Origin of the sequence: Psychroflexus torquis ATCC 700755 (assembly GCF_000153485.2) — a bacterium.
In the GTDB taxonomy this organism is placed as follows: Bacteria; Bacteroidota; Bacteroidia; order Flavobacteriales; family Flavobacteriaceae; genus Psychroflexus; species Psychroflexus torquis.
In genome coordinates, this window is record NC_018721.1 from 3,286,707 (window position 1) to 3,344,377 (window position 57,671).

59 protein-coding genes, 3 pseudogenes and 1 riboswitch (2 of these 63 cut by a window edge) are annotated in these 57,671 nt (G+C 35.5%); of the genes and pseudogenes, 51 read left to right on the forward strand and 11 right to left on the reverse strand.

Going from position 1 to position 57,671, the window contains the following annotated elements:
- On the reverse strand, positions 1-329 hold the beginning of the coding sequence (rpe, locus tag P700755_RS14150; RefSeq protein ID WP_015025326.1) for a ribulose-phosphate 3-epimerase. It extends 334 nt beyond the left edge of the window; only the first 329 of its 663 coding nucleotides appear in the window; its start codon is at positions 327-329; its stop codon lies beyond the left edge, outside the window.
- Positions 330-448: 119 nt separating this feature from the next.
- Here rpe and P700755_RS20855 point away from each other — a divergent pair, with 119 nt between their 5' ends.
- Genes P700755_RS20855 through P700755_RS14165 form a run of 3 tightly spaced genes read left to right on the forward strand, consistent with a single transcriptional unit; the run spans position 449 to position 2,223 of the window.
- Complete coding sequence (locus P700755_RS20855) at positions 449-799, forward strand: DUF6122 family protein (protein ID WP_015025327.1); 351 nt, start codon at positions 449-451, stop codon at positions 797-799.
- Positions 741-1,604, forward strand: coding sequence for a hypothetical protein (locus P700755_RS14160; protein ID WP_245535949.1), 864 nt, complete (start codon positions 741-743; stop codon positions 1,602-1,604). The genes P700755_RS20855 and P700755_RS14160 overlap by 59 nt, the downstream gene beginning before the upstream one ends.
- A gap of 4 nt (positions 1,605-1,608) precedes the next feature.
- Entirely contained in the window at positions 1,609-2,223 is a 615-nt protein-coding gene (locus P700755_RS14165) for a deoxynucleoside kinase (RefSeq protein ID WP_015025329.1), read from the forward strand.
- Here P700755_RS14165 and P700755_RS14170 read toward each other — a convergent pair.
- A complete protein-coding gene (locus tag P700755_RS14170) occupies positions 2,220-2,606 on the reverse strand; it encodes a pyrophosphohydrolase domain-containing protein (RefSeq protein ID WP_015025330.1) in 387 nt (128 codons plus the stop codon). The two genes, P700755_RS14165 and P700755_RS14170, sit on opposite strands and share 4 nt — an antisense overlap.
- Before the next feature lie 36 nt (positions 2,607-2,642).
- Between P700755_RS14170 and P700755_RS14175 the strand changes: the two genes are divergently transcribed.
- From P700755_RS14175 to P700755_RS14190, 4 genes are read left to right on the forward strand one after another with little or no spacing between them, the layout of a single operon-like run.
- A complete protein-coding gene (locus P700755_RS14175; RefSeq protein ID WP_015025331.1) occupies positions 2,643-2,873 on the forward strand; it encodes a hypothetical protein in 231 nt (76 codons plus the stop codon).
- Between the two features lie 50 nt (positions 2,874-2,923).
- Positions 2,924-4,774 carry a sensor histidine kinase gene (locus tag P700755_RS14180; protein ID WP_015025332.1) on the forward strand — a complete coding sequence of 617 codons (1,851 nt, stop codon included), beginning with the start codon at positions 2,924-2,926 and terminating at the stop codon, positions 4,772-4,774.
- Positions 4,771-5,400, forward strand: a complete 630-nt coding sequence (locus P700755_RS14185) for a response regulator transcription factor (protein WP_015025333.1) — start codon at positions 4,771-4,773, stop codon at positions 5,398-5,400. The genes P700755_RS14180 and P700755_RS14185 overlap by 4 nt, the downstream gene beginning before the upstream one ends.
- Positions 5,401-5,411: 11 nt before the next feature.
- On the forward strand, positions 5,412-6,338 hold the full coding sequence (locus tag P700755_RS14190) for a 2-hydroxyacid dehydrogenase (RefSeq protein WP_015025334.1): 927 nt from the start codon (positions 5,412-5,414) through the stop codon (positions 6,336-6,338).
- Between the two features lie 3 nt (positions 6,339-6,341).
- On the opposite strand, the gene crcB is transcribed toward P700755_RS14190, so the two are convergent.
- Genes crcB through pepT form a run of 3 tightly spaced genes read right to left on the reverse strand, consistent with a single transcriptional unit; the run spans position 6,342 to position 9,054 of the window.
- Positions 6,342-6,728 (reverse strand): fluoride efflux transporter CrcB, encoded by a 387-nt coding sequence (gene crcB, locus P700755_RS14195; RefSeq protein ID WP_015025335.1) that lies wholly within the window; start codon positions 6,726-6,728, stop codon positions 6,342-6,344.
- Between the two features lie 2 nt (positions 6,729-6,730).
- The gene (locus tag P700755_RS14200; protein ID WP_015025336.1) at positions 6,731-7,765 is read right to left on the reverse strand and encodes a hypothetical protein; all 1,035 of its coding nucleotides are present in this window, start codon (positions 7,763-7,765) and stop codon (positions 6,731-6,733) included.
- A gap of 53 nt (positions 7,766-7,818) precedes the next feature.
- The gene (pepT, locus tag P700755_RS14205; protein WP_015025337.1) at positions 7,819-9,054 is read right to left on the reverse strand and encodes a peptidase T; all 1,236 of its coding nucleotides are present in this window, start codon (positions 9,052-9,054) and stop codon (positions 7,819-7,821) included.
- A gap of 108 nt (positions 9,055-9,162) precedes the next feature.
- Between pepT and P700755_RS14210 the strand changes: the two genes are divergently transcribed.
- From P700755_RS14210 to rlmN, 4 genes are read left to right on the forward strand one after another with little or no spacing between them, the layout of a single operon-like run.
- Positions 9,163-10,188, forward strand: a complete 1,026-nt coding sequence (locus tag P700755_RS14210; protein ID WP_015025338.1) for a quinone-dependent dihydroorotate dehydrogenase — start codon at positions 9,163-9,165, stop codon at positions 10,186-10,188.
- Positions 10,189-10,191: 3 nt separating this feature from the next.
- Positions 10,192-10,812, forward strand: coding sequence for a LysE family translocator (locus tag P700755_RS14215; protein ID WP_015025339.1), 621 nt, complete (start codon positions 10,192-10,194; stop codon positions 10,810-10,812).
- A gap of 45 nt (positions 10,813-10,857) precedes the next feature.
- Entirely contained in the window at positions 10,858-11,721 is an 864-nt protein-coding gene (locus P700755_RS14220; RefSeq protein ID WP_041758401.1) for a hydroxymethylglutaryl-CoA lyase, read from the forward strand.
- A 45-nt stretch (positions 11,722-11,766) separates the two neighbouring features.
- Positions 11,767-12,813 carry a dual-specificity RNA methyltransferase RlmN gene (rlmN, locus tag P700755_RS14225; RefSeq protein WP_015025341.1) on the forward strand — a complete coding sequence of 349 codons (1,047 nt, stop codon included), beginning with the start codon at positions 11,767-11,769 and terminating at the stop codon, positions 12,811-12,813.
- Between the two features lie 79 nt (positions 12,814-12,892).
- Here rlmN and P700755_RS14230 read toward each other — a convergent pair whose 3' ends face one another.
- Positions 12,893-13,783 (reverse strand): T9SS-dependent choice-of-anchor J family protein, encoded by an 891-nt coding sequence (locus P700755_RS14230; RefSeq protein WP_015025342.1) that lies wholly within the window; start codon positions 13,781-13,783, stop codon positions 12,893-12,895.
- 883 nt (positions 13,784-14,666) lie between these two features.
- Between P700755_RS14230 and P700755_RS14235 the strand changes: the two genes are divergently transcribed.
- Together P700755_RS14235 and P700755_RS14240 are read left to right on the forward strand one after the other, a co-directional pair.
- Positions 14,667-15,698 carry an RHS repeat domain-containing protein gene (locus P700755_RS14235; protein WP_015025344.1) on the forward strand — a complete coding sequence of 344 codons (1,032 nt, stop codon included), beginning with the start codon at positions 14,667-14,669 and terminating at the stop codon, positions 15,696-15,698.
- Positions 15,699-15,706: 8 nt separating this feature from the next.
- Positions 15,707-16,171, forward strand: a complete 465-nt coding sequence (locus P700755_RS14240; RefSeq protein ID WP_015025345.1) for a hypothetical protein — start codon at positions 15,707-15,709, stop codon at positions 16,169-16,171.
- Positions 16,172-16,276: 105 nt separating this feature from the next.
- Here the strand turns inward: P700755_RS14240 and P700755_RS21040 are convergent, their stop codons facing one another.
- Positions 16,277-16,405 carry a hypothetical protein gene (locus tag P700755_RS21040; protein WP_281013809.1) on the reverse strand — a complete coding sequence of 43 codons (129 nt, stop codon included), beginning with the start codon at positions 16,403-16,405 and terminating at the stop codon, positions 16,277-16,279.
- A 130-nt stretch (positions 16,406-16,535) separates the two neighbouring features.
- Here P700755_RS21040 and P700755_RS14250 point away from each other — a divergent pair.
- The 15 genes and pseudogenes from P700755_RS14250 to dnaG all read left to right on the forward strand — a co-directional run bounded on the left by P700755_RS14250 (position 16,536) and on the right by dnaG (position 28,896).
- Positions 16,536-17,086, forward strand: a pseudogene (locus tag P700755_RS14250) (REP-associated tyrosine transposase).
- A gap of 5 nt (positions 17,087-17,091) precedes the next feature.
- Complete coding sequence (locus P700755_RS21125) at positions 17,092-18,201, forward strand: RHS repeat domain-containing protein (RefSeq protein WP_015025346.1); 1,110 nt, start codon at positions 17,092-17,094, stop codon at positions 18,199-18,201.
- Positions 18,198-18,632: a DUF3997 domain-containing protein gene (locus P700755_RS14260; RefSeq protein WP_015025347.1), complete on the forward strand. Its 435-nt coding sequence runs from the start codon at positions 18,198-18,200 to the stop codon at positions 18,630-18,632. Before P700755_RS21125 ends, P700755_RS14260 begins: the two co-directional genes overlap by 4 nt.
- A gap of 200 nt (positions 18,633-18,832) precedes the next feature.
- Positions 18,833-19,096, forward strand: coding sequence for a hypothetical protein (locus P700755_RS14265; protein WP_041758403.1), 264 nt, complete (start codon positions 18,833-18,835; stop codon positions 19,094-19,096).
- The gene (locus P700755_RS14270) at positions 19,097-19,483 is read left to right on the forward strand and encodes a hypothetical protein (RefSeq protein WP_015025348.1); all 387 of its coding nucleotides are present in this window, start codon (positions 19,097-19,099) and stop codon (positions 19,481-19,483) included.
- Between the two features lie 303 nt (positions 19,484-19,786).
- Positions 19,787-20,335: an REP-associated tyrosine transposase gene (locus P700755_RS14275; protein WP_015025349.1), complete on the forward strand. Its 549-nt coding sequence runs from the start codon at positions 19,787-19,789 to the stop codon at positions 20,333-20,335.
- Positions 20,336-20,439: 104 nt separating this feature from the next.
- Positions 20,440-20,874 carry a hypothetical protein gene (locus tag P700755_RS14280; protein ID WP_015025350.1) on the forward strand — a complete coding sequence of 145 codons (435 nt, stop codon included), beginning with the start codon at positions 20,440-20,442 and terminating at the stop codon, positions 20,872-20,874.
- Between the two features lie 287 nt (positions 20,875-21,161).
- A complete protein-coding gene (locus P700755_RS18840) occupies positions 21,162-22,349 on the forward strand; it encodes an RHS repeat-associated core domain-containing protein (protein ID WP_015025352.1) in 1,188 nt (395 codons plus the stop codon).
- Positions 22,350-22,351: 2 nt separating this feature from the next.
- On the forward strand, positions 22,352-22,840 hold the full coding sequence (locus P700755_RS14290; RefSeq protein WP_015025353.1) for a hypothetical protein: 489 nt from the start codon (positions 22,352-22,354) through the stop codon (positions 22,838-22,840).
- 571 nt (positions 22,841-23,411) lie between these two features.
- Positions 23,412-23,960: an REP-associated tyrosine transposase gene (locus P700755_RS14295; RefSeq protein ID WP_015025355.1), complete on the forward strand. Its 549-nt coding sequence runs from the start codon at positions 23,412-23,414 to the stop codon at positions 23,958-23,960.
- A 69-nt stretch (positions 23,961-24,029) separates the two neighbouring features.
- The gene (locus tag P700755_RS14300) at positions 24,030-24,218 is read left to right on the forward strand and encodes a hypothetical protein (protein ID WP_157609309.1); all 189 of its coding nucleotides are present in this window, start codon (positions 24,030-24,032) and stop codon (positions 24,216-24,218) included.
- Positions 24,196-24,687: a hypothetical protein gene (locus P700755_RS14305; RefSeq protein ID WP_015025357.1), complete on the forward strand. Its 492-nt coding sequence runs from the start codon at positions 24,196-24,198 to the stop codon at positions 24,685-24,687. Before P700755_RS14300 ends, P700755_RS14305 begins: the two co-directional genes overlap by 23 nt.
- 204 nt (positions 24,688-24,891) lie before the next feature.
- Positions 24,892-25,439: pseudogene (locus P700755_RS14310) on the forward strand (transposase).
- 483 nt (positions 25,440-25,922) lie between these two features.
- The gene (locus P700755_RS14315; protein WP_015025358.1) at positions 25,923-26,900 is read left to right on the forward strand and encodes a polyprenyl synthetase family protein; all 978 of its coding nucleotides are present in this window, start codon (positions 25,923-25,925) and stop codon (positions 26,898-26,900) included.
- Positions 26,901-26,934: 34 nt separating this feature from the next.
- Complete coding sequence (dnaG, locus tag P700755_RS14320) at positions 26,935-28,896, forward strand: DNA primase (RefSeq protein WP_015025359.1); 1,962 nt, start codon at positions 26,935-26,937, stop codon at positions 28,894-28,896.
- A 5-nt stretch (positions 28,897-28,901) separates the two neighbouring features.
- Here dnaG and nadE read toward each other — a convergent pair whose 3' ends face one another.
- Positions 28,902-29,681: an NAD(+) synthase gene (gene nadE, locus P700755_RS14325; RefSeq protein WP_015025360.1), complete on the reverse strand. Its 780-nt coding sequence runs from the start codon at positions 29,679-29,681 to the stop codon at positions 28,902-28,904.
- A gap of 82 nt (positions 29,682-29,763) precedes the next feature.
- Between nadE and gldB the strand changes: the two genes are divergently transcribed.
- Genes gldB through P700755_RS14340 form a run of 3 tightly spaced genes read left to right on the forward strand, consistent with a single transcriptional unit; the run spans position 29,764 to position 31,438 of the window.
- Positions 29,764-30,720, forward strand: a complete 957-nt coding sequence (gene gldB, locus P700755_RS14330) for a gliding motility lipoprotein GldB (RefSeq protein WP_245535950.1) — start codon at positions 29,764-29,766, stop codon at positions 30,718-30,720.
- A gap of 3 nt (positions 30,721-30,723) precedes the next feature.
- A complete protein-coding gene (gene gldC / locus P700755_RS14335) occupies positions 30,724-31,074 on the forward strand; it encodes a gliding motility protein GldC (protein ID WP_015025362.1) in 351 nt (116 codons plus the stop codon).
- Complete coding sequence (locus P700755_RS14340) at positions 31,064-31,438, forward strand: GTPase (RefSeq protein WP_245535951.1); 375 nt, start codon at positions 31,064-31,066, stop codon at positions 31,436-31,438. The genes gldC and P700755_RS14340 overlap by 11 nt, the downstream gene beginning before the upstream one ends.
- Before the next feature lie 4 nt (positions 31,439-31,442).
- On the opposite strand, the gene yihA is transcribed toward P700755_RS14340, so the two are convergent.
- Positions 31,443-32,042, reverse strand: coding sequence for a ribosome biogenesis GTP-binding protein YihA/YsxC (gene yihA / locus P700755_RS14345; protein WP_015025364.1), 600 nt, complete (start codon positions 32,040-32,042; stop codon positions 31,443-31,445).
- A gap of 6 nt (positions 32,043-32,048) precedes the next feature.
- Positions 32,049-32,813 (reverse strand): alpha/beta fold hydrolase, encoded by a 765-nt coding sequence (locus P700755_RS14350; RefSeq protein WP_041758405.1) that lies wholly within the window; start codon positions 32,811-32,813, stop codon positions 32,049-32,051.
- Positions 32,814-33,159: 346 nt separating this feature from the next.
- On the opposite strand from P700755_RS14350, the gene P700755_RS14355 reads away from it, so the two are divergent.
- The 20 genes from P700755_RS14355 to thiD all read left to right on the forward strand — a co-directional run bounded on the left by P700755_RS14355 (position 33,160) and on the right by thiD (position 56,988).
- Positions 33,160-33,615 carry a division/cell wall cluster transcriptional repressor MraZ gene (locus tag P700755_RS14355; protein WP_015025366.1) on the forward strand — a complete coding sequence of 152 codons (456 nt, stop codon included), beginning with the start codon at positions 33,160-33,162 and terminating at the stop codon, positions 33,613-33,615.
- On the forward strand, positions 33,605-34,510 hold the full coding sequence (gene rsmH, locus P700755_RS14360; RefSeq protein ID WP_015025367.1) for a 16S rRNA (cytosine(1402)-N(4))-methyltransferase RsmH: 906 nt from the start codon (positions 33,605-33,607) through the stop codon (positions 34,508-34,510). Before P700755_RS14355 ends, rsmH begins: the two co-directional genes overlap by 11 nt.
- 2 nt (positions 34,511-34,512) lie before the next feature.
- Entirely contained in the window at positions 34,513-34,821 is a 309-nt protein-coding gene (locus P700755_RS14365) for an FtsL-like putative cell division protein (protein WP_015025368.1), read from the forward strand.
- Positions 34,818-36,782, forward strand: a complete 1,965-nt coding sequence (locus tag P700755_RS14370; protein ID WP_015025369.1) for a penicillin-binding protein — start codon at positions 34,818-34,820, stop codon at positions 36,780-36,782. Before P700755_RS14365 ends, P700755_RS14370 begins: the two co-directional genes overlap by 4 nt.
- Positions 36,779-38,242, forward strand: a complete 1,464-nt coding sequence (locus P700755_RS14375) for a UDP-N-acetylmuramoyl-L-alanyl-D-glutamate--2,6-diaminopimelate ligase (protein ID WP_015025370.1) — start codon at positions 36,779-36,781, stop codon at positions 38,240-38,242. The genes P700755_RS14370 and P700755_RS14375 overlap by 4 nt, the downstream gene beginning before the upstream one ends.
- A gap of 3 nt (positions 38,243-38,245) precedes the next feature.
- Positions 38,246-39,466, forward strand: a complete 1,221-nt coding sequence (mraY, locus tag P700755_RS14380) for a phospho-N-acetylmuramoyl-pentapeptide-transferase (RefSeq protein WP_015025371.1) — start codon at positions 38,246-38,248, stop codon at positions 39,464-39,466.
- On the forward strand, positions 39,467-40,810 hold the full coding sequence (gene murD / locus P700755_RS14385) for a UDP-N-acetylmuramoyl-L-alanine--D-glutamate ligase (protein WP_015025372.1): 1,344 nt from the start codon (positions 39,467-39,469) through the stop codon (positions 40,808-40,810).
- A gap of 5 nt (positions 40,811-40,815) precedes the next feature.
- The gene (locus tag P700755_RS14390; RefSeq protein WP_015025373.1) at positions 40,816-42,057 is read left to right on the forward strand and encodes an FtsW/RodA/SpoVE family cell cycle protein; all 1,242 of its coding nucleotides are present in this window, start codon (positions 40,816-40,818) and stop codon (positions 42,055-42,057) included.
- Complete coding sequence (gene murG / locus P700755_RS14395; protein ID WP_015025374.1) at positions 42,054-43,151, forward strand: undecaprenyldiphospho-muramoylpentapeptide beta-N-acetylglucosaminyltransferase; 1,098 nt, start codon at positions 42,054-42,056, stop codon at positions 43,149-43,151. The genes P700755_RS14390 and murG overlap by 4 nt, the downstream gene beginning before the upstream one ends.
- On the forward strand, positions 43,148-44,494 hold the full coding sequence (gene murC / locus P700755_RS14400) for a UDP-N-acetylmuramate--L-alanine ligase (protein ID WP_015025375.1): 1,347 nt from the start codon (positions 43,148-43,150) through the stop codon (positions 44,492-44,494). The genes murG and murC overlap by 4 nt, the downstream gene beginning before the upstream one ends.
- Complete coding sequence (locus tag P700755_RS14405; protein WP_015025376.1) at positions 44,491-45,210, forward strand: cell division protein FtsQ/DivIB; 720 nt, start codon at positions 44,491-44,493, stop codon at positions 45,208-45,210. Before murC ends, P700755_RS14405 begins: the two co-directional genes overlap by 4 nt.
- A gap of 12 nt (positions 45,211-45,222) precedes the next feature.
- A complete protein-coding gene (gene ftsA, locus P700755_RS14410; RefSeq protein ID WP_015025377.1) occupies positions 45,223-46,605 on the forward strand; it encodes a cell division protein FtsA in 1,383 nt (460 codons plus the stop codon).
- 24 nt (positions 46,606-46,629) lie between these two features.
- A complete protein-coding gene (gene ftsZ / locus P700755_RS14415) occupies positions 46,630-48,516 on the forward strand; it encodes a cell division protein FtsZ (RefSeq protein WP_015025378.1) in 1,887 nt (628 codons plus the stop codon).
- 327 nt (positions 48,517-48,843) lie between these two features.
- A complete protein-coding gene (locus P700755_RS14420; RefSeq protein ID WP_015025379.1) occupies positions 48,844-52,206 on the forward strand; it encodes a S8 family serine peptidase in 3,363 nt (1,120 codons plus the stop codon).
- Positions 52,207-52,444: 238 nt separating this feature from the next.
- The gene (locus P700755_RS14425; protein WP_015025380.1) at positions 52,445-52,828 is read left to right on the forward strand and encodes an acyl-CoA thioesterase; all 384 of its coding nucleotides are present in this window, start codon (positions 52,445-52,447) and stop codon (positions 52,826-52,828) included.
- Between the two features lie 138 nt (positions 52,829-52,966).
- Positions 52,967-53,055, forward strand: a riboswitch (TPP riboswitch).
- Positions 53,056-53,117: 62 nt separating this feature from the next.
- Positions 53,118-53,747, forward strand: coding sequence for a thiamine phosphate synthase (gene thiE / locus P700755_RS14430; RefSeq protein ID WP_015025381.1), 630 nt, complete (start codon positions 53,118-53,120; stop codon positions 53,745-53,747).
- A 1-nt stretch (position 53,748) separates the two neighbouring features.
- A complete protein-coding gene (locus P700755_RS14435; RefSeq protein ID WP_015025382.1) occupies positions 53,749-54,624 on the forward strand; it encodes an ABC transporter substrate-binding protein in 876 nt (291 codons plus the stop codon).
- A 5-nt stretch (positions 54,625-54,629) separates the two neighbouring features.
- On the forward strand, positions 54,630-55,439 hold the full coding sequence (gene thiM, locus P700755_RS14440; RefSeq protein ID WP_015025383.1) for a hydroxyethylthiazole kinase: 810 nt from the start codon (positions 54,630-54,632) through the stop codon (positions 55,437-55,439).
- A 47-nt stretch (positions 55,440-55,486) separates the two neighbouring features.
- The gene (gene tenA / locus P700755_RS14445; RefSeq protein ID WP_015025384.1) at positions 55,487-56,146 is read left to right on the forward strand and encodes a thiaminase II; all 660 of its coding nucleotides are present in this window, start codon (positions 55,487-55,489) and stop codon (positions 56,144-56,146) included.
- A gap of 32 nt (positions 56,147-56,178) precedes the next feature.
- Positions 56,179-56,988 carry a bifunctional hydroxymethylpyrimidine kinase/phosphomethylpyrimidine kinase gene (gene thiD, locus P700755_RS14450; RefSeq protein WP_015025385.1) on the forward strand — a complete coding sequence of 270 codons (810 nt, stop codon included), beginning with the start codon at positions 56,179-56,181 and terminating at the stop codon, positions 56,986-56,988.
- Between the two features lie 16 nt (positions 56,989-57,004).
- Here the strand turns inward: thiD and P700755_RS14455 are convergent.
- Positions 57,005-57,671: pseudogene (locus P700755_RS14455) on the reverse strand (DUF885 domain-containing protein); it runs 1,041 nt beyond the window's last position.

Consider the following 57,671-nt stretch of genomic DNA (forward strand, 5'->3'; position numbering starts at 1 on the left):
ATTCCATGATTTTTAATAGATTGTAAGCTTCTGTGCAAATGTGAACAGGCTTCGTAATGAACCGTAAGCATATTCGATCCCAAATCTGCAAACTCCTTTATATATCGATCTGGATCAACAATCATGAGGTGTACATCGATGAATTTTTTAGCATGTTTGGAAATAGCTTTTAAAACAGGCATCCCAAAAGAGATATTAGGCACAAATACACCGTCCATAATATCGATATGGAACCAATCTGCTTGACTCGTATTTACCATTTCTACATCACGTTGTAAATTGGCGAAATCTGCGGCGAGTATAGATGGGGCTATAAGTTTATCACTCATGACTTAAATTTTTCTGTAAAAATAAGGTTTTAGTTGGGGAAGTTGTCCATATATTCACAAAACCCCCTTGTGTTTAAGAGCTGTTTAACTGTATTTTGCAACTTGATTAAACGATAACGATGTTGCAAACTTTTGTTCATTACGCGAATCATTTTTTAGTGATCTTTTTTATTGCCAGGTTGTATACTCCTAAACACGTTTGGAAAAGCTATTTGGTCTTATTGACGACTATGCTTGTTGATATAGACCATTTATGGGCAATTCCTATTTTTGATCCCAGTCGGTGTAGCATAGGCTTTCATACGTTTCACTCCGAAATAGCGATTCTAGTTTACATCCTTATCTTCATATTTATAAAGAATAAATGGGTGAGGCTTATAAGCATAGGTTTAATATTTCATATGATTACAGATGCCATTGATTGCATTTGGTCTAACTTTGACTGTCTTCAGGATTATTTCATATCTTGATGAATCATCTGGTTTCATGAAGCTGCCCTATCTTTTTTTTCTTCTGACTATTATAACTACTAGCTTAAGTGCTCAAGTACAAAACCTCAAGCTTATAGATAGTTTAACCTTGCAGGCAGATCGCTTTTGGGGAGTGGATGTTTACGATAGATTTTACTTTTCTGAAAGAAATGTTTTTTATAAGACTGAAAACAAGCAAAAATTTCAATTTCAAGATTTACAACTCGGTGATCTCGAAAGTGTGGATTTATTAAATCCTCTAAAAATTCTTTTGTTTTATAAAGAAGCCAATACCATTGTCATTTTAGATAATCGGTTGAATGAAATAAGCCGTATTAATTTCGGCGTTATTTCAGATTTTAAAACAGTTGATTTCGTGGGTGTTTCTAAAGATAATTTACTGTGGATTTTTAATGCGGATATCCAGCAATTGGAATTGTTCGACTATCAAAACGAACTTACAAAAAACACCTCATTACCCATAAACCAAGAGATTTTACATTTCAAAAGCAATTACAATTTTTGTTGGCTTCAGCATTCAAACTCATTTACAAAGTATAATATCACTGGAAGTGTCGTGGACAGATTTAGCTTGGAAGGAGCAATATCTTTTGCGACATTTAAAAGTCAAGTGATGGTACAAACTCAGTCGAGTTTGGAATTGTTTGAAAAGGACTCACGTCAAAAAACCTCTTTTAAAAAACCTAAAATTACGTTCAATCAATTTTATTTCAATGCCCAAAACCTTTATATTTGCAGCGATAAAGTACTTTACACGTACAGACTAACCGCCGTAAATAATTGATTATATGCACGTTGCAATCGCTGGGAATATTGGAGCAGGAAAGACAACTCTTACCAAACTTATAGCTAAACATTATAATTGGAGAGCAGAATACGAAGATGTTATAGAAAATCCCTTTTTGGAAGATTTTTATGAAGACATGAAACGATGGTCTTTTAACCTTCAAATTTACTTTTTGAACAGTAGGTTTAGACAAATTCTCGAAATCCGTGAAAGCAATACAGACATTATTCAGGATAGGACTATTTATGAAGATGCTTTTATTTTTGCGCCCAATTTACATGCGATGGGTTTGATGTCTAATAGAGATTTCAAAAACTACTCTTCACTATTCGACCTTATGGAGTCTGTTACAGAGGCTCCAGATTTGCTGATCTATCTTAGAAGTAGTGTGCCTAATTTGGTAAAGCAAATTCAAAAACGCGGTCGTGACTATGAGAATTCTATTTCTATAGATTACCTTAATAAATTGAACGAGCGCTATGAAGCTTGGATTCAATGTTATGATAAAAGTAAACTCTTAGTCATCGATGTTGATGATCTTGACTTTGTTGATAAGCCAGAGGATTTGGGTTTGATATTTAATAAAATCGACGGTGAAATTCACGGCCTATTTTAATGGTCTAGGATATTTTTGAGTTTGGGCTTAAAATAATGGGGTCCTTTTAAAACTTTGCCATCTTCTCTGTAAATTGGTTTTCCGTTCTCATCTAGTTTGCTCATGTTGCTTTGATGTATTTCTTCAAAGACTTCCCCTATTTTATGTTGCATACCATGGGAAATGATGGTCCCGCACAAGACGTAAAGCATGTCTCCTAAGGCGTCTGCAACTTCTACAAGATTTCCTTGAGAAGCTGCTTCTAGATACTCTTCATTTTCTTCTTGCATCAACTTGTAGCGAAGCATGTTTTTATCAAGTCCAAGATCTGCTTTTTGGACTTCTGAAACATCGAGTCCGAAAGCTTTATGAAATATTTTTACATGTTCTAATGGCTTTTTCATAAGATTTAAAAGTATTTTTGTGAAAAATATAAAATTATGTTTACTCCAGGGCGTATTGCCTTTATCATTTTCTTTGTCGTTGTATTTGTCTCCATTATTATCTATTCATACATCAAAGATAGAGGACTTCATAATAAGTATTATAAAGGAAGTTTGTTTGTGCTTTTGGGTTTTTTTACATTTATTATCTTACTCATTCTTTTAAGATTTTACTGGAGAGAAGAATCCATCTTAGACCTTATTAAAAATATAATGGGAAGTTCTTAGGTTTCTTAAATATTATTTTAACTTTAAATTAAATTGGAGAAGGAATATATATGTTTTTTACCAAAACCCTAGTGGTTTCTCTTTTAAGTATAATAAGCTTTAGTTCTATAGCTCAAACAGCTGAAATCGATAGTCTTTTTGAACATAATAAGTTTGAAAGACTAGAAGATTTTTTGTTCCAGTCTAAGTCGTTAGACTCAATTAACCTTAAGCTAGCGAAGTCACGTTATTACAATACATTTAAACAATTGGAAGAATCATTTAAGATTCTTTACAGCATAGATACTACCACGCTAGATCCTAAGCAAAAGGCCTACTATTTCTATAATCTCGGCGAGTCTTTTGATATGAATAGCAATTTCGATTTTGCTGCGCTTAACTACATCAAGGCACAAATCTATTTTAAAGAGATAGGTGACTTAGTGAGATACAATCGCATTAATTTAGACCTTTTTTACACTGTAGCCAACGAGGATATTTACCAAAAACCAGTAGATTATCTTGATGAATTTCAGAAAATAGCAATCGAACTTAAAGATCCCATGCAAATGGTAGATCTAGAAATTGAGTTAGCTTATATGAGTTTGGAAAGCCCAGATTCTACTTCAGGCTTTCTCGATCATATTTATAACGCCTACCGTTACTTGGAAAAAGATCCCAATATTTATAAGTTAGGAAACGTTCACACTTATCATGCTATGTATTATACGGATGTTGTCATCCAAAAAGATTCAGCAGAATTTTATTATAATAAAGGTATTGATATTTATGAACAACTGGGTTTGCCTCATAAAGCAGCCCTTGGCTATTTTAGTTTGGGAGATCTAAATAGTTTTGTTGGAGATTATGATCGAGCGGTGTATTGGACCAAAAAGGCTAATGGTTATAGGAATTTTAATTATGATTTTGAGTTAACCGCTTATATCAATCAAAAGCTTGCTAAAGATTATAAGGCCTTAAACCAACCCGACTCCGCCTATAAATATTTAAATGAATCTTTACTTTATCGAGACAGTATAGACATTACACAACAAAATATTTCGCTAACCCGATTTGAAGCGGAAAAAAAAGAGAGAGAGAATTTAGTTTTAGAAAAGAAAAATGAAAGAAATCAGTCTATTATATACTCTTCAATAGGAGCTTTTATCCTTCTTGTATTTCTATCTATTGCGATTTATCAAAATGCAAAAAAGAAACAACTCTTAATCCAGAAAAACAAGGCTCTCGAAATTAATAAAATTCAAAAAGAGTTAAAAGAACAAGAAATTAAGGCTATAGATGCACTGGTAGTCGGACAAGAGAAAGAGCGTGCAAGACTTGCAAGTGATTTACACGATAATATCGGGTCTAATTTTACAGCTATCAAGTCTTATTTTGATCATTTGTATACAGAGTTAAAAGCAATAGACTCCAAACCCATAGGTTTTGATAGAGCTTACAATCTACTAGAACAAACCTATCAAGACATCAGATCACTAGCTCACCTAAAACATAGCGGCCTTATGGCTGAAAATGACCTCATTCCTGCCTTGAGTACTTTAAGTAAAAACATCAGTTCCTTTAGTAGGATTGAAGTGGATTTCTTTCATTTTATTCCTACCGAAGACCAACTGGATGATAAATTAGAACTTAATGTGTTTAGAATTATCCAAGAGACCATGGCCAATGTGGTTAAACATTCTCAGGCCAGTAAAGCTTCTATCTCACTCACTAAATCTGATGATCTCTTAAATATTATTGTAGAAGATAACGGTGTTGGTTTTAACAAAAATAAAATTGAAGAAAAAGAGTCTTTCGGCCTACAAAGTATAAAACAGCGAGTCACCTATTTAAAAGGAGAATTCACCATAGATTCTTCAGAAGGTAGTGGGACTACATTAATAATAGATATTCCACTATGATAAGAGTAGCAATTGCAGATGATCACCAAACTCTTATTGACGGTATAAGTCTTCGGTTTGATGGAAATGAGTCCATAGATCTTGTATTTTCTGCCAATGACGGTAAGGATTTCTTAAAACAGCTTAAAATTACTCCGGTAGATCTTGTAATTACAGACCTTAAAATGCCAAAAATGGACGGTGTTACGTTAGCTAGAGAGATTAAGCGAGATTTCAAAAATGTAAAAGTAATAGTTCTCTCTATGTTCGATCAACCAGATGTAATAAATAAAATGGTAGACGTAGATGTGGATGGCTATATCTTGAAGACATCTTCGCTAGATGAGTTGGTAACTGCTATTGGAGAGGTAAATAAGGGAAAGAAATATTTCGATAAGCATCTTCACGGGATTACTAGCTTATTTGATGTTAATTCAACATCTTCAAAAACAAGTCTATCGAATGCAGAAAAGGATATATTAAACCTCATTGCTGAGGGCAAAACATCACAAGAAATAGCTAATGAAAGAGCTTGTGCTGTTTCCACGATCCACACCCACAGAAGAAATATGGCCCATAAACTAGAACTATATGGCAAGGGGGAATTGTTGCGTTATGCTATGGATAAAAAGTATAATTTTGAATAAAGTCAATAAGCATGTCCATATTAATTGTAAGTACAACTAGGAATCCCCAAAAATGGAGAGATACATTAATGTCTAAAAATGAATCTTTAGATATCCAAATTTATCCAGATATTGACCGTCCAGAAGATGTTGAATTCGCCATTTCTTGGAAACATCCAGAAGGTCTTTATAACGATTTTCCAAATCTTAAAGTCATCGCTTCTATGGGAGCAGGTGTGGATCATATTTTGAAAGATAAGAATTTGCCTGAGCAGGTAAGGGTAACAAGAATTGTCGATGAGCAGTTAACAGAAGATATGAGCCAATTTGTCCTATTAAATTGTTTGACGGTCTCTAGAAATCTTTTCACACATATCCAAGATCAATCTGCTAAACTTTGGAATATCAAGCCTTATCAAACTCCAAAACATACTTCAGTTGGTATTATGGGGTATGGTGTTCTTGGACAAGAAGCTGGTAAAGTTTTGAAAAAAAATGGGTTTGAGGTTATAGGGTATGCCAACTCTTCAAAAACAGTAGATGGCATCCGAGTTTATGGAGAAAAAGAACAGGATGAATTTCTAAATAAGACTCAGATTCTTGTTTGTTTATTGCCTCTCACCGAACTCACCACAGGAATTCTGAATCTTGATCTCTTTAGAAAACTAAAAGATAAAGCCTATTTAATTAATGTGGCTAGGGGAGAGCACCTTAACGAAGATGAGTTACTGAAAGCGATAGATCAGGACATTATATGTGGAGCAAGCCTAGATGTTTTTCGAGAAGAACCTCTTCCGAGTTTTCACCCCTTTTGGGAACATCCTCAAATCCAAATCACACCACATATTGCGAGTATAACAGATCTAGAGTCAGTAGACAGTCAATTGCTTGAAAATTATGCGAGGATGAAAAATGGAAAAGCCTTACTGAATGAAGTGAATACTGCAAAAGGATATTAAAGGCTAATGAGCAGCTAAGTTTTTAGTGATTATAAAACCTAAAAAAACAGCCAAGATTCCCAATACAAGGCTTCCTAGAGCATAAAGTAAAAACTCTAAGTAAAGGTTGCTTTTTAATAAATTTAGATTTTCTGAAGAGAAAGTGGAGAACGTTGTAAATCCGCCGCAAAACCCCACCGCTAGTAAAAGCTGTAAATTCGAGTACTGACCTTCAGATTTCATCAACCAACCCAATAAAAGTCCAATTAAAAGACTTCCTAAAACATTCACAGTTAAGGTGCTAAAGAAGTTAAACTTCGAGTCAACTTGTGTTTTAAAAAATAAAGTTACTAGAAATCGGCAAACACTTCCTAATCCACCCCCTAAAAATACAAGCAAAACAGACTTCATATTTATTCAATTATGGGGATATAATAATTTGTAATCCACTTGGATGGATTAACAGTAGAGTTTGAACTGATTTCAAATTCAAGAAAGGGTTTTAGCCGCGTATTGATTTTTAGGGACCTATTCGCAACTATAGTATTGCTATATTTTATAAGCTCCTCCATATTGATATAGTCTCCCGTCAGCTTGGTTTTAAAATAAGCTCCTTGACTAACCGATTTAGACAAAATCTCATAAGTATCAGGGATGGCAATTTTTTCTTGGGAACCTATTCCAGGAGAAAATATCAGATTATCGGTATTTTCATATAAATTCTCAAATAAAATAAGTCTTCCTTTATAGATTTCAAACTTTTGCTCCTTCATAAAGTCTTCTATACTTTTGAAAATTGGCTCAGATTTTTCTAGGATTTTATTATAGTTAAGTTTAGCTGCAGAGGTAGCGTGAAGCAAGTAAAATCGACTGGTTTCAACTTTACCCACCATAGCTATATCATAGACTGAAATTTCTTTTTGGAGAGACCTTTCAAGACTGCTTAAGCTATTTTCAATAGATGTTTTAGCGATGTCTAAATGTGAAATTCCTGTAAATACAGTTTCAGCTTTTTGCCAAAAACTAGCATCAGATTCTAAGTGGAGTATAAGGCTTGAGTTATTTTCTGAAGTTTTAAATTTCCAGGTTATATCAATTTCAGAAAGACTCAACCATGTTTTTAAAGTGAGTTGCTGTACAAGTGAATCTGAAACTTTAGATTTGTTTTGAAGATTGATACTTTCAAATTTAGAATTCTGCCAAGAAAGTATTGAGTTTTCAAAATCATTAGGATTGCTTAGTCTAGGGATTATAGACTCATCTTCATATAATGTAAACCAGTTGGAATAGGTAGAAAAATCTTTAATCTTCGATTCGAAGAGCTTTGCGTTGATGGGGGTTTCAAAATTTATCGTTTCTTGATTATTCACATTTACCGTCGCAATATAGAGGGAGCCCACAACAAAAAGTAAGACAATAAGAAAGAAGATATACTTAAAAAATTTCATATGGTAGTTCTTATATAAACGAATATACTTAAAATCAAGCTATGTTTTAAGATTTAGCGACGTGCTGTGAGTTCTGCAATTTTGACGATGACTTCACTAGCTTTCACCATACTTTCTAAAGGAACATACTCGAATTTTCCATGAAAATTATGTCCTCCAGCAAATATGTTAGGACAGGGTAGGCCTTTATAACTAAGTTGAGCACCATCAGTGCCTCCTCTTATAGGTTTTAGGACGGGAGTGATATTAAGTTCTTTCATGGCTTGCTCGGCAATATCTACAATGTATTTGATAGGCTCTACTTTTTCTTTCATGTTGTAATATTGATCATGAATTTCTAACTCAACAACCTCTTCTCCGTGGGTTTTATTCATTTTAGCAACAACGCCTTCAAAAAGTTCTTTTCTGGCTTCAAATTTTGTTTTGTCATGATCTCTTATAATATAGTTTAATTCAGTAAGCTCAATAGTACCATTCATTTTGCAGAGGTGAAAAAACCCTTCGTAGCCTTCAGTTTGTTCTGGGACTTCCTCTTTTGGTAAGACATCAATAAATTTTTGAGCGAGGTACATCGAATTTACCATTTTTCCTTTTGCGTAGCCTGGATGAACACTTATTCCTTTAAATTTGAGGGTAGCAGACGCAGCATTAAAGTTTTCGTATTCCAATTCGCCAATTTGACTTCCGTCCATGGTGTAAGCGTATGCCGCACCAAATTTTTCGACATCAAAATGGTGGGCGCCTCTTCCTATTTCCTCATCTGGGGTAAAACCGACCCTTAGCTTTCCATGTCTTATTTCGGGGTGGTCTACAAGGTATTCCATCGCCATAATAATTTCTGTAATTCCTGCTTTATCATCCGCGCTTAAGAGAGTAGTTCCATCTGTGGTAATGAGGGTCTGACCTTTGTAAAGTTTAAGATCCTCAAAATAATCGGGAGACAAGATTATATTTTTTTCAGCATTGAGTATAATATCTCCTCCATCATAATTTTCATGAATTTGAGGCTTAATGCTAGAAGCATTGAAATCTGGTGAGGTGTCAAAATGTGATACAAAACCTACCGTTGGAACCTCGTGGTCTACGTTTGAAGGTAAAGTTGCCATAATATAGGCCTTGTCATCTATAGAAACATCTTGTAAACCAATGCGTTCTAACTCCTCTTTTAAGAGATGAGCAATAGTCCACTGTTTTTCTGTACTAGGTGTGTTTTCATTATTTGGATTGCTTTGTGAATCAATTTTGATATAGGTAAGGAATCGATTTAAAAGCGTGTCAGAATTTATCATCTATTGTTCTTATTTTGCTCAAAAATAAGAATTTGTATTCATTAATTTCCAATAAAAAGTTGCTCATCCTAAGATTTACTTTATTTTTACATTCAAATTAAAGTGAAGATGTACAAACAAATTTTAAGGCCAATTTTATTCCAGTTTGATCCTGAAGCTGTACATCATTTTAGTTTCAACGCTTTGAAGTTTGCCTATAGAATCCCTGGTTTTTCTTCAATTTTAAAAAAGAATTTTGTTCTTGAGGATAAAAGATTGGAACGAGAGGTTTTTGGTCTTAAGTTCAAAAACCCCGTTGGCCTAGCGGCAGGGTTTGATAAAAATGCAGAACTCTATAAAGAATTATCTAGCCTTGGCTTTGGTTTTATTGAAATAGGAACAGTCACTCCTAAAGCTCAATCTGGGAATCCAAAAAAGAGGGCGTTTAGACTAAAGCAAGACTCCGCGATTATAAATAGATTCGGGTTTAACAATGAAGGAGTAGAGGAAGCAGTAAAACGATTGAAACAAAATTCAGATATCCTCATAGGGGGAAATATCGGTAAAAATAAAGCGACACCTAATGAAGACGCTATCACTGATTATGATATCAGTTTTGAAGCCCTGTTTGATTATGTAGATTACTTTGTGGTGAATGTGAGTTCGCCGAATACTCCCAACTTAAGAGCTTTGCAAGATAAGGAGCCTCTACAAAAGCTTCTAAACCACTTACAAGCCAAGAATGGAAAAAAGCCAAAACCAAAACCTATTTTGCTAAAAATAGCGCCAGACCTCTCTGAAGAACAATTAATGGATATTATCGACATTGTTATATCGAGTAAAATAGCAGGTGTTATTGCGACCAATACTACTATTTCTAGAGAAGGGCTGTCTTCAATTCATAAAGATGAAGCAGGAGGTCTAAGTGGGAAGCCACTTACCAAATCGTCTACAGAGGTGATTCGCTTTTTATCGACCAAAAGCAGTAAAGCCTTCCCAATTATTGGGGTTGGTGGGATTATGACGCCACAAGATGCTTTGGAAAAACTAGATGCTGGTGCAAGTCTCGTTCAGCTGTATACCGGTTTTGTTTACGAAGGCCCAAGTCTTATCAAAGCCATCAATCAAGCTATTCTAGATCGTAATCCCAAGTAATACATGCTTGAGCAAATTCTTCCATTTCTTATCGCTTCTATTTTTTTAACACTTTCACCAGGGCCTGACATTATTTATGTTCTTTCTCAAAGCTTGGTTGGAGGCTATCGGCGAGGACTTATCATCGCCGCAGGATTGGTGACTGGTATAATTGTTCATACGTCTTTGGTTGCTTTTGGAGTGTCACTGGTTATTAAAAACTCTGAGACCTTGTTCTGGGGTATAAAAATCGCAGGAGCCTTATACTTATTTTATTTAGCTTACAAAGTATATATATCTTCCCGAGGTGAAGGATTTTCCTCAAGTGAGGAAACCAAAATCAGCAAATCTAGTTCCAGCTATTATAAAACAGGTTTGGTTATGAATATGCTCAATCCTAAAGTAACCATCTTTTTTTTAGCCTTCTTCCCAGGGTTTTTGTGGGATACCAACTCCAATTTAGTTCTTCAATTTTACATTTTAGGGGGCTTATTTATGCTTCAGGCCTTTCTTATTTTTAGTGTAGTTTCAGTTTTAGCAGGTAAGGTGTCGACAGTGTTGTTTCAGAAGTCAAGTCATTTTTCTTTTTTGAAATGGTTTCAAATACTAACTTTTATAGCCATAGCTATTCTGATTTTACTTTAAGCTAATTTCATTTTTCTAAAAACCTTAAAACTGTATATTTGGCCTATGAAATCCGTTAAGTTAATTGAGTGTCCTAGAGATGCGATGCAAGGCATAAAGTCTTTTATTCCAACTGAAGAAAAAGTAAAATACATCCAATCCCTTTTAAGGTGTGGGTTCGATACTATAGATTTTGGAAGTTTTGTATCGCCTAAAGCGATTCCACAAATGCAAGACACTTCTAAAGTCTTATCCATGCTGGATTTATCTGCTACTCAAAGTAAACTTTTAGCTATTGTAGCAAATCAAAGAGGAGCTCAAGAGGCTTCCCAGTTTCCAGAAATCGATTATTTGGGATATCCTTTTTCAATTTCCGAAAATTTCCAAATGCGAAATACGCATAAGACCATTGCAGAATCTGTTGAGGTTTTAAAATCTATACTTGAGATAGCTCATAAGTCCAATAAATCTGTTGTTGCGTATTTATCTATGGGATTTGGAAATCCTTATGGAGATCCGTGGAACACGGATATCGTAGGGAAGTGGACTGAAACCCTGGCAGATCTCGGGGTAAAAATTCTATCCTTATCGGATACTGTAGGGAGTTCCACTCCAGAGGTGATCGAAGATTTATTTTCTACGCTTATTCCTAAATACCCTACTATGGAATTTGGTGCTCATCTACACACTACTTCAGACGCCTGGTTCGAAAAAGTAGATGCGGCTACTAATGGAGGATGTAGGAGGTTTGACGGAGCTGTACAGGGATTTGGCGGTTGCCCTATGGCTAAAGATGATCTGACCGGAAATATGCAAACTGAAAAAATGCTCTCTTATTTTAATTCTAAGAAGATGGAGAATTCCATAAAAATGACAAGTTTTGAAGCAGCTTACAATAAAGCATCAGACTTATTTTCTAAATACCATTAGTATACTTTTTGGAGGATTCCTTTCTTTTTTACTTAGTTTTGCAGTGTGGAAAATTTAAAGAAAGATATACGGGCGTTAAGCAAACAAGAGTTGAATGAATTTTTTGTTTCTCAAGGGGATAAATCATTTAGGGGATCTCAAGTCTACAATTGGCTCTGGAACAAAGCAACTTACAATTTTGAGGACATGACCAACTTGTCCAAAGAGACTCGACAAATGCTTGAGGATAATTTCGTAATAAATCATATTGAGGTAGACGAGATGCAACGAAGTAAAGATGGTACTATCAAAAATGCCGTTAAACTTCACGATGGTTTTACTGTTGAATCTGTATTGATTCCAACCTTATCCAGGACCACTGCTTGTGTGTCTTCTCAGGTGGGATGTAGTTTGGATTGTAAATTTTGCGCCACTGCGAAATTGAAACGAATGCGAAACCTCAATGCCGATGAAATTTTTGACCAAGTGGTCGCTATCGACAAAGAGAGTAGACTTTATAATGGCATTCCATTGTCCAATATTGTATTCATGGGAATGGGAGAACCCTTGATGAATTATAAAAACGTGCTTAAGTCTGTAGAAAAAATTACCTCTCCTGATGGATTGGGCATGTCGCCAAAGCGAATTACTCTATCCACTTCTGGAGTTCCAAAAATGATAAAAAAACTGGCAGATGATGATGTTAAATTTCATTTAGCGGTATCTCTTCACTCCGCGATTGATGAAATAAGAACTCAAATTATGCCATTCAATGCAAAATTTCCTTTGGCAGATCTTAAGGACTCCTTGTTATACTGGTACGAGAAAACAGGTAAATCTGTGACTTATGAATATATTGTTTGGAAAGGTATTAACGATACTCAAGAGGACATAAGCGCTTTAGTAAAGTTTTGTCAATTGATTCCTTGTAAGGTGAATATCATAGAGTATAACCCAATAGATGACGGGCAGTTTCAACAAGGAAGTGACGATGCTGTTGCCAAACACGTCAATGCCCTAGAGGCTAATCATATTACGGTGACCCTAAGACATTCTAGAGGGAAGGATATAGATGCCGCTTGTGGACAGCTGGCTAATAAGATTAACGCTTAATTTAAATAAAAAGTATCTAAAATATAAAAGCTCCGATCATTGATCGGAGCTTTTATTTAAACCTAAGAACTTATAATTCTTATTGTTTTACAAATTTGAATGTATTCACTTGATTTCCTGAAGCAACTTTAGCAATATAAAGTCCAGTGCTTAAGCTAGACACATTAACTGAAGCCTTGTCAGAATTTAAGTCTTGAGTTAAAACTTCTTGACCTAAAACATTATAAAGAGAAACATTGTCTAAGTTAAAACTAGACTGAATAGTTAACTGGCCTGCATTATAGAAATAATCTAAGTTTGAAGTATTAAACTCTGTGTTAGAAAGAGTTGATGTAGTTACTTTAAAATCATCTAGAATTAAAGAATATGCATCACTACCAATATAATGAATAGCAACATAAATATTTTCTCCTGCAAATCCATCTAAATTAAAAACGAATTCTGTCCATTCTTCAGGTGCAGGTGATTGATTTGGTAGAATCACAAAAAAGTCACCAGCTTCAGTACCAGTCGTAGAGATTTCAAGATTAAAAGTTTCAGGACCGAATTCATCAGTTGGTGCTTTTGCCCAAAAGCTAAGAGTATTCCCAGAGCTACCTAAAGTAATTCGTGGAGTAATTAATCTATCATCATTTGCAGTAGCACCGCCATCTTGACTTGGTACAGCTGCAAAAGCATTGATTGTTTTGTCGCCAGTTCTAGCGGACCATGCGTCTTCACTATCAAGAGGTGTAGCTACAGCTGAGGGGTTAAATACAATAAACGACCCAACATATCCACCATTTTCAAAATCTGCTCCTTCACCGATTATATACGTCTGTAAACCATCACCATCTATAAGGGTCCAGTCGCCAATATCTTCAATTATAAAATCATCATAGTCTTCAAAGCTGTCTTCAAAGAGTGTTATTTGAGATTTGCCTACAAAGGAAATCATTGCTAAAATAAATAAAAAAGTAATTTTTTTCATAGTGTTAAAATTTTAAAATTAATTCATAAATATAATAAAAAATATTTGTTCAACTGCGTTTGCTTTGGTTTTTTTAAAAAATTAGCATTTGTTTTCTTTAACTTAGGAATGTTTGTTTCTGGTCATGGTATTATACCAATTTAGTATTCAAATGTTGGATAAAATCTGTTTATTTTCCACTTATTAATCGTCATAAAATAGAACCGTAACTATTGCTATGCTTATATTTTTTTCCTCAACTAAGTAAAAAACATGTGCTGAGCTACGTCGTAGTATAATTCAAATTTTTAATCTCTATTGGGTTTAATTTCCCGAGGCTTGCCTCGTGTTTTAAGGAAAGTTTGAAAACGGATGGTTTTCATCAATCAAAAACGACCATCTAAATGCCTCGTGGGCTTGCCCCGAGGATTCTTCACTACAATTTTTAAAAACTAAATTGGTATTAATGCCTTTTTAAGACATAAAATTCAAGCTTGTTATCTATTGAAAACGGTCTCACAAATAAAAGAGCCCGTAGCTCATGAGATGAAACTTTTTGAAAAAAAGTTTCATCTTCTCGTGGAGTGCTTCTCAATAAAATCGATGGCTTTTTGTGTTTAAAAAGAAAGACAGGAGTCTAATTGAACTTGAGGCTTAGTGCTTTAAAATAAAAGACCTTTTCATCCAAAATGTCTTTTTTTTTAATGAGCATAGAATTAATAATCTTTATAAGTCCTTTTTCCTTGTCTTTATCTAGTTGGTTTACAATATTAATTATCTGTGAAAAGGATATTTTTTCTAAGAGCTTCATAAATCCTGCAATCCAGAAGGCTATCTAGAGACTAGTAGTTCAGAAATAGTTAAGTATATTTAGTAGTATAAAGACCACTTAGGAAACATTAGATTGAGTTATAAAGATGGAGCAAACGGTGTGGAAATCGTAGAAGAAAACAATTACTATCCCTTTGGTCTAAAACACAAGGGTTACAATAATGTTGTGAGTTCTAATGGGAACAGTGCAGCGCAGAAGTTTGGATTTCGCGGTAAAGAATTAAATGAAGAACTTGGATTAGAATGGCACGATTTTGATGCGAGGAATTATGATGTGAGTTTAGGTCGGTGGATGAATCTTGACCCACTTGCAGAATTAATGAGAAGACACTCGCCATATAACTACGCCTTTGACAATCCCATCTACTTTACAGACCCTGATGGGATGTATCCAATGTCACCAGCTGCTATGAAATCTACAGCTACAGAAGTGTATGATTATAGTTCTGGGAATGGAAGTGGGTCATTGAAGAGTGGTGGAGGTAGTGATGATATAGTTTTTAATTCTATAGATAAAAAAGGGAATAAAACAGAGTTAGGGAGAATTGTAACTGATGAGTTTGACCAAGAAATAAATATTGACCAAAATTTAATCCCTTTTGATATACCTGAAAACTACGACCCTGTAAATGTAGATTTGAATGCAAGTGAAATAGCAAGTACTGCGCTTGAAAATACAGGAATACAAGCATTTTCTTTAGATCTTTCTGGTGAAGCTGCATTTAAAGTTGGTGTTCAACTTGAAATTAGTTTAATTGTTATAGTTGCAGGAAAGAATAAAGGTGATTGGGGAGTTGCTCTACAAGGAAATGGGTTATTAGGACTTGAAGGAAGTTTTACAGGTAGTGCTTCGGCTTATTGGCCAATATCTAATGGAGACCTATCTTTATATAAATTAAGAGGCCCTGAGTATGGTGTTCAGGGAAGCGGTTTTGGTGTAGCAGGCTCTTACTTTGAGGGGTTTGAATTTACAACTTCTTATCCTTTTGCAAATAGAGTTTATAGAGGAGCTTCATTAGGCGGTTCAAAGGGTATTCCTGAATTGGGCGGAAGTGGTTCTGCGTATATTGGAGTTAGTGAATTCTTATACAGGTCAAAAAAATAAATAATGATATGAATAAATATTTTATTTTTCTAATGGTGCTTTTCTGTTCTTGCACAAAATATAAAGGAAATCAAGACAGTCTTAAATATGATATTATAAAAATTGAATTTGATGGATATTCAAAGGACTATGAAACAAAAGAAAAGATTGCCATCTCTATTACAGATTCTACTGAAGTTAGGAATCTGAATAATTTAAAAAACACCTCACAACGAAAATGGTTTGCTAATGTTAAAGGCACAGAATTTATAATTCGATTAGTCTATACAGATTCTAGAACAGGAGAACAGTTATTGGTTTGTATCTTAAAAAGTATAGATTCTACGCCAACTATAGAATATGGTTCAGGAACTCTATTTGATGGAAGCTATAAAAACGACAAATTCTTTAATTATGTTGCTTCTATAATCAATTTAGAAGATATAAAGCAATACAATGGTAATTTAAGCCAAGAGGAGTACGAGAAACTTTAATTAACCCAGGCTATAAAAGTTATCTAACTTGAATGGCATTTTTTACATAATATTCTGGAGCTTTGTCTGCTTCAAGAATGCATCAAGGAGAGCGAAAACGTGTTGTTATTCGTTCTCTTTTAGTTTTTGGATATCAAGAACACGATTAACAATACTTGTTTCTAAAAGTGTATCTGTAGAGCCTACAATATAATCCAAAGAAACTTCCAGAGCTTCGGCTAACTGTGTAGCCATCTCAATAGATGGTTTTACTTCCCCCCTGCTGGTGCGAGCGTAATTAGTCGGAACGGCTAGCGCGAGCATCTTGCTCGTGCCCTCAAAGAAAAGTAAACTGATTTTTATCTATTTTTACTAAAAAGAGTTGATGAGCAGAAAGTATAAATTTGCAGATAAATCTGGTGCGTACTTTATAAGCTTTGCTACTGTGAACTGGATAGATGTATTTACTAGAGACGCTTACTTTTGGTGTATTATAGAATCGTTAGATTTTTGCAGAAAAAATAAAGGCATGGAGCTTTATGGTTATTGTATCATGCCAAGCCACGTTCATTTAATTTTTCGGTCAGCATTAAACGATCCTTCAGGATTAATAAGAGATTTTAAAGGGTTTACTTCAAAGAAAATAGTTAAAATCATTGATGATAATCCACATGAAAGCCGAAAAGAATGGATGCTCTGGATGTTTGAACGTGCTGGCAAAAAAAAAATAGCAATGTTGCCAATAAACAGTTTTGGCAGCAGAATAATAAACCAATAGAGATTTGGTCATTAAACGTATTTGAGCAGAAACTAAAATACATACACAACAATCCTGTTGTATCAGGCTTTGTGACCAACCCAATAGATTGGAAATTTAGCAGTGCAAGAAATTATGGTAATGATGACCATACCATTTTGGAAATTGATATAAATTAGATAGTGTGTACGAGCGAGACGCTCGCATCAGCTGGAGGCTATATAAACCTTTCAACCCAGAAGGCTATTTAGAGCCCAGTAGTTCAGAAATATTTAAGTATATTTATAAATATAACTTAGGAAACATTAGATTGAGTTATAAAGATGGAGCAAACGGTGTGGAAATCGTAGAAGAAAACAATTACTATCCTTTTGGGCTCAAGCATGAAGGGTACAATGGTTCTATAAATGGGACTGACCATAAATATGGTTTTGGTGGTAAAGAAGAACAGGATGAACTTGGGTTGGACTGGATAGATATTACAGCTAGGAATTATGATGCGAGTTTGGGGCGATGGATGAATATTGACCCACTTGCCGAAATCATGAGAAGGCACTCGCCATATAACTACGCATTTGACAATCCTATCTTCTTTACAGATCCTGATGGGATGTATCCAATGTCACCAGTTGCTATGCAATCTACAGCTACAGAAGTGTATGATTATACTTTTGGGGATGATAGAGGGGCATCAAAGAGTGGTGGAGGTAGTGATAGCAAAACTACAGACTATCAGGCTAAGTTTACACAAATAGGCGAGGATCTTGCCAATATGGATACTAGCCTTGATGGAGGAGATGGAAATTGTTGTCCAATTAGCATTCCAATCGACGCCAACGCAACTAGTTTTAGTGAGGATGTGGGACTAAGTGATATGGGGCAAAGCGGGGGGATGTGGGATTTAAATTCCGATGGATTATTTCAGAAAAATGAAGCTGATAATTGGTGGTTAACTGCTAAGGGTGTTGATGTGTCTGTGAATAATTCTAATATTGATTGGTCAGGATTAACAGTGCCCAAAGGAAAAGGGAGAGGTGATATATTTGCTATAAGTACTACAGATGCGTTTATAAATCTGCCTTATGAAACAGCTTCAACTTACGGAGGGACATCATTTTCTGTACTTAGTTCTTCTAAAGTGACGGTGTTAGACCAAAAGTATCACTACAAATATAGGAGTAATAATTCCATGGAAAATATAATGAGAAACGTAGCAACTTGGCTAGGCAAACCTTCTGGACAGGGTACAGATTTTATGATTAGGTATAAATACCCAATAATTAATATCAAATGAAAAAGTGGATAATCTTATTAGTTGTGTTGCTTTTAGGAATGATAGCACTATTTTCTCTACAGAAAGATGAGCAGGATTTGGGTGATAACTACTATTATCTGCCATTATATGAAGCAATAGATGTAGGTCTTCCAGATGGGGCAATTGTTTACAAATCAACACAGAAATATTCATTTGATGAAGTGAAAATTAAGGGCGATGTTGTTAGTATTGATTGCAATGAAAAATTTATCATAGTAATTAGAAAGCCTAAAGAAGTCAAGTATGAGGAAATATATACCAAAAGTAGTTTAGGGACAGATTCCTTAGAATACTTTATTGTAGTGAAAAAGTCAGATTTGGTAAAAGGTCCTTTTTCAAAACAGAAGTATCTTGGAAAAAGGAAAGAATTAGGAGTGTCGAAGGATTTAAAATTAGATTTTGAGGAATAAAATTAGTAGCCTTGGAATAAGGCGTTCTTTTTTGTTTTGAAGAAGACCAAAGCGGGGGTGGTCTTCCTGGTTGGACAGGAGATGCTAATCAAGCAGCGAGTGCTTTCGGGATTGGTAATGGAGTTAAAGATGCTCTTATTGACGGTGTCGTTAAATTAGAAAGAGGTACGACCAAAATTAATAATGTTAGTAGACTTCGAGTGTTAGGGAAAACTGCAGGATACTCAAAATATGTAAAAGGTCTTGGTGTTGTTGGAGCTGGCATATCAACAACGTATTCGGTTGCTAATGCAGGTAATTACTATTACAATGGAGGGACAGATTGGCAAGTTGGAACGAAAGCTTCCCTTGATATTATAATGACTGGAGTAGGGTTTTTAGGTCCAATTGGTTTAGGTGTAAGCGCAACTTACTTTATAATTGATGCCTCAGGAGGCTTTAGAGATTTTGGAAAAATAGAATAGATGAATTTATTAAAGACATTGTATTGTAAGTACTACAATTTTCAGGTTAAGTTTGGTAATAAAGATATAGCACCTTTTAGTTCAATGCTAATTATAGCATTTACGATAATGTTATATTATTTCAGTGCTTTTTTTCTAACCATATTATTTATTCCAAAAGGAATTATTAACACCAAAATATTTGTTTACGCTTCTATCAGTCTGTTACTCGCATTAGTGTTGGTGTTGTACTTTGTGTTAGTTCACAAAGCAAAATACAAAGTTGTTTTGAAGGAGTATGAGAATAAAAAAGGTGTGTTTTTAGCAGCTATATTTCCTCTATTAGCATTTCTACTTTTTAATGCAAGTTGGATATTAAAAATGCTTCAAAATCAAGGAAAATTCTAATATGAAAGCCAGAGGCTAATTTGTTGTTTAGGGGGTATACAGGATATGAGCACATGCCAGAATTTGGTTTAATAAATATGAATGGTCGTTTGTACGACCCAAAGGTAGGGCATATGCTAAGTGCTGATAATTTTGTGCAAGCAAAAACCAGAAGAAAACGGTTCAGTAGAAAGATTTAATTAAAGAGTAAAAAACCCCCTGCTGGTGCGAGTGTAATTAGCCGGAACGGCTAGCGCGAGCATCATGCTCGTGCCCTCAAAGAAAAGTAAACTGATTTTTATCTATTTTTACTAAAAAGAGTTGATGAGCAGGAAGTATAAATTTGCAGATAAATCTGGTGCGTACTTTATAAGCTTTGCTACTGTGAACTGGATAGATGTATTTACTAGAGACGCTTATTTTTGGTGTATTATAGAATCGTTAGATTTTTGCAGAAAAAATAAAGGCATGGAGCTTTATGGTTATTGTATCATGCCAAGCCACGTTCATTTAATTTTTCGGTCAGCATTAAACGATCCTTCAGGATTAATAAGAGATTTTAAAGGGTTTACTTCAAAGAAAATGGTTAAAATCATTGATGATAATCCACAAGAAAGCCGAAAAGAATGGATGCTCTGGATGTTTGAACATGCTGGCAAAAAAAATAGCAATGTTGCCAATAAACAGTTTTGGCAGCAGAATAATAAACCAATAGAGATTTGGTCATTAAACGTATTTGAGCAGAAACTAAAATACATACACGACAATCCTGTTGTATCAGGCTTTGTGACCAACCCAATAGATTGGAAATTTAGCAGTGCAAGAAATTATGGTAATGATGACCATACCATTTTGGAAATTGATATAAATTAGATAGTGTGTACGAGCGAGACGCTCGCACCAGCTGGGGGGTAGTAGAACGAACTAATGCTTATCAATTTTATAAAGTAAAACGAATTCCTAAAAATTAATTGGACATGAAAAAGCATAAACTTATTATAATAATCGTAATCTTTATTAATTTGTATTCTTGTAAAAAAGAAACATATGTTTTTGATGAAAATTTACTAATCGGTAATTGGTCAAAAACTGACACTAATGATTATCAAGAATATTATTTTGATAAGGAAAACATGTATGCATATAGCCTTAAATCAGGAAGTACTTTACATTACATTTTTAAAATGAAAGAAGATAGTCTTTATCTTTCGTTAGTATATCAAGAAGTTAAGGAGGACTTTAAATTTTATGATAAAATAATAAAAATTGATTCAATAAAAATGAAATTAGAAAATAGAATTTTTCTTAAGGTTACAAAAAATAATACTTTAAGAATGTTTATCAATAAAGAAATATCATCTAACGATTATTTTAAGGCTTGTGTGCAAAGGAGTGACGTATTGAGTAAGTAAACAAAATAAGCCACCTTTAACGATGTGGTTTTTTTATGCTTTTAGAATTTAGCCTTTCCATCCAACAAATCCTTTATGCATTTTTTAGTTAGCATAGAATTAATAATCTTTATAAGTCCTTTTTCCTTGTCTTCATCTAGTTGGTTTACAATATTAATTATCTGCGAAAAGGATATTTTTTCTAAGAGCTTCATAAATCCTGCAATCCAGAAGGCTATCTAGAGCCCAGTAGTTCAGAAATATTTAAGTATATTTACCAGTATAAAGACCACTTAGGAAACATTAGATTGAGTTATAAAGATGGGGCAAACGGTGTGGAAATCGTAGAAGAAAACAATTACTATCCCTTTGGCCTCAAGCATGAAGGGTACAATGGTTCTATAAATGGGACTGACCATAAATATGGCTTTGGTGGCAAAGAAGAAAACAAAGAACTTGACTTAGAATGGCTCGATTTTGGGGCTCGTAATTACGACCCTTCTATAGGACGTTGGATGAATCTTGACCCATTGGCGGAGTTAATGAGAAGATACTCGCCATATAATTACGCCTTTGACAATTCTATCTACTTTACAGATCCTGATGGGATGTATCCAATGTCACCAGTTGCTATGAAATCTACAGCTACAGAAGTGTATGATTATACTTCTGGGAATGAAAGAGGGGCATCAAAGAGTGGTGGAGGTAATGATAGCAAAACTACAGACTATCAGGCTAAGTTTACACAAATAGGCGAGGATCTTGCCAATATGGATACTAGCCTTGATGGAGGAGATGGAAATTGTTGTCCACAAGACGTGGTCAACCCTGATAATCCAATTGAACTTGATACGGTGGTAATAAACGTATCGAAGAACAATTCCTACGGGGCAGACTCAGATTATAGTGGTGGTCTTGAAAGTTACAAATCACGTTACGGTTTCGATGGGGACTATGACAATGTATTTTCACAGTATTTTACTAAATGGGGCAGCTCTTATATTCCAATCGCTTACAGGAATGATCTAAACTCGATAGATGCTACTGGTTTCGCCGAAAACTTTTCTGCTGGATGGAATAACTGGGATCCTGATGGAATGGGTAATTTCTTGATGAAAGCAGTATCATATTCTATAGGAGGCACCATTTTAGGCGTGGCAGGAACCGGAATTATTGGAGGTTATTCAACAGGCGGGATATTGGCCTCATCATCAAGTCAAAGTGTAGGCTCTTTCACTCAAGGAATTATGATTCGAGGCGGAGTTAGACGAATGGTTTTTAGAAATTCGCTTGGGCAGTTTGCTCGAGGAACTGGTATTCGTGAGACTTCAAGAATGTATTCTCAACGTATGGGTCTTAACGCTTTAGGTCAAGCGACAAGAACTACTGCAACCATAATACCACCAAATTGGGGAGCAGCAGCAAGATGGATAGTTGGAGGAGGCTTATCAGGAGCTACAGGCTACTATTTATATAAAGAAAGTTTAAAAAAGTGATTATGGGTATATTGAGAAGTTTAATGAACGTTTTTTCAGCTGGAGAACCAAGAAATCCAAACGGGTTTGTAAAAAAATTCATAAAAGATTCAAAGGAAGAAAGAGCACAGCTTGAAATGATATATAAAAGAGATGTCATTTTGCAAGTGGATTCTTTGAGATTTGTACCATCTTGGTTTAAGATTACAGATAAGACACAAGAAAGTTATAAGAACGGCTATGTAATATTTTTCACTAAGGATGTTGAAGATTTCCGAAAAAACTTCGCAAAAAAGTATGCGCAATTTTCCGAAAAACACGATTTAGTCAAGATAGAAGAAACACACAATGACCAGGCAGTAGTCACTATCGGTAAATTTTTAGTAAGTGCCGACAGTCATTTGACTTTGGCTAATGAAATGAAGAATTTTATTGATAAATTCTATTCATTCAAGGAAATTAATCCTTCTATATTATTCAACATAAGATACTTGTCTGGTGTTCCAGGATAAATTTATACTGCTACCTCGCCAAACTCAGCAACTTCTACTGTTTGTGCTTTTCTGTAACAAGTGTGTTCACTTATTTTAAAATCGCTACTTGGGTGGTTTTTTTGCGTAAGCCTTTTAAGCTTTGTAGTCTCGAAGCAGGGCATCAACCACATACAAGTTTTCCCAAAAACAGAATTGTTTAAAATAATAATTTTCTTAATTAAATTAGACAGTATTATGATACGAAGTAAATTTTCACTACGGCAAGTAATGAAAAGTTCATTTTCGTCGAATTCTATAAAAATTAAGGTTTTATAAATTTAACATTGAGTATCTCCTTCGTATAAATAAATGTCAGTATTTTTATAAGAAACTATGTAATGAAATTTTTTTTCAAAAAAATCCCTGGTTATAACCTTTAGGAAACACTTATCGTATAGCGATTATTGGTATTTTACTTCTTATTGCTTTACCCAACTTAATGCCCCTGCTGGTACGAGCGTAATTAGCCGGAGCGGCTAGCGCGAGCATCTTGCTCGTGCCCTCAAAGAAAAGTAAACTGATTTTTATCTATTTTTACTAAAAAGAGTTGATGAGCAGAAAGTATAAATTTGCAGATAAATCAGGTGCGTACTTTATAAGCTTTGCTACTGTGAACTGGATAGACGTATTTACTAGAGACGCTTATTTTTGGTGTATTATAGAATCGTTAGATTTTTGCAGAAAAAATAAAGGCATGGAGCTTTATGGTTATTGTATCATGCCAAGCCACGTTCATTTAATTTTTCGGTCAGCATTAAACGATCCTTCAGGATTAATAAGAGATTTTAAAGGGTTTACTTCAAAGAAAATGGTTAAAATCATTGATGATAATCCACATGAAAGCCGAAAAGAATGGATGCTCTGGATGTTTGAACGTGCTGGCAAAAAAAATAGCAATGTTGCCAATAAACAGTTTTGGCAGCAGAATAATAAACCAAAAGAGATTTGGTCATTAAACATATTTGAGCAGAAACTAAAATACATACACGACAATCCTGTTGTATCAGGCTTTGTGACCAACCCAATAGATTGGAAATTTAGCAGTGCAAGAAATTATGGTAATGATGACCATACCATTTTGGAAATTGATATAAATTAGGTAGTGTGTACGAGCGAGACGCTCGCACCAGCTGGGGATTTTATGTTTAATTTAGCTAAAAAGAGTGTAATGAAAAATTATTCCACTCCATTATTAAGAAAATATATTGGCTTTACAGGTCAAAGGAAAATTTTAAATAGTGAAATAGGAAAATCCCTAAGAAGTATTTATAAATATGATCATCAAGTGATAAATACAAAAAACGTTTATAAAACATCAGACTTCATTTTGAAATATGGATCCAAACTTTCTAAATAGAAATAATATAGATGAAAACTTTAAAAGTACTGTAGATCCATTAATTTCTGAGCTGAAAACAGAATATTCTAAACATGAGTTAAAAAGATTAGAATTTAATAAAATTACTCAGCTGATTAATGATCTCGAAAATTTTAAACCTAAAAGTCAGGTTAGGGAGTCTAAAATAGATTTAATAAAATATATTGCTTATTTTATTAAAACCCCTATCAATGATTTTGATGATATACAAATATCAAAACTTCAAGCAAAATATATATTACCAACCATAAACAATCATTTGCATAAGCGTGGCTACACAGCTAAATGGATATGGCTTTGGGGGTTATTGTTTTTGCTTCCAATTGATATTATATTATGGCTTTTTATTGGTGAATACTATTTTTATATACCTATAGTTTCAATACCTTATATATTCAAACAAGTTCGAGAAGAAATAAAAGCAAAAAAGAAAAATAAGTTATGGTAAAATACAGTAATTAAAGGCAAAATCTATATAGTTTAAAGGATAGACTGTATTTTACGTTTAGCGATAAAAGCATCGATAACGGAGAAAATATGTTCCCCCCTGCTGGTGCGAGCGTGATTAACCGTAACGGCTAGCGCGAGCATCTTGCTCGTGCCCTCAAAGAAAAGTAAACTGATTTTTATCTATTTTTACTAAAAAGAGTTGATGAGTAGAAAGTATAAATTTGCAGATAAATCTGGTGCGTACTTTATAAGCTTTGCTACTGTAAACTGGATAGATGTATTTGCTAGAGACGCTTATTTTGGTGTATTATAGAATCGTTAGATTTTTTCAGAAAAAATAAAGGCATGGAGCTTTATGGTTATTGTATCATGCCAAGCCATGTTCATTTAATTTTTCGGTCAGCATTAAACGATCCTTCAGGATTAATAAGAGATTTTAAAGGGTTTACTTCAAAGAAAATAGTTAAAATCATTGATGATAATCCACATGAAAGCAGAAAAGAATGGATGCTCTGGATGTTTGAACGTGCTGGCAAAAAAAATAGCAATGTTGCCAATAAACAGTTTTGGCAGCAGAATAATAAACCAATAGAGATTTGGTCATTAAACATATTTGAGCAGAAACTAAAATACATACACGACAAACCTGTTGTATCAGGCTTTGTGACCAACCCAATAGATTGGAAATTTAGCAGTGCAAGAAATTATGGTAATGATGACCATACCATTTTGGAAATTGATATAAATTAGATAGTGTGTACGAGCGAGACGCTCGCACCAGCTGGGGACAATCAAATAGAGAAATTAGTTAGAAAGGTTGCAGAACGTATAGAAATAGGAACATCAATAGTTAGAAGAATATTACAATAATTAACCAACGAATTAGAAACTTATCGCCTATCACAGCTTGACCAAGAAGATGCAAACGAATTTACCATAAGAGAATTAATAAGCAAAGAACTGCAAGCCACAGAGGTATTTTTAAAGAAAGATAATTTATTACAGCTAACCAATGACCCAATTGGAAATAGCGGAGTAATTGGAGAAGAATACAACAGACAAATCATGGTCTTAATATTTACTTCACGTAAAGCAAAGGATCCTTTGTATCAGCTTGAGAAGTTACCATTCTTCGAAGTTTGCAACTTCGAACTATACCAGCTAAAGTAAAGCTGTTTTCCTATCATAGTTTTCATGTCTTTTTAAGACATAAAACTCTACATTTGTAACGTCTTGAAAACTGTCTCACAAATAAAAGAGCCCGTAGCTCATGAGATGGAACTTTTTGAAAAAAAGTTCCATCTTTTCATGTCTTCTCGTGTAGCCCTTCTCAATAAAATCACTCACTTTATCGTTAACAGAAAAGGCAAGCAGATGCGACCTATGTTCGTATTTCTCGTCGCCAAAATGGTGTCTAAAGGAGAGGTAAACGATAGAACTTATCGCGGGGCTTCTGTCATAGAGCTTATCCACACGGCTACCTTGGTTCATGATGATATTGTGGACGATAGTAACCAACGTCGTGGTTTCTTTTCCATCAATGCTTTATGGAAAAATAAAATAGCGGTTTTGGTCGGTGACTTCCTCCTGTCTAAGGGGCTTTTGCTATCTATAGATAACGATGACTTCGATTTATTAAAGATTATTTCAGTGGCCGTACGTGAAATGAGTGAGGGTGAATTACTTCAAATTGAGAAAGCACGCCGACTGGATATTACTGAAGATATTTATTATGAGATTATTCGGCAGAAAACCGCTACTCTCATCGCCGCTTGTTGCAGTCTTGGTGCAGCTGCTGTAAGACCAGGTTCTAAAGACGTGGAGGACATGCGTAAATTTGGGGAACTTATAGGAATGGCTTTTCAGATTAAAGATGACCTCTTTGACTATGGTGACCAAAAAATAGGTAAACCTACTGGTATAGATATTAAAGAACAGAAAATGACTTTACCCCTCATTTATGCAATCAATCAAGCGTCAAAAAAGGATAAAAACTGGATCATCAATTCTGTTAAAAATCACAATAGAGACAAAAAGCGCGTGAATGAAGTGATAGACTATGTAAAATCTGTAGGAGGGCTTAGTTATGCTCAAATCAAAATGAAAGAATTTCAAAGCGAGGCCTCAGAAATTCTTCAACGTTATCCAGATTCTACTTACAAAGCGTCTCTTCAATTGATGATAGATTATGTAATTGATCGAGAAAAATAATTTTATCCTTACATTTATTTCAAATTAAATTCCATTGATAAGTAAATCTACTATTGACAAAGTCTTTGATATTTCTCGAGTAGAGGAAGTAATTGGTGATTATGTTCAGTTGAAAAAATCTGGTAGCAATTTTAAGGGACTAAGTCCTTTTACAGAAGAGCGATCTCCTAGTTTTATGGTCTCTCCAGTGAAGCAAATATGGAAAGATTTCAGTTCTGGTAAAGGAGGAAATGTGGTTGCTTTCTTAATGGAACATGAGCATTATACGTATCCTGAAGCCATAAAGCATTTAGCAAAACGTTACAATATTGAAGTTGAAGAAACGGAGCAATCTTCAGAAGAAAAAGAAAAGGCTAGTGAGAGAGAAAGTATGTACTTGGTCAATGAGTTTGCCAAATCTTTTTTCATCAAGCAAATGCTTCATACCGATGAAGGGAAGTCAGTTGGTCTCAGTTATTTTAAGAAGAGGGGATTTACGTCAGAAACGATGGAGAAGTTCGATCTTGGCTATTCTCCAGATGAGTGGCAAGCGTTCACAGATTCAGCTTTAGAAAAGGGATACCGTTTGGAGTTCTTGGAAAAAACCGGGCTTAGTATCGTAAAGGGAGAAAAGCGCTTCGACAGGTTTAAAGGTCGGGTGATGTTTCCTATACACTCTATGTCTGGAAGAATTTTAGGCTTTGGAGGTAGAATTCTTACAACTGATAAGAAGCAGGCAAAATACCTCAATTCACCTGAAAGTGATGTCTATCATAAAAGCAAAGTTTTATACGGGCTTTATCAAGCCAAGCAGTCTATTGCTAAGGCAGACAACTGTTATCTAGTGGAAGGGTATACGGATGTGATTCAGTTTAACCAAACAGGAATTGAAAATGTAGTCGCTTCTTCTGGTACAGCTTTAACGCCAGAGCAAATTAGACTTATCAATAGACTCACCAACAATATTACAGTTTTATTTGATGGGGATGCTGCGGGATTAAGGGCGTCTGTGCGTGGGATCGATTTGATTTTGGAACAAGGCATGAACGTGAAAGTCTGCTTATTTCCAGATGGTGAAGATCCAGATAGTTTTGCAAAATCCAATTCCAAAGAAGAGTTAGAAACTTATCTCAATAGCAATGCTCAGGATTTTATAAGATTCAAAGCTTCCTTATTACTTGAAGATGCGGAAAATGATCCTGTAAAAAAAGCTGAAGTGGTCAGGGATATTGTAAATTCTATTTCTAAAATACCAGATCAAATAACTCAGGAAATTTACATCCAAAGCTGCTCCAATCTTTTAGAGGTCTCCGAAGATGTTCTTTTTAGTACACTTGCACAAATTTTAGCTAAGGACAGAAAAGAAAGTCAACGCCGGCCAAGGCAAGGATCTTTAGAAATTGTAAAGGAGAAAAAAACTGAGCCAGTTGTCTCTAAAGTCAATCAGCAGTATGTGCTAGAGAGAAATATTATACAGTTGCTTCTAAAATATGGGGGTGATACCGCTGTATTTGTAGATGTAGACTTCGATTTTGATGAATTTGATAAGGACAAGCATACTGAGGTAAAACGTGAATATGTTGTGTTTGAAAAAATATTTATAGAACTCCAAGAGGATGAAGTTGAATTTTCTAATCCTTTGTTTAAGGAATTATATGCCTTAATTATTGAGATTTATACAAAAGAAAGAGCCTTGAAGATCGATACGTTTATCAACCATCTAAAGCCAGATTTGTCTCAAGAGGTGACGTCTATTATTATGGAAAATGAAAAAAATCAATTACACGATTGGAAGCGTCAGGAGATTTTTGTAATTGATAAAAGCGAGGTAGATCCCAGAGAAGTCATGGAAACTATTTTAAATTTACGTCGATTCCTAATCAGAAAAAAAGTCCAAGATTTAAGTGAAATCATAAGAGAACAAAAAGAGGAAGTGGATCGCGAATTGATGATAGAAACCATGGAATATAATGGATTGGAAGTTTTGATTTCCAATAAATTAAATCGGGTCTTATAAGCGAATTATCTTAATTCCTCAGGAATTTCACAAACAGGAATCGGTTGCATCTTGTGTTGGTTAGATTTGTTCATAGAATTATAAATTTTTAAAACATCTTTTTCTCTGTCAGAAATCTCAGAAGTTTCATCTTTAAAATTCATTGCCCATTCCAATTCGTTGTAGCTGGCACCAATTTGATCTTCATCTGTTCTGCTATCACCAAACAAACCATCTGTAGGCTTTGCATTTTGTATATCGTCTATTATATCAAGATCCTTCGCCAGTTCGAAGACCTCACTTTTCATTAAATCGGCAATAGGGCTAAGATCAACGCCTCCATCTCCATATTTGGTGTAAAATCCAACACCAAAATCCTCAACTTTATTTCCAGTACCAGCAACCAAATAGCCGTGAATACCAGCAAAATAATAAAGCGTTGTCATTCTTAATCTAGCCCGTGAGTTGGCTAGCGAAAAGTCTCTTAGATCTATATCTTCAATTTCTGGTAAACTATTTTTGAAAGTTTCGAAGGTGTTGGAAAGATCAATTTTTACCGAGCTTACATTTTCAAATCGTCTTTCCAAATGATCTATATGTTTTCTTGCCCTCGATACTTGGTCTTCGTGTTGGTGTATAGGCAATTCTAGACATAAGGTGGGTTTGCCAGTTTGTGCACAAAGTGTAGAGGTTACCGCAGAATCTATTCCTCCAGAAACACCTATCAAAAAGCCTTTTTGCCCGCTGTTTTCAAGATATTCTATCATCCAATTGGCTATATAATCGATCGTTTTTTGAGACTTCATAAGCTATGATTTACCTTTTAAATACTACATTTGCATCAAATATAAGTATTCTATTCCGGTACAAAACCAAATGTCTTCAAATATGAGATTTCGTTTAATTTTGTTGAGTCTTTGCTGTTTTATGGCGAGTTGTGATCAAAACTCTAAAATGAATCCAGAGGCTGAAGATCTTACTATTGACTTAGAAGTGGTTCGGTTTGATCAAGAATTTGGTCAAGCTTCAGCAATGGATTTGCCAAGGCTAAAAAATAACTTTCCACGTTTATTTCCAGAACAAGTGCCAGATAGTTTGTGGATTTCAAAAATGCAAAGCGACTTGCAAAAGCAAATTCATACGGAGGTTAATCAAGCTTTTCCGAATTTCGACAAAGAAGAAGAAGATTTAGAGCGTTTTTTTAAATACGCCACATATTATTTCCCCTCGTATAAACTCCCGAAAGTGTATACGTTGGCCGAAGAGGTGAATTATAGAAATAAATTGGTGTTAACGGAAGATTTACTTCTTATCTCCTTAGATAATTATCTAGGAAAAGACCATAAGTTTTATGGAGGTTTTGCAGATTATATCGCCTTTCAGCAAGATAGAAAGTTCCTGCTTTCCGAAGTTGTAGAGGCCTTTGCTAAGCAACATATCGATGAAAAGAGGTCTAGGAAATTCATATCGGAGATGATTTATTATGGCAAGATCCTTTATTTAAAAGACATCCTTATTCCTTTTAAATCTAATGCTGCAAAAATTTATTATTCTGAAGATCAATTTAAGTGGGCCAAAGAGAATGAAACTGAAATCTGGTCCTTTTTTGTAGAGCGAAAGTTAATTTACTCCACAGACACTACTTTGGAAGATCGCTTTATCAACCTAGCCCCTTATTCTAAATTTTATTTGGAATTGGACAATGAGTCTTCTCCAAGAATAGGACAGTATATAGGTTGGCAAATAGTAAAAGCCTTCATGAATAAAAATCTTAATACTAGTATAAAAGACCTCCTGAATATGAAGTCTGATGCTATTTTTGAAAAATCAAATTATAAACCTTAAGCAATGATTGAAAAAAAGTCTGAAATTAAAATAAACGTAGAAACCGACGAAAATAGAATTCCAGAAAAACTCACTTGGTCCGCTCAAGATGGAGGGATCGATAATGAAGAAACCAAAGCAGCTTTTTTGAGTATTTGGGATGATAAAACTCAGGAGACGTTACGTATAGATTTATGGACCAAGGAAATGCCGATAGATGAAATGAAAAAGTTCTTTCATCAAATTTTAGTGGGCATGAGCGATACCTTTTACAGAGCTACAGACGACAAGGAAATGACAGAAACTATGAAAGATTTTTGTTCTTATTTTGCAGAAAAAATGGATATTGAAGAGGCTAAATCCAATGATGACTAAAAATAATAAAGCTGTAATTTTTGTTTATAATGCAAATTCCGGTACATCGAACGGCATATTGGATAGTGCTCACAAACTTTTTAGCCCTAAAACTTACAACTGTAATCTTTGTGATTTAACCTATGGGTTGCTTTCAGAGAATAGGAAATGGAAAGCGTTTAGAAAGGAAACTGATATGGAGTTTGTTTTTTTACATAAGGATGAATACCAGAAGAATTTCAAATCTAAATTTGAAAGCCTCTACGAACTCCCTGTGATTTTATTTCAGGATAACTATGAGTTAAGCCTTTTAATGTCGAGTAAAGAACTCAATGAGATTGAAGAGGTAGAGGTGTTGATAGAAAAAGTGAAATCTAGGTTTTGATGTATTATACCAGGCTTTGATTGATCTCATGGATATAATTCAGAATATCATCTCTTCCAGTTTTATGGGCAGAAGAGGTCGTGAAATAAGGAGGGAGCTCCTCCCAGGTTTCCATTAATTTGGTTTTGTAATCGATGATATTATTTTCTAAAACTTTAGGTTTTAATTTATCTGTTTTTGTAAATACAATTGATAATGGAATGGCATTCTTTCCTAGCCATTCTAAAAATTCAAGGTCTAAAGGCTGTGGAGCATGTCGGGAATCTATAAGGACAAAAGTATTTACCAATTGCTGTCTCTTTTCGAAGTAAGCAGTAATGTATTTTTGGAAGGTCTTTTTTTCTTTTTTACTCACTTTGGCGTAGCCATAGCCAGGTAAATCCACTAGATGCCAAGAATCGTTAATCAAAAAATGATTAATAAGTCTAGTTTTTCCTGGTTTACCAGAAACTTTTGCTAGGCTATTGCGTTCTGTGAGCATATTTATCAATGAAGATTTACCCACATTACTCCTGCCAATAAAAGCGTATTCTGGTAATTGAGAATTGGGACATTTAGTCACATCCGAATTACTCATTACAAATTCTGAAGTCTTAATTTTCATAATAGACTAAAAGTTTCTTTTTTGAAGCCAAGCGTATAAAATTTTATTGAATTCATCTGGACGTTCCATCATAGCGGCATGGCCACACTTGTCTATCCAAAACAACTCGGAGTCTGGTAAAAGCTTGTTAAAATCTACAGCGACTTCCGGAGGAGTGACTTCATCTTGTTCTCCCCAAATGATACAGGTTGGCGTATGCATGTCTGGCAAATCTTTGGACATATTGTGGCGTATAGCACTCTTCGCTATAGAAAGGGTTCTTATCAATTTATTTCTATCATTCACCACACTGTATACATCATCGATGATTTCTGGTGTTGCGATTTCAGGATCATAAAAAACATCTTGAACTTTCTTTTTCATGTATTCATAATCGCCTCGCTTTGGATAACTTTCCCCCATCGCGCTTTCATAAAGACCAGAACTTCCTGTGATCACAAGAGCCTTGACACTCTCTGGAAAGTATTTGGTGGTCAATAAACCAACATGTCCACCTAGAGAATTTCCAACTAGTATGACCTTGCCATAATTCTTAAAGTCTATAAATTCTTTAATGTAATTGGCAAGGTTTTTAGTATTGGTTTTTAATAAAGGCATGTCATAAAGTGGAAGTTCAGGAACCACTACTTTATACCCTTTTGTAGGGAAATAATTCATAACTCCGTCGAAGTTACTTAACCCTCCCATCAATCCATGTAAAACCACTATTGGAGTCCCTTCACCCTTTTCAAAGTATTTAAATTTCCCTTCCTGCTTAATATGTTCCTCCATAAGGTTTTTTAAAATTTCAAAATTCAAATATAAAGATATTTGAATAAGAAAGGGGTACTGATTTTAGGACTTGTACTAGTTTAATCTAATTCTATGAAAATAAGCTCTTTAAAGACGTTTTATCGAAGTTGAATATGCCGTCTTAAGCCCAAATCAATCGATTCTCTAAAATTATTCGCTTTATTTACAGCAATTTAGACAAATCATGAATGTCTGAAACCACTAGTGAATAGGTATATCAACAACTCTTAAAGCCTTCTTTAGGAAAAAGTTATCCACAATGTGGTAGAAAGTGGTAAAATATGGTAAAAATTTCAATACATTTGGAATTGAAACCTAATGTGTTATGAACAGCCTCATAGGGACATACGAGTGTAAAGTTGACACAAAAGGTCGACTTATGCTACCGTCTTCGCTGAAAAAGCAGATGCTCCCTACTCTCGAAGAGGGCTTTGTTTTGAAACGATCTGTGTTTCAGCCTTGTCTGGAGTTGTATCCAATGAGTCAATGGAATTTGCTCATGGACAAAATGAACGGATTAAATAGATTCATCAAAAAGAACAACGATTTTATAAGAAAATTTTCAGCGGGTGTGAGGGTGATAGAGGTGGATACCAATGGAAGATTGTTGATTCCAAAAGACCTCATTGGCTTTGCTGGAATTGAGAAAGAGATCGTGGTTTCTTCTGCTATAAATATCGTGGAAATTTGGAATAAGGATAAATATGAATCAGTCATAAGCGATTCTGAAGGATTTTCAGAATTAGCTGAAGATGTAATGGGAAATGATAATGACCAATAGAGCGTACCACTTACCTGTTTTGCTTAAAGAAAGCGTTGATGGCATGTCTATACAGCCCGAGGGGACTTATGTAGATGTGACCTTTGGAGGTGGTGGTCATTCAGCTGAGATTTTATCTCGACTTGGAGAAAAAGGGCGACTTTTTGCTTTTGATCAAGACCAAGATGCCCAAGAAAATAGTATAGAGGATCCGAGGTTTACCTTAATCCCGGCTAATTTCAGATTTATAAAGCGCTTTTTAAGGCTAGAAGGAGTGAATGAAGTTGACGGAATTTTAGGGGATTTTGGGGTCTCTTCACATCAATTTGATAAAGGTGAGCGTGGATTTTCCATTCGGTTTGAAGCTGAATTAGATATGAGAATGGATCAAAACACGGGCTTGGGTGCTTCAGAATTGGTAAACACTTATTCCCAAGAGCAATTGGCTCAACTTATCTGGCAGTATGGCGAAATCAAAATGTCACGGAAACTGGCTAAAGCCATCGTTGAGCGGAGAATAATTGAGCCTATTAAATCTACAAAAGATTTAAATGATTTATTAACGCCTTTTTTTCCACCGACTAAGGTGAACAAATTTTTAGCACAGGTTTACCAAGCTATCCGTATTGAAGTGAATCAGGAAATGGAGGCTTTAAAAGAATTTTTACTTCAAACTTCAGAATTGATAACCAAAGGAGGGAGGTTAAGTCTTATTTCGTATCACTCTTTAGAAGACCGGTTGGTAAAGCGATTTATAAGGGATGGGAAGTTTTCTGGTGCTCCTGAAAAAGACTTTTATGGAAATATGCTGGTGCCTTTTAAAAAAGTGGGGAAAATGATAACTCCAGGCGCTGCAGAATTACAGAAAAACAAGAGGTCTAGAAGTGCGAAATTAAGAATTGGAGAAAAATTATAAAGATGAAAACGGGTTTAGCAGATATTCTAAAAGGGAAGTTTTTGGTAAGCGATGGTGCTTTTAACCATTGGGTTTTCATTGTGTTTTGTGCTTTGCTGGCTATCATTATGATTGCGAGTTCACACAGTGCAGAACGAAAAGTGTATCAAGTTGCAGAACTCAATCAGCAACTTAAAGAGTTAAGAAGCGAATTTGTAGACACACGTAAAACGGTGATGCAAAAGAAAATGGAATCCAACGTAGCTAAAAAAATGGAGAAGCGTTCCATAGGATTGTCCGATAAGCGTCCATATAAAATCACCATAAAATGACAACAGATAAAAGCATTTTAAGGCGGTTTTATATTATTGCGGCTTTACTCGCCCTTGTGTTTATGGGGATGGGATACAAATTATTTGATATTCAAATCGTTGAAGGACAAAAGTATAAGGATATCGCTCAGCAAACCGTGTTTAGAAATTTCAACATTGAACCCAACCGAGGGAATCTCTATGATACCAATATGAACTTGCTGGCTACATCGGTTCCCAAATACGATATTAGATTTGACGCTATTACTGTTTCTGAAGCCAATTTCCAAAAGTATGCTTCAGCATTAGCTACAGAATTATCGAAAATGCTAAAAGGTTCTAAGGATTATTATCTCCGAAAATTTAAAAGAGCGCGTGTCATAAAAAACAGATATGTCTTAATTGCCAAGCAACTCGATTATTCAGATTATATTAAGATAAGAGAATTTCCTTTATTTAATCTAGGCCCTTACAAGGGTGGATTTATCGCTGAACAATCTACAGTTCGTGAAAATCCTTTAGGTAAAATTGGTGAACGAACCGTAGGTTTTGGAAACGTTGGTCTTGAAGGCGCTTTTGATGAATACTTAAAGGGGAAACAAGGTCACCGCTTAAAACAGAAAATTGCTAAAGGACAATGGAAACCCATAAGTGATGTCAACGAGGTTGAGCCAGAAGACGGGTATGATGTTGTTTCTACGATAGATGTAAATATTCAGGATGTTGCGCATCATGCCTTACTAGCACAGTTGGAAAAGTTTGAAGCTGATCATGGAAGTGTCGTGGTGATGGAGACCAAAACAGGAGAGATTAAGGCGATTTCAAATTTAGGTCGAATTAAAAACTCAACTAAGTATTACGAGAAACTCAATTATGCTGTATATGAGCCTCATGAGCCAGGTTCTATTTTTAAATTGATGAGTATGGCGGCAGCGCTAGAGGATAGAGTGATCGACACCAGTACTGTCTTTGATACTGAAAAAGGGGTAGTTCAGTTTTTTGATCGAAAAGTTTACGATTCAAAACGCGGTGGTTACGGAAAGATCTCAGCTGCAAAAGCTTTTGAGGTTTCTTCCAATACGGCTTTTGCTAAAATGATTTACACTAATTATAAAGATAACCCAGAGCGATTTGTAAATCGCCTCTACAATATGGGCCTTAATGAAAAGATAGGTTTAAAAATTAAAGGTGAAGGTCAGCCCACAATTCCACATCCTGAAGATTCTAATTGGTATGGAACCACCTTGCCTTGGATGTCTTTTGGTTATGGAGTTTCTTTAACGTCTTTGCAAATCCTCACATTTTATAACGCTATCGCCAATGATGGTGTAAAGATAAAACCGAAATTTATAAAAGAAGTCAGAGATAAAAATACCCTAGTTGAATCCTATGTAGAGCCTATTTTAGAGGAGAGCATTTGCTCTAAGGAAACTGCAAAAAAACTTCAAGCCATGATGAAAAAAGTCGTGGAAAAGGGAACGGGAAGCACTATTTACAACCCCAACTTTTCCATGGCAGGAAAAACAGGAACCTGTCAAACAGAATATTGGATTGAGTCTGGGCGTTATGTTTCATCCTTTGTGGGTTATTTTCCTGCAGATGCTCCTACCTATTCTTGTGTAGTGGTTATTCATAAACCAAATCCTAAAATCGGCTATTATGGAAGTACTGTAGCGGCACCTGTTTTTGAAAAGATTGCTCAAAAGATTTTTATTGATACTCCTCTTGAAGATGAGATGCTTAGGGAAGCTATCCCTTCCAATTATGCATCTTCTACTTATGAAAATTACTTTGAAACTTCTCAAAAATATAAAACTATAATGCCAGATTTAACTGGTTACCCAGCTATGGATGCGGTTTCTATCTTGGAGAATTTAGGGTTGCAAGTCAATTTAATAGGACAAGGAAAAGTCATAAAGCAATCGATAAAAAAAGGAACTAAAATTTCTAATAACCAACGTATAAATCTGATTTCAAGTTGATAGTTTTAAAAGACATATTATACAAGGTGGCGATAGAATCTGTAAAGGGTTCTACAGCTGTAGATATCAAAAAAATCCATTTTGACAGCCGATTAATTTCAGCTCAAGATGTATTTGTAGCTATAAAAGGCGAAACTGCAGATGGTCATGCTTTTATAGAAGCGGCAGTCGCTAATGGTGCTAATGTAGTTGTTTGTGAAGAATTACCTTCTGAAGTTATCCCAGAAGTGTCTTATATACAAGTCAAAGATTGCCGAGAGGCGTTGGCCGTAATGGCTTCCAATTATTATGATAATCCTTCTGCTAATTTGAAGCTTATTGGGGTGACTGGAACAAATGGTAAAACGACAGTGACTTCTTTGTTATATCAGATGTTTAAAACTTTAGGCTATAAAGTAGGATTAATTTCAACGGTAGTTATCAAAGTAGATGACAAAGATTATCCAACAAAGCTTACAACTCCAGACTCCTTAACTATCAATTCTTATTTAAAAGAAATGAACGAAGTTGGGGTAGAATTTTGCTTTATGGAAGTGAGTTCTCATGGGATTGCTCAACACAGGACTTTAGGCCTTAATTTTGAAGGAGGGGTTTTTACTAACTTATCTCAAGATCACTTAGATTATCACAAGACGTTTGCAAAATACAGAGATGTTAAGAAGAGATTTTTTGATCAGTTGTCCAAAAAAGGATTTGCTTTAACCAATGTGGATGATAAAAATGGGAATTACATGCTCCAAAATACAAAAGCAAAAACCTTTGGTTATGGAGTTAAAAACTTAACAGATTACAAAGTAAAGATTTTAGAAAAAAGCTTTTCTGGGTTAAAGTTGAATATCAACGGCACAGAAGTTTGGTCAAGGTTTATTGGAGATTTTAATGCTTATAATTTGCTGGCTGTTTATGCAGTCGCAGACTTACTTGAAGTTAAAGATATCGAGAATCTTCAGAACTTGAGTCAGTTGAAACCCGTGGAGGGGAGATACCAACATCATATGTCTTCAACGGGCATACATGTAATTGTGGATTACGCTCACACGCCCGATGCTTTGCAAAATGTACTTCAGACTACCAATGATATACGATCACGAAGTGAGGAGCTTATTACTGTTGTGGGTTGTGGTGGCGATCGCGATACCACTAAGCGTCCCCTTATGGGCAAAATTGCAGGGAATTTGAGTACAAAAGTGATTTTGACTAGCGACAATCCACGTACAGAAGATCCAGACTCTATCATAAAAGATATTGAGAAAGGAGTAGAGCCTCAAGATGTTTCCAAGACGTTGAGTATAACATCTAGACAACAGGCCATAAAGACAGCTTGTATCCTAGCGCAACAAAGGGACATTATATTAATCGCAGGAAAAGGTCACGAAACCTATCAAGAAATTAATGGGATACGATCAGATTTTGATGATTTAAAAATTGTAAAAGAGCTATTAGATCAACTTAACAAATAAGATATGCTTTATTATTTATTTGAATTCTTAGAAAATAATTATGATTTGCCTGGCGCCCGCTTGTTTCAATATATCTCCTTTAGAGCTGCATTTGCGATCATTCTGTCACTTTTAATTTCTATGATTTTCGGTAAGCGTATCATCCTTTTTCTCCAGAGAAAGCAAATAGGAGAGAGCGTTAGGGAGCTGGGTCTGAAGGGTCAAAAGGAAAAAGCTGGTACACCCACAATGGGTGGACTTATCATAATTATGTCTACTCTTATCCCCGTATTATTATTGGCTCAGTTGAATAATATTTATGTCATCCTCCTTATTGTTACCACCATTTGGATGGGAGTTATTGGGTTTTTGGATGATTATATTAAAATCTCCAAAAAAAATAAAGAAGGTTTAGAAGGAAAATTTAAAATTGTTGGGCAGATCGGTTTAGGGATATTCGTTGGGGCAGTGATGTATTTTCATCCTGATGTTACAGTTCGATCGGATAATAAAGTAACGACGACAAATAATGTTCAAATGATTTCTGAGACTTCGCCAGAAGAGAAATCTACAACAACGACTATTCCTTTTTTTAAGAATAACGAGTTGGATTATACTAGAGCAATCTCTTGGATAAGTGAAGGCGCCAAAAGCTATGCATGGCTCATCTTTATTCCTGTTGTCATTTTTATTGTGACTGCCGTTTCCAACGGTGCTAATTTGACGGATGGAATTGATGGACTTGCAGCAGGGACATCTGCGATCATAGTCCTTACCTTAGGTATTTTTGCTTGGGTATCTGGAAATGTTTTTTTCTCTGATTATTTGAATGTCATGAACATTCCTAGATCAGGAGAAATGACTGTTTTTATTGCCGCTTTTGCTGGAGCTTTAGTAGGTTTTCTATGGTACAATACTTATCCCGCTCAAGTATTTATGGGAGACACAGGCAGTTTAACCATTGGAGGGATTATAGCTGTAATAGCTATTGCAACCCGTAAAGAATTACTCATTCCCATCCTGTGTGGAATTTTCTTTATTGAAAATTTATCTGTTATTCTTCAAGTAGGTTGGTTCAAATACACCAAGAAAAGAACTGGACAAGGCCGACGCATATTTTTAATGTCGCCTTTGCACCATCATTACCAAAAGCTAGGATTCCACGAGTCAAAAATTGCTGTTAGATTTTGGATTATTGGAATTTTACTCGCAGTAATGACTATTGTAACCCTAAAAATTCGATAAATGGAAAAGCTGATTGTTATGGGGGGAGGAGAAAGTGGAGTAGGCGCAGCCATTCTGGGAAAAGATAAATCCTATGATGTGTTTTTGTCTGATTTTTCAAAGCTAAAGCCAAAATTCAAAGCCAAACTCCAAAAAGAGGAGATCGATTTTGAAGAAGGGGGACATACTGTTTCTAGATTACAAGAGGCAGATCTTATTGTAAAAAGCCCCGGTATTTCAGATGATCTTGAGGTGATCAAAAATCTTCGTGAAAGCGGCATAAAGATAGTCTCAGAAATTGAATTTGCGTCTTGGTTCACAGGGGCTAATATTATTGGGATTACAGGCTCCAATGGAAAAACCACAGTAACCAATATGGTGTATCATATATTAAAGAATGCAGGTTTATCTGTCTCCATGGCTGGGAATGTGGGGTTTAGTTTTGCTGAACAGGTAGCTAGGCAAAGTTTTCATAATTATGTTTTGGAGTTGAGTAGTTTTCAGTTGGACGGCGTAGAAGATTTTAGACCTCACATCGCTATTTTAACCAGTATTACACCAGATCATTTAGATCGTTATCATGACAATTTCCAAGAATATATTCAGGCGAAATTCAAAATCACAAAAAATCAAACTAAAGATGATTTCCTTATTTACAATAAAGATGATAAGGTGATTGTGAATTGGCTAGAAAAAAATACAGTAAAAGCACAGTTAATACCTTTTACCAATACAACGATAATGACTGACCTGTCTGCTTTTATAGAGAACAATAAAATAAATATAAAACTTAACCATAACTTATTTACTATGTCTGTTAATGATTTATCTGTAAAAGGGGACCACAATACTAGAAATGCAATGGCGGCATCAACGGCAGCAAGATTATTAAAAATAAGAAAGCAGACTATCCGAGAAAGTATGGAAAGCTTTCAGGGTGTCGAACACAGGCTAGAGCAATTAGGAAAAATAAATAAGGTGGCTTTTATTAATGATTCTAAAGCGACCAATATTAATGCTACGTTTTATGCTTTGGATAGTATGACAGCACCTACAGTCTGGATTGTTGGAGGAGTAGATAAGGGTAATGTCTATGAAGACTTATTACCTCTAGTCAATGAAAAAGTAAAAGCTATTGTATGCTTAGGAATAGACAATCAGAAAATATACAATTCCTTTAGCAATTGTGTAGATACAATCATCGAATCTTCAAACATGACTGATGCTGTCGCAAAAGCTTATGGATTGACAGAGGATAATGATGCAGTGCTTTTATCTCCTGCCTGTGCTAGTTTTGATCTATTTGAAAATTACGAAGACAGAGGAAGACAATTTAAAGAAGCGATTCAATACCTAAAAAAATAAACAAAATGTCGACAAGCAAAGGACTGACAGATTTTTTGAAAAGTATTAAAGGCGATAGGATGTTATGGTCCGTGGCTGCGCTTTTAGCTATTTTCTCCTTCATTCCTGTGTACAGTGCTTCTAGTAACTTAGCTTATCTCAACGGTGCGAGTGGAAGTACCTTTGCTTATTTGGTAAAACATTTTATCCATTTGGTATTAGGATTTTCAATCCTGTATGCCACCCATAAAATACCTTATCACTATTTCAGAGGCTTGTCTATTATTCTTTTACCTATTGTTATTGTATTATTAATTGTGACCCTTCTACAAGGAACAACGATGCAGGGAGCTAATGCAAGTCGCTGGATACAAGTCCCTATTGTTAACTTTTCCTTCCAGACTTCAACTTTAGCTTCAGTGGTTTTGCTGATTTATGTCGCGAGGTATTTGTCAAAAATTAAAGATACCGAATACACCTTTAAAGAAACGATCCTCCCGCTGTGGGTTCCCGTATTTTTAGTGGTAGGACTTATTTTACCTGCAAATTTATCAACAGCTGCTATTATTTTTTTTATAGTTCTAATCCTCACTTTTGTAGGAGGTTATACCATGAAATATACAGGGGCTATTGTTGGTATTGGGATGCTTAGTCTGGTTTTATTTGGACTTACTGCCAAAGCTTTTCCAGATTTATTTCCAAATAGAGTAGATACATGGATAAGTCGAATTGAAACATTCACCCAAGACGAACAAACCAAAGAACAATATCAAGTCGAGAAGGCCAAAATAGCCATTGCGACGGGAGGGATTACTGGAAATGGTATTGGTAAAAGTGTGCAGCGTAATTTTTTACCACAATCCTCTTCAGATTTTATTTATGCCATTATAGTAGAAGAAATGGGAATGGTAGGTGGAATAGGAGTCATCTTAGCTTACTTATTTATGCTATATAGAATAGCTATTATCGTTACAAAATCAGAAACAGCCTACGGCAGGTTATTGGTGATTGCTGCGGGTATTCCTATTATTTTTCAGGCTTTTGTAAACATAGCCGTAGCGGTTGAGTTTTTACCAGTGACAGGTCAAACCCTACCACTGGTGGGGAGTGGAGGAACATCCATTTGGATGACGTGCTTATCTCTAGGGATTGTCATTAGCGTAAGTGCAAATAACGAAGTTAGATCAATAGCTGAAGCCAAAGAGAAGGAGAGAGAAGATAATCAAGCGATAGAAAACCCATTAGAAGTCTTAAGCGAAACGATATGAGTGCGAAGAGATATATGATTTCAGGAGGAGGAACGGGTGGACATATCTATCCGGCTATCGCTATTGCAGAAGAATTAAAATTTAGATTTCCAGATGCCGAGTTTTTATTTGTTGGAGCTAAAGAAAAAATGGAAATGACTAAAGTTCCTGAAGCAGGTTTCAAAATTGAGGGACTTTGGATATCGGGGATTCAGCGGAAACTGAGTCTTGGTAACCTTTTGTTTCCTTTAAAGTTGATTAATTCTATGTTGAAATCTAGAGCTTTGATAAAAGCATTTAAGCCAAATGTCGTGATAGGAACTGGAGGATTTGCTAGTGGGCCACTACTAAAAACGGCTTCACTATTAAAAATTCCAACCCTTATTCAAGAGCAAAATGCGTATGCTGGAGTAACCAATAAATGGTTAGCTAGTCAAGCTGATTCTATTTGTGTAGCTTACGAAAGCATGGATCGTTTTTTCCCTAAACAAAAACTTATTTTTTCAGGAAATCCAGTTCGAAAGGATTTGCTGGATATCACAAACAAGAAGGACTTGGGACTACAGCACTTTCAACTTGATCCCTCAAAAAAGACACTTCTAGTGATAGGAGGGAGTTTAGGTTCTCAAAGAATCAATGAGTTGATATCGAATCGATTGGAGCTATTTAAAGCGGAAGATCTTCAAGTGATCTGGCAATGTGGTAAGATCTATTTTGATCGATACACCTCTCTAAATTCCAACACTGTAAAAGTTGAAAAATTTATCTCTAAAATGGACTTGGCCTATGCTTCTGCAGATATCATTATTTCAAGAGCTGGTGCAGGTGCCGTGAGTGAATTGAGTCTAGCAGGAAAGCCAGTGATCTTTATTCCTTCGCCAAATGTAGCTGAAGACCATCAAACTAAAAATGCGAAATCTATAGAAGATAAAGAGGCGGCGATAATGCTAAAAGAAAGTGATTTGGAAAAGCATTTTGAATCTGTATTTAAAGATTTAATCTCTAGTGAACAGCTTCAAGATAAGCTATCTCAAAATATTTTGAAATTAGCAAAACCCAATGCGACAAAGACTATTGTAGACCAAATTGAACGCATAGAAAATAAAAGTAAATGAAGTCAATACAACACTATACACACATTTTTTTTATCGGTATCGGAGGTATCGGGATGAGTGCATTGGCTAGATATTTCAACCAAAAGGAATTGCAGGTATTAGGTTACGATAAGACCAAAACTGAACTCACTCAAACTCTTAAAGAAGAAGGTATTGAAGTATATTATCAGCAAGATATCGAAGAGAACGTATTGAAAACACTTCCTCAGGAGTCGACTTTAGTGGTGTTTACACCTGCCATTTCTTCAAATTCCGTTCTGTTTAATTATTTCAAAGCCAATGGTTTTGACATGTATAAGCGAGCTTTTATTCTAGGTGAAATCACCAAAAATTTACCAACTCTCGCCGTTGCTGGAACTCATGGTAAAACAACAACTTCAGCTATATTAGCTCATATTTTAAAAGCTAACCAGATCAAGTTAACCGCATTTTGCGGAGGCATTCTCAAAAATTATAAGACCAATTATATAGGAGATGGAGAAGAGGTAGTCGTTATAGAAGCAGATGAATTTGACAGGTCTTTCCTTCAATTACATCCTTCTGCAGCTGTGATCACTTCTATGGATGCAGATCATTTAGATATTTATGGAACAAGTGAAAGTTTGACTTTAGCATTTCAAGAATTTTCAAATTTGGTCCCTAAAGGTCATCTCTATGCAAACTCGACTCTAGATCTCCAGGCTCAATCTATAGCTGTAAATCATTCTGCCGACTATAGCATCCAACATATCAACATTGAAAACGGTAGTTATAGGTTTGATTTTAAGTCTAAGGATATCACCCTTAAGGATATTCAGTTTTCACTTCCAGGTCATCATAACCTCTTCAATGCAGCAGCAGCTTTGTGTTTAGCTATCGATTTCAAACCTAGCTATGCAGATCGGTTTGCCAAAGCCTTGGCTAGTTTTGAAGGCGTACAAAGACGTTTTAATTATGTATACAAATCAGATTTTCTAATAGTGATCGATGATTATGCTCATCATCCTAAAGAAATTGATGCTGTGCATCAAGCTATTTCAGAAATGCATCCTGAAAAGAAATCTGTGGTCATTTTTCAGCCTCACCTTTTTTCTAGAACTAAAGATTTTGCAGATGAGTTTGCGAAAAGCCTAGCTCAATTTGATGAGGTAAATCTTTTAGATATTTATCCAGCAAGAGAAGAACCTATTGAAGGTATTACTTCTAAATATTTATTGGAGTTGATCGATCATCCTAAAAAACAACTTATTTTAAAAAATGATATACAGAATAGAATTAAAAATGCCAGCGAAGAAGTTATAGTTTTGCTAGGGGCAGGAGACATAGGGGTAGAAGCATCAAAAATTTCAAAACTATTAAAATGAAAATAGTCAACTTACATACTATGAGATTGATTTTGATAGTAGGGGTCCTCTTCTTTTTGGTTGGTTTTGCCAATCATCGTCAAAAATCAAAACCGGTAAAATCACTACAGGTAGAATTTATGGATGCCTCCAAACTGTTTATTACTGAAGTAGAAATAGAGCAGATCTTAAAGGATATGATAACTGCCAATGGAGATTCGTTGATGGATGAAAAAAGGCTTGCGATTTTTGAAAGCGCCTTGGATGCTAATGAAATGATTAAATCATCTGAAGCTTACTACAGTTTGGATGGAAAACTTTGTGCGAAGATCTTTCAGAGAGAACCTATTGCGAGGATTAAAGACAAAGATTTTTATTATTTGGACTCAGAAGGACACGCTATGCCTTTGTCTAAAAACTATTCCTCTAGAGTCCCTATGGTCTATGGTATTCAGCCAAAAGATTTAAAAGAAGTTTATCCACTTTTAATGAAAATTCAGGGTGATGATTTTTTTAAAAAACATATTATTGCAATCCAAAAAAAATCTAAAAATCACTACGTATTAAACGTTAGAGATAGAGAATTTCTTGTCAATTTTGGTCAGATTTCTTACCTTGATAAAAAGTTGACAAACTATAAAGTTTTTTATTTAAAAGCTTTGGAGTACAATAAATTAGACGACTATAAACGCATAGATTTGCAATTTGGTAACCAAGTGGTATGTACAATAAAGTAATAATCTACACAGATGGAAGAAGATAACATTGCAGTAGGCTTAGACATTGGAACTACAAAGATTGTAGCAATGATTGGTCGCAAAAACGAATATGGTAAAGTAGAGATTCTAGGCATTGGGAGAACTAAAAGTTTGGGGGTGCATCGCGGAGTTGTCAATAATATTACTCAAACTATACAGTCCGTCCAGCAGGCGATTCAACAAGCTGAAGCCAATTCTGGAATTGAAGTCCAAGGGGTCACTGTGGGTATTGCCGGGCAGCATATTAGAAGTTTACAGCATAGCGATTACATCACTAGAAATGATGTAGAAGAAGTGATAGAAGATGAAGATATCGACAATTTGTGTAGTCAAGTCCACAAACTTGTGATGCTTCCTGGAGAAGAGATTATTCATGTGCTACCCCAAGAATATAAAGTTGATGGGCAGTCTGAAATTATGGAGCCCCGCGGAATGTCCGGAGGTCGTCTAGAAGCGAACTTTCACGTGGTAGTTGGTCAAATTTCATCAATAAGGAATATTGGTCGTTGTGTAAAAAATTCAGGTTTGGAGCTCAACGGTATGACTTTGGAGCCTTTGGCATCAGCCAATTCAGTCTTAAGTCAAGAAGAAAAAGAAGCTGGAGTAGCTCTTATAGATATAGGTGGTGGAACAACAGATCTGGCCATTTTTAAAGATGGGATCATAAGGCATACTGCTGTTATTCCTCTTGGAGGTAATGCCATTACAGAAGATATAAAAGAAGGCTGTTCTATTATTGAAAAACAAGCTGAACTGCTAAAAGTGAAATTTGGATCTGCTTGGCCTGGAGAAAATAAAGAAAATGAAATTGTTTCGATTCCTGGCTTGAGAGGAAGAGATCCTAAAGAAATTTCGTTGAAGAATTTGTCTAAAGTAATTCACTACAGAGCTGTAGAAATTATCGACCAAGTTTATCTTGAAATAAAGAATTACGGTCACGAGGAACAAAAGAAAAAGTTAATCGCAGGTATAGTAATCACAGGTGGAGGCGCTCAATTGAAACACCTAAAGCAGTTAGTAGAATATGTTACAGGGATGGATACCAGGGTAGGTTTTCCTAATGAATACCTGGCTGGTGAAACGGATAAAGAAATTGCGAGTCCACTTTATGCTACAGCAGTAGGTCTAGTCATGGATGGGCTAGAACGTAAGGTGTTTGAAAAAGAAGAGCGAGAATTAGCGGAAGAAGAACACCTAGGAGTCAATGCAGAACAACCTGAAGAGACTGCTGCGGACCATAACTCAGAGGGTAAAGAGAATTCTCATGAAGAGCCATCCATTCCAGAACAACCTAAACAACCAGCACGACCAAGTAGAAATGTAGTTGAGAAATGGTTTGATAAATTAAAAGAATTTTTAGACAACGCAGAGTAGTATACCAACCAAAATAAATTAATTATGAGTAAACCAGAATTCGAAAATATTTCATTCGATCTCCCCAAGAACCAGTCCAATGTGATCAAAGTGATTGGAGTAGGTGGTGGTGGCTCAAATGCCATCAACCATATGTTTAGTCAAGGTATTAAAGGCGTCGATTTTGTCGTTTGTAATACAGATTCTCAGGCCTTAGATAATAGCCCCGTTCCAACAAAAATACAGTTGGGTGTTAACTTAACCGAGGGACTTGGGGCAGGAGCAAACCCAGATATTGGTAAACAGGCTGCTGAAGAAAGCAGGGAAGATCTAAAAGGCTTATTGAGCTCAAATACCAAAATGGTATTTATCACGGCAGGAATGGGTGGTGGAACAGGCACTGGTGCTGCTCCAGTTATTGCTAGACTTGCAAAAGAAATGGATATTCTTACGGTTGGTATCGTTACTATTCCTTTTCAGTTTGAAGGTCGCACTCGAAATGAGCAGGCTCAACTTGGCGTTGAAGAATTAAGGAGCAATGTAGACTCTTTAATTGTTATCAATAATAATAAACTAAGAGAAGTCTACGGAAATTTAGGCTTTAAATCTGGGTTTTCAAAAGCAGACGAAGTTTTAGCCACAGCATCTCGAGGAATAGCGGAAGTTATTACTCATCACTATACGCAGAATATTGACTTGCGTGATGCTAAAACAGTTCTTAGTAACAGTGGAACAGCCATTATGGGATCTGCTGAAGCTTCTGGAGCAAATAGATCACAAATTGCCATAGAGAAAGCACTAGACTCCCCTTTATTAAACGATAATAAAATAAAAGGAGCGAAGAATGTCTTATTACTTATCGTTTCTGGAACAGATGAAATTACCTTGGATGAGATTGGAGAAATCAACGATCATATACAAGCTGAGGCTGGGAATAGTGCCAACATCATCATGGGAGTAGGTGACGATCCAAGTTTAGAAGACGCCATCTCAGTCACTGTCATTGCCACTGGGTTCGACACTGAGCAACAAGATGAAATTGTCAATACAGAAACCAAAAAAATCATTCATACGCTAGAAGACGATCAGCGAATAGAGCAAAATTTATCTACTGGGAGGTTTAAAAAGAAACCACTAAACGCACCCCAATCTAGACCAACAGCAAATAGAAGCGAATCGAACATCAAAAAGTCCAAAGTAGCTCATGAATTGAATTCTGAAGATAATAAAGAGGAGGTCGATGATAACAAAAACAAAGTAGATGTCAACAACTTAGACGTAGACTTTGAAATTGTTAATGCGAACGAAGAAGATTTGGAAATTTTGGAAGAGCCTAATTCTGAAGACGACAATACTTCAGAAGGAATGCTAAATTTTGACTTTTCTAATGATGAAGACGAAAGTCCTTCAGGCAGATCAGCTAAATCATCACGAGATATTGAAGTGAACGAAGCTGAAGAAGTTAAGTCCTATCACGAAAAAACAAATCGCGATATTAAGAAGTATGATCTTAGTGAATTCATGAAAGAGGAGGAGACTTATAAACCGTCTTCAAAACCTCAGAAAAGGAATGACGTTAAAAATGCAAACGAGTCTGATGAGATTAATTTTTCGAAGCGAACTGTAAGCCCATCAAGATCGTTTGAACCCAAGGGCGATAGCGATGAGGTGGATCCAATGAATACGTCTTTGTCTGAACTCGCTTCAAGAGCGGCAGAACGCAAAGCTAAAATGAAGCAGTTTAATTATAAATTTAGGAACACCAACAATATCGATGAGATAGAAAAGCAGCCAGCCTACAAACGTGCAGGTATCGAACTGGATAATAACCAATCTCAAGGAAAAGGTTTGTCAAGAACAAGTGTTGAAGGTAATAAAGACAATTTGAACTTTAGATCCAACAACTCTTTTCTTCACGATAATGTAGATTAAAAGTAAAAATCTTACACTATTAAAAAGGCTAACATTTATGTTAGCCTTTTTTTTGCTTAAAAATTAACGTTTTTGCTTAAGTTAATATAGTGTTATTTTGCTAATTTGCGATTCTCATATCAAATTAAACCTATAATGTCGCAATAAATTGTTTCTTTTTCGACTGCTTTTTATCAAAAATAATTACCGTAACTAAGGCTATGCTAATTATTTTTAATTTCAATCAATCAAAAAACCTGTGCTGAGCTACGTCGTAGTATAATTCAATTTATTTACACGACATTATAAATTTAATTTGGTATTAATTAATTATTTAACAAAAAAAACATGAAATCAAATTACTTCAAGCTTTTGATGTTTAGTCTTACTATCTCTATAAGCTTAACGTCTTTTTCTCAAACGGAAGATCAGAAACAAAGAATTACTTCCAAATACAATACCTCTTTGCTCAATCAACTTTCAAGCGATTTTGGTGATGTGTTTACGTCTCAAAAACAATCGGTTTTAGACCAAGCTAAACGAAGAAATTTAGAGACTTCTCTTACGCTAAAAGATGGAAGCTATGCAGAACTCCAAAGATTTGATGAAAAAGGAACTCCTATTTATTATCAGACTTATAATGTAGATGCTTCTCGTTCAACGAGAACAGATCATCTAAATATTGGCGGCTCAACTGGCTTTAACTTAGATGGTCAAGATATGACGGCTCATGTTTGGGACGGTGGTCATGCTAGAGTCACTCACCAAGAATACCAAACCTCTGGGAACACTAGAGTTACGATAATGGATGTAGCTTCGGAAGGTTTAGATTTAAATTTTCATGCGGCCCATGTCACTGGGACTATCATGGCTTCTGGCGTGGTTCCAAATGCAAAAGGAATGGCTCCAAAGGGCAATGTTGAAGGGTATAAATGGAATAATGACCTAGCTGAAGCTACAGCCGCTGCTGCTCAGGGCATGTTGGTTTCAAACCATTCCTATGGATTTAGACCAAATACATTGCCAGACTATTATTTTGGGGGGTACATTGGGGAATCTAGAAATTGGGATGTAATTCATTATAATGCACCTTTTTATTTGATGGTTGTTGCTGCTGGAAACGATGGTACTAACTCATGGAATGGATCTCCATTGGATCCCAGTAATCCTAGCTACGATAAATTAACTGGACATTCTACAGCGAAAAACAATTTGGTTGTTGCAAGTGCAAGAGACGCTAATGTCACTAATGATGGAGAATTGATTTCAGTATTTATAAGTTCTTTTAGTAGTCAAGGTCCTACAGATGACCTTAGAATAAAACCAGATATCACTGGTAATGGTCAAGGTGTTTTTTCGACTTATGAAACTGGAGATACAGCTTACGGTGAAATTTCAGGGACTTCTATGGCTTCTCCAAATGTTACGGGGAGTGCATTATTGCTTCAGCAACACTCAAATAATTTATATGGAAATTATTTGAGATCAGCTTCGCTTAAAGGACTTATACTTCACACAGCAGATGATGCTGGTTTGGATGGCCCTGATGCGGTATTTGGCTGGGGGCTAATGAATTCTAAAAGAGCTGCTGAAAGTTTGAGTCAAAAAGATAACGGTGTTATCATTAATGACTTGTCTTTATTACCTGGTCAAACGTATACCTTAGAAGTGGAAAGTAATGATGTTGATGCACTTTTGGCTTCCATATCATGGACAGATCCTGCTGGGGCAGCAACAACACAAGTTAATTCTGATGAAGCACGATTGGTGAATGATCTTGATATATCCTTAGAACAAACAGGAACCGATTATCTTCCTTGGAGATTAACTGGTGTTAATACTAATGAAAAGGGGAATAATTCCAGAGATCCATTTGAAAGAGTAGACATCGAAAATGCCTCAGGTACTTATACGATTTCCGTAACTCATAAGGGGAGTCTTACCAATGGACAGCAGAATTTTACTTTAATTGTAACGGGTCTTTATGCAGAGCCAGTTGTTTGTGAAGCTGTTCCTCCATCTGGAATTACCGTAGTTGGAATAGATTCAGAATCTGCCTCTTTATTATGGGATAATGCTCCAGGCGGCGAGTTTGATTTCAGATATAGAGAAGAAGGAACCACAGATTGGATCGAAAGTAGTTTACAAACCAATGCCATTAATTTGGAGGGTCTTGCAGAATTAACTACGTATGAAGTTCAAATCCGTACTCAATGTTTAACTGAAAATACCACATCGGACTATTCCGAACCCATAACATTCACAACTGAAGAATTTGTTTTAGAGTATTGTAATTCTGCCGGCGAGAGAACGACCGACGAGCACATCGCCAGAGTAAGATTACATACTTTAGATAACGAATCTGGTGCTGGATTAGGGTATACAGATTTTACAAATCTTTCCACAGAACTAATTGTAGCAGAATCGTATACAATTACAGTTAATCCCAATTGGTCGGGAATAATCTATGACGAAGGAATTAATGTTTGGATAGATTTTAATCTGAATGGAGATTTTACTGATGATGGAGAATTAGTTTTATCAAGTGCGCCTTCAAAAAGTCCAGAGGTGAGTTCAACGTTCACAGTTCCTGAAGGTTCTGTAGAAGGAGAAAACTTAAGAATGCGAGTTTCTATGAAATATGATGGTTTACCATCACCTTGTGAATCTTTTGAATGGGGAGAGGTTGAAGATTACTCAGTAATTCTGTTATCTGATGAAACGTGTAATTTACTTGCACCTGAGGGTGAAGCAGAGCAAGATTTCTGCTCTGTTCCGTTATTAGACGGCTTAGAAGTGGATGCAGTAACTGTTGTCTGGTATACACAAGAAAGTAATGGAACTGCTCTAGCAGCAGACTACATAATTTCTAATGGAGAAACACTTTATGCTGCTAGCTTAGAAGGTGAATGTGAAAGCCAAGACCGTCTTTCCGTGACCGTTACCTTTAGTGATGAAGCGCCCGTTCCAACTCAAGCAGTTTTAGAAGATGTTGTTGCTCAATGTGAAGTAGTGGAGCTTTTCGCGCCAACTTCACAAGACAATTGCGATGCAGTTGAAATTGAAGGGACAACGACTGTAGAATTTCCTATTTTAGAAAGCACAACGGTGACATGGGAATTTGAAGATAGTTCTGGAAACATAAGTAATCAAACTCAAGATATCATTATTGATGATAATAAAAATCCAGAAATATTGTTGAATGAGAATATTGTTTTAGAATTGGATGAGGATGGTAATGCAACACTTAGCCTAGACGATGTAGATGGAGGTTCAATAGATAATTGTGGTATTGCAACTCAGGAGTTAAGTCAAGTTGATTTCAACTGTGATGATTATGATCCTGAAAATGAAGTGGTAGAGGTTATATATACACTGATTGACACTAGTGGCAACGAAGTACAAGAAACGGTAAGTATTACATTGTTAGATCCTACCTCAGCTTGTACATTAAGTTCAAATGTATTTGAGACTCTTAAAGTAGCACTATACCCAAATCCTGCTCAACAGACATTGTTTCTTGAGCTTGGAAATACGCCATTAACCATTGATAAAGTGACTGTTTTTGATATTCAAGGAAAACTTCTTATATCTTTAATACCTAATGGTTTAAATACGGCGATAGATGTATCGTCCTTATCCTCAGGAAATTATTTCCTAAGGATGTCTTCAGGAAAAGACACGATGACCAAAAGATTTATTAAGGAATAAAACTATATAATCTAATTAGTGATAACCCCTGCATCTAATGATGTGGGGGTTTTTGTTTTGTAGGAAATAAATCCAACTTCAATGGTTTAAACAAATTTGTTTTCAAAATATCGCAAATACTCAGTTTTTTTTAATCATGGGAATAAAATAATTCAATTTATTTATAAGACATTATAAATTTAGTTTGGTATTAAACTAAGTTTGTAAAAAACTTACCTTAGCATCATAACTCAAATATATGACCATTCAAGAGCGAATTGAAAATTCAAAGACTGTCATTTTTAAAGCTGTTTTTCCAAACACTACAAATCATTACGATACACTATTTGGAGGAACTGCCATGCAATCCATGGACGAGACCGCTTTTATAACAGCAACTAGGTTTAGTAGACAACGTATGGTGACTGTAAGTAGCGATAAAATTGATTTTAAAAAACCAATACCAGCTGGAACAATAATAGAATTAGTTGGACTTGTAACTTATGTTGGCAATACAAGCCTGAAAGTTAGGGTAGATATTTTTGTAGAAGAGATGTATACAGAATTTAGAGAAAAAGCTGTGACTGGAGAATTCACCTTCGTGGCTATAGATGAAGACAAAAATCCTGTCAAAGTCATTTAGAAGGTTTTTTTTGATTTTATTTTCGTTAAAAATTAACGCTTCCCACTACTCAGCTCAGGCTTTATCTTAAAATTAATGTAAAATCTAGAGATTTAGAATAGCTGAAGGGGATAAGTTAACTTACATTATTTACTTTTATATGATCGTTAGGAGTGCCGAAAGGCTGAGAGTATATCCTAGAACCTGAACTGAGTAATATCAGCGTAGGAAAACGAAACAAAAATTGAAAAAAAATCAATAAACCGTTTCGTGTATACACATGAAGCGGTTTTTTTAATTTTATACAAAAATGAAATCATTACAAGGCATTTATGCCGTTACAGACGAAGTATTAACTCCAAAATCTACCATTGTAAAACAGGTAGAAGAAGCCTTGGAGGCAGGAGCCAAAGTCATACAACTTAGAGATAAGTCATCTACAGATGACGAGCTAGAGCCTATTGCTAAATCTCTACAAGATTTGTGTGATCAAAAAAAAGCGACTTTTTTTATAAATGACAGAGTGCAATTAGCCAAAAAAATAGGTGCTGATGGCGTTCATGTCGGTTTTAGAGACCAAACCGTAAAAGAAACTCGAGAAGAAGTTGGAGAAAAAATGCTTATTGGAGTGTCCTGCTATGGAGATATTGAACGCGCAAAGCAAGCGGTAAATGATGGAGCCGATTATGTGGCATTTGGGGCTATTTATCCTTCCAAAACGAAGCCTAAAGCCGATGTGGTGAGCAAAGAAATTATTTCCAAAGCTAAAGCAGAACTAGATGTCCCAATTTGTGTCATAGGGGGGATCAATCGTAAAAACATCAATGAAATTGTTGATTTTCAACCGGATTTATATGCTTTGGTAAGTGATATTTTTGAATCTGAAAGTATAAAAAAGACGGTTACAGAATTAAACAAACTCATTTCAAAATCAGAATAAAATGAAACTAGCTATCGAATGGTTTTTAAACCCAGACCACCTGCCAATAATCGTTGCCGAAGCAAAGGGTTTTTTGAAAAAAAATGGAATCAGCGATTTTGAATTGATAGTACCAACAGACCACTATGACGGTCTTCAAGATCTCATTGAAGGAAACATAGAATTTGCGACCAACGAACCTTTGCACCTCATTGAGCAGTACCATACAGAATTCCTTTCTCTTGGAACTTATTTTGAAACTAAAGGTGGCGTTATTATGAAAACAACTTCTTTTGAGGCCCTAAAGAAAGGTGAGAAAATCCAAGTTGCCACTCCAGTTTCAAATGAGAAAACCAATGGCATTGGCCTTGAAATTATAAAGCGTTATGGGGCTAAACAAGGCGTAAACATCAAGCCTTCACAGATTGAATTTATTGCTAAGGATTTTTACCTTATCAAACACATGAAAGAAGGAGCAGATGCAGGATGGCTGTATTTTTATAATTTTGAAGGTATTGAAGCTAAACATGAAAATATGGATGTGATCCATATGGACTCAGATTCGGCTGGGTTTGCAAACTTTTGTGCTTTAGACCTTTTTACCTCAAAATCATATTATCAAAAAAATAAAGAAAAAGTAAATGCATTCGTAGAAGCTATCCAAGAGGCTATTGAATTTATTGAGACAAACCCAGAGGAAGCTTATACTATTTACTATGCGTATACAAAAGAAGAATCAACTCCACTGATGGACGATATTTTGAAAGCGACAACCAAATGTTTTAGTAAAGACTTTGAATCTTTATCGGAAAAAGAGCTACCTATTTTAAAGTTCTTTAATGAGATCGGCATCACAGATCTAAGTGAAGATAAATTCAAAAAAGCATTTTTAAATTAAAATTTATGTTAGAAAAACAAATTTACAGTCAATTATCCAATTTAAGATCCAAAACTCCACTTGTAGAGGCCATTACCAATTACGTGACTATAAACGATTGTGCAAATATTCTGTTGAGCATTGGTGCATCGCCAGCCATGTGCGAATCTGCAGATGAAGCTTATGATTTTACAAAGCTTGCCAACGCTGTTTACCTAAATATAGGAACCTTAACCAAAGAGCAAGAGCTAGCTATGCTACAAGCTGTTAAAGCAGCAGATGAGCTCAACATACCTTTGGTTTTAGATCCAGTAGGTTGTGCAGCTATCCCAAGACGAATTGGTTTTATAGATAAGTTAAGATCTTTTGGTAAGGTAGATATCATTAAAGGCAATCTCGGCGAGATCAAATCTTTGGCAGGAGTAGAAACTAAAGTGCGTGGAGTGGATTCCTTAGATAAGGGTGAGGATGGCGTAGAAGTTTGTCAACAACTAGCTAAAGATTGGAAATGCATTGTTGCAGCTTCAGGCAAAATTGATATTATAACCGATGGAGAAACAACGGCACTTGTTCATAATGGCGATGACATGTTAACCAAAGTCACAGGAGCTGGGTGTATGCTTGGGGCCCTTACTGCTGGATTTTGCGGTGCCAATAAGGAAAATTTGTTAGCCTCTTGTATAGCGAGTTTCTTGAGCATGGGAATAGCTGGTGAACATGCTGCCCAGCACAATAGAGGGTGTTATCCTGGGAGTTTTAGAGTATTTCTTATCGATGAAATATATAAACTTAATGACACCATTTTGAGAGATAAATCCAAGATTGAATTTGTTTAAATTGGTATAATACCATGCGATTAGTCCACTATTAAAATAAATGAATTATGAATTATAAATGGTTTTTGAAAACAGTTGATTTAGTACATCCATTAATGAACCAAATTAAAAATCATGCGTTCATTAAAGAGTTAAGTGAAGGAACTTTAAGTGCTGAACAATTTCATTTTTATATGTACCAAGATTCTTTTTATCTATCTATTTATGGGAAGGTATTAGGTAATATTGCTACCCAATTAAAAGATCCTTATCATTCGTTGGACTATATGAGTTTTGCGAATGGAACTATTGAAGTTGAAAAAGATTTGCACAAAGAATTTATAACTCAATTGAAAGGATTTAAGGCACCAGAGAAATCTCCAACTTGTAGCTTGTATACTGGTTTTCTTACTGAAGTTTATCAGTACGATTCTATAGAAGTGAGCTTATCTGCTGTTTTGCCTTGTTTCTGGATTTATAAAGAAGTCGGGGATTATTTGCTGTCAATTGCCAACACAAATAATAATCCTTACCAAAAGTGGATAGATACCTATGGAGGTGAGGATTTTTCAAAGTCTGTTGATCGCGCTATTGAAATTACAGAGTATTATGCTCAAAATACCACGCCCAAAGTAAGAGAAGAAATGACACAAGCTTTTCTAAAGACTGCACAACTGGAATGGATGTTTTGGGATAGTGCTTATCGCAAGGAAAAATGGCCAGTCTGAGTTAAAAAACCATCAATAATAAATGACTAAAAATGAAAACGTACCCAAAGCTTTTAATCATAGCAGGAAGTGACTCTGGTGGTGGAGCAGGCATACAAGCTGATATTAAGTCGGCTGGAGCTTGCGGAGCTTATTCTGCAACCATAATTACTGCTATTACAGCCCAGAACACCCTTGGTGTAAACGCTATTGAAGGTGTTTCTCCTCAGATGATAGCCAACCAATTGACAGCGGTGATGGATGATATTGGAGCAGACGCCTTAAAAATAGGGATGCTTCATTCTAAAGAGGTTATCGAAGAAGTTGCAAAACATCTTCAACATTATAAAGCAAAACATATCGTTTTAGATCCTGTTATGGTAGCTACTTCTGGTGATCCTTTGCTTCAGGAAGATGCCATACAGGCCTTGATGCATCAAATAATACCCCAGGCAGAAGTAATCACACCTAATGTGCCCGAAATGGAGCTTCTCCTAGGTGAAACTATTAAAAATACTACGGAGTTTTCGGACTATGCAAGAGCTTTGGCCGAAAAGTTTAAGGTCTCTGTTTTACTTAAAGCTGGACACCTAAAAGGTGATAAATCTGTCGATATTTTATTCAATGTAAAAACAAAACAGATAACAAAATTGAGTTCACCAAGAATCACAACCAAAAATACACATGGTACAGGATGTAGTTTATCTTCTGCATTAGCAAGTTATTTGGCTCAAGGTTTTAGTTTAGAAGACGCTTCTCAAAAAGCAAAAACATTTATTTACCAAGCGATCAAAGCGGGTGGTGATTATAAATTAGGCAAAGGCTCAGGTCCAATTCATCATTTTTATAAGTTGGGAGACTAATTTTTTAATTTTGAGTTTACTTTTTATTTTTATCAATATATGTGGTAACGCGTTGTTCTAAAATAGGAAGGGTGACGACTCCTTGCTCAAGAATAACTTCATGAAACTCACGGATATCAAAGCCACTACCTAGTATTTTTTCAGCTTTCGCTCTTAATTCACGAATTTTGATCTCACCAATCTTGTAAGAAACGGCTTGTCCTGGCCATGAAATATAGCGATCTACTTCGGTATTTATATTGTGTAACGAAAGGGCTGTCTCTTTGGTGAAATAGTCTACAGCTTCCTCTCGAGTCCATCCCATGGCATGAATGCCCGTCTATAACTAAACGACAAGCACGCCATTGCTCGTAAGTCAGTTTCCCAAATCGCTCATAGGCGGTGGTATAAATCCCCATTTCTTCAGCAAGGAACTCAGAGTACAATCCCCAGCCTTCTCCATAGGCGGATAAGTACATGTTTTTTCTAAAATCAGGGATGCTATCGCCAAGCTCTGCATTAAGAGCGTTTTGTAAATGATGTCCAGGGACTGCTTCGTGAGCAGTTAAGGACGGTAAGACATATAAAGGTCGGTTGGTTAAGTTGTAGGTGTTGACCCAATAATACCCCGGCTGAGTGTCATTAGAAGCGCCAATATAGCGGCCTGTTGTATATTTAGGAGCAATGGCATCGGGGACTTTAGC

Excerpts from the sequence above, each read along its gene's own strand:
- P700755_RS14230 (WP_015025342.1), bottom strand. The coding sequence starts at position 13,783 with ATGAAAAAAATTACTTTTTTATTTATTTTAGCAATGATTTCCTTTGTA.
- P700755_RS14435 (WP_015025382.1), top strand. The coding sequence starts at position 53,749 with ATGAAACTAGCTATCGAATGGTTTTTAAACCCAGACCACCTGCCAATA.
- murG (WP_015025374.1), top strand. The coding sequence starts at position 42,054 with ATGAGTGCGAAGAGATATATGATTTCAGGAGGAGGAACGGGTGGACAT.
- nadE (WP_015025360.1), bottom strand. The coding sequence starts at position 29,681 with ATGAAGTCTCAAAAAACGATCGATTATATAGCCAATTGGATGATAGAA.
- P700755_RS14290 (WP_015025353.1), top strand. The coding sequence starts at position 22,352 with ATGGGTATATTGAGAAGTTTAATGAACGTTTTTTCAGCTGGAGAACCA.
- P700755_RS14405 (WP_015025376.1), top strand. The coding sequence starts at position 44,491 with ATGAAAATAGTCAACTTACATACTATGAGATTGATTTTGATAGTAGGG.
- P700755_RS14425 (WP_015025380.1), top strand. The coding sequence starts at position 52,445 with ATGACCATTCAAGAGCGAATTGAAAATTCAAAGACTGTCATTTTTAAA.
- P700755_RS14295 (WP_015025355.1), top strand. The coding sequence starts at position 23,412 with ATGAGCAGAAAGTATAAATTTGCAGATAAATCAGGTGCGTACTTTATA.
- crcB (WP_015025335.1), bottom strand. The coding sequence starts at position 6,728 with ATGAAGTCTGTTTTGCTTGTATTTTTAGGGGGTGGATTAGGAAGTGTT.
- P700755_RS14305 (WP_015025357.1), top strand. The coding sequence starts at position 24,196 with ATGGATCCAAACTTTCTAAATAGAAATAATATAGATGAAAACTTTAAA.
- P700755_RS14350 (WP_041758405.1), bottom strand. The coding sequence starts at position 32,813 with ATGGAGGAACATATTAAGCAGGAAGGGAAATTTAAATACTTTGAAAAG.
- P700755_RS14355 (WP_015025366.1), top strand. The coding sequence starts at position 33,160 with ATGAACAGCCTCATAGGGACATACGAGTGTAAAGTTGACACAAAAGGT.
- P700755_RS14165 (WP_015025329.1), top strand. The coding sequence starts at position 1,609 with ATGCACGTTGCAATCGCTGGGAATATTGGAGCAGGAAAGACAACTCTT.
- P700755_RS14185 (WP_015025333.1), top strand. The coding sequence starts at position 4,771 with ATGATAAGAGTAGCAATTGCAGATGATCACCAAACTCTTATTGACGGT.
- pepT (WP_015025337.1), bottom strand. The coding sequence starts at position 9,054 with ATGATAAATTCTGACACGCTTTTAAATCGATTCCTTACCTATATCAAA.
- P700755_RS14200 (WP_015025336.1), bottom strand. The coding sequence starts at position 7,765 with ATGAAATTTTTTAAGTATATCTTCTTTCTTATTGTCTTACTTTTTGTT.
- P700755_RS14280 (WP_015025350.1), top strand. The coding sequence starts at position 20,440 with ATGAAAAAGCATAAACTTATTATAATAATCGTAATCTTTATTAATTTG.
- P700755_RS14215 (WP_015025339.1), top strand. The coding sequence starts at position 10,192 with ATGCTTGAGCAAATTCTTCCATTTCTTATCGCTTCTATTTTTTTAACA.
- P700755_RS14240 (WP_015025345.1), top strand. The coding sequence starts at position 15,707 with ATGAATAAATATTTTATTTTTCTAATGGTGCTTTTCTGTTCTTGCACA.
- P700755_RS14340 (WP_245535951.1), top strand. The coding sequence starts at position 31,064 with ATGATGACTAAAAATAATAAAGCTGTAATTTTTGTTTATAATGCAAAT.
- P700755_RS14420 (WP_015025379.1), top strand. The coding sequence starts at position 48,844 with ATGAAATCAAATTACTTCAAGCTTTTGATGTTTAGTCTTACTATCTCT.
- mraY (WP_015025371.1), top strand. The coding sequence starts at position 38,246 with ATGCTTTATTATTTATTTGAATTCTTAGAAAATAATTATGATTTGCCT.
- rsmH (WP_015025367.1), top strand. The coding sequence starts at position 33,605 with ATGACCAATAGAGCGTACCACTTACCTGTTTTGCTTAAAGAAAGCGTT.
- P700755_RS20855 (WP_015025327.1), top strand. The coding sequence starts at position 449 with ATGTTGCAAACTTTTGTTCATTACGCGAATCATTTTTTAGTGATCTTT.
- P700755_RS14365 (WP_015025368.1), top strand. The coding sequence starts at position 34,513 with ATGAAAACGGGTTTAGCAGATATTCTAAAAGGGAAGTTTTTGGTAAGC.
- tenA (WP_015025384.1), top strand. The coding sequence starts at position 55,487 with ATGAATTATAAATGGTTTTTGAAAACAGTTGATTTAGTACATCCATTA.
- P700755_RS14180 (WP_015025332.1), top strand. The coding sequence starts at position 2,924 with ATGTTTTTTACCAAAACCCTAGTGGTTTCTCTTTTAAGTATAATAAGC.
- P700755_RS14210 (WP_015025338.1), top strand. The coding sequence starts at position 9,163 with ATGTACAAACAAATTTTAAGGCCAATTTTATTCCAGTTTGATCCTGAA.
- thiE (WP_015025381.1), top strand. The coding sequence starts at position 53,118 with ATGAAATCATTACAAGGCATTTATGCCGTTACAGACGAAGTATTAACT.
- ftsZ (WP_015025378.1), top strand. The coding sequence starts at position 46,630 with ATGAGTAAACCAGAATTCGAAAATATTTCATTCGATCTCCCCAAGAAC.
- ftsA (WP_015025377.1), top strand. The coding sequence starts at position 45,223 with ATGGAAGAAGATAACATTGCAGTAGGCTTAGACATTGGAACTACAAAG.
- gldC (WP_015025362.1), top strand. The coding sequence starts at position 30,724 with ATGATTGAAAAAAAGTCTGAAATTAAAATAAACGTAGAAACCGACGAA.
- yihA (WP_015025364.1), bottom strand. The coding sequence starts at position 32,042 with ATGAAAATTAAGACTTCAGAATTTGTAATGAGTAATTCGGATGTGACT.
- P700755_RS14300 (WP_157609309.1), top strand. The coding sequence starts at position 24,030 with ATGAAAAATTATTCCACTCCATTATTAAGAAAATATATTGGCTTTACA.
- P700755_RS14190 (WP_015025334.1), top strand. The coding sequence starts at position 5,412 with ATGTCCATATTAATTGTAAGTACAACTAGGAATCCCCAAAAATGGAGA.
- murC (WP_015025375.1), top strand. The coding sequence starts at position 43,148 with ATGAAGTCAATACAACACTATACACACATTTTTTTTATCGGTATCGGA.
- P700755_RS14160 (WP_245535949.1), top strand. The coding sequence starts at position 741 with ATGCCATTGATTGCATTTGGTCTAACTTTGACTGTCTTCAGGATTATT.
- thiD (WP_015025385.1), top strand. The coding sequence starts at position 56,179 with ATGAAAACGTACCCAAAGCTTTTAATCATAGCAGGAAGTGACTCTGGT.
- thiM (WP_015025383.1), top strand. The coding sequence starts at position 54,630 with ATGTTAGAAAAACAAATTTACAGTCAATTATCCAATTTAAGATCCAAA.
- P700755_RS14220 (WP_041758401.1), top strand. The coding sequence starts at position 10,858 with ATGAAATCCGTTAAGTTAATTGAGTGTCCTAGAGATGCGATGCAAGGC.
- P700755_RS14270 (WP_015025348.1), top strand. The coding sequence starts at position 19,097 with ATGAATTTATTAAAGACATTGTATTGTAAGTACTACAATTTTCAGGTT.
- P700755_RS14175 (WP_015025331.1), top strand. The coding sequence starts at position 2,643 with ATGTTTACTCCAGGGCGTATTGCCTTTATCATTTTCTTTGTCGTTGTA.
- P700755_RS21040 (WP_281013809.1), bottom strand. The coding sequence starts at position 16,405 with ATGGCTACACAGTTAGCCGAAGCTCTGGAAGTTTCTTTGGATTATATT.
- gldB (WP_245535950.1), top strand. The coding sequence starts at position 29,764 with ATGAGATTTCGTTTAATTTTGTTGAGTCTTTGCTGTTTTATGGCGAGT.
- P700755_RS14275 (WP_015025349.1), top strand. The coding sequence starts at position 19,787 with ATGAGCAGGAAGTATAAATTTGCAGATAAATCTGGTGCGTACTTTATA.
- P700755_RS14170 (WP_015025330.1), bottom strand. The coding sequence starts at position 2,606 with ATGAAAAAGCCATTAGAACATGTAAAAATATTTCATAAAGCTTTCGGA.
- murD (WP_015025372.1), top strand. The coding sequence starts at position 39,467 with ATGGAAAAGCTGATTGTTATGGGGGGAGGAGAAAGTGGAGTAGGCGCA.
- P700755_RS14370 (WP_015025369.1), top strand. The coding sequence starts at position 34,818 with ATGACAACAGATAAAAGCATTTTAAGGCGGTTTTATATTATTGCGGCT.
- P700755_RS14260 (WP_015025347.1), top strand. The coding sequence starts at position 18,198 with ATGAAAAAGTGGATAATCTTATTAGTTGTGTTGCTTTTAGGAATGATA.
- P700755_RS14390 (WP_015025373.1), top strand. The coding sequence starts at position 40,816 with ATGTCGACAAGCAAAGGACTGACAGATTTTTTGAAAAGTATTAAAGGC.